General features: G+C 62.6%; 47 protein-coding genes (1 of these 47 only partly in view). 16 read left to right on the top strand and 31 right to left on the bottom strand.

All coding sequences use genetic code 11. The annotated features are described in order from the left end of the window. On the bottom strand, positions 1-873 hold the 5' portion of the coding sequence (gene cysS, locus OHD62_RS21150; RefSeq protein ID WP_263786578.1) for a cysteine--tRNA ligase. It extends 564 nt beyond the left edge of the window; 873 of the gene's 1,437 nt are visible here — the first part of the coding sequence; its start codon is at positions 871-873; its stop codon lies beyond the left edge, outside the window. 397 nt (positions 874-1,270) lie between these two features. Between cysS and OHD62_RS21155 the strand changes: the two genes are divergently transcribed. Beyond that, entirely contained in the window at positions 1,271-1,426 is a 156-nt protein-coding gene (locus OHD62_RS21155; RefSeq protein WP_263786580.1) for a hypothetical protein, read from the top strand. A 65-nt stretch (positions 1,427-1,491) separates the two neighbouring features. Here the strand turns inward: OHD62_RS21155 and OHD62_RS21160 are convergent, their stop codons facing one another. Then, complete coding sequence (locus OHD62_RS21160; RefSeq protein ID WP_263786583.1) at positions 1,492-2,253, bottom strand: SOS response-associated peptidase; 762 nt, start codon at positions 2,251-2,253, stop codon at positions 1,492-1,494. A 119-nt stretch (positions 2,254-2,372) separates the two neighbouring features. On the opposite strand from OHD62_RS21160, the gene OHD62_RS21165 reads away from it, so the two are divergent. The 3 genes from OHD62_RS21165 to OHD62_RS21175 all read left to right on the top strand — a co-directional run bounded on the left by OHD62_RS21165 (position 2,373) and on the right by OHD62_RS21175 (position 3,842). After that, positions 2,373-2,789 (top strand): NUDIX hydrolase, encoded by a 417-nt coding sequence (locus OHD62_RS21165; RefSeq protein ID WP_263786586.1) that lies wholly within the window; start codon positions 2,373-2,375, stop codon positions 2,787-2,789. Positions 2,790-2,841: 52 nt separating this feature from the next. Next, the gene (locus OHD62_RS21170; protein ID WP_263786588.1) at positions 2,842-3,219 is read left to right on the top strand and encodes a TIGR02301 family protein; all 378 of its coding nucleotides are present in this window, start codon (positions 2,842-2,844) and stop codon (positions 3,217-3,219) included. Between the two features lie 365 nt (positions 3,220-3,584). Next, complete coding sequence (locus tag OHD62_RS21175; RefSeq protein WP_263786590.1) at positions 3,585-3,842, top strand: hypothetical protein; 258 nt, start codon at positions 3,585-3,587, stop codon at positions 3,840-3,842. A 44-nt stretch (positions 3,843-3,886) separates the two neighbouring features. On the opposite strand, the gene OHD62_RS21180 is transcribed toward OHD62_RS21175, so the two are convergent. Further along, positions 3,887-4,165 carry a hypothetical protein gene (locus OHD62_RS21180; protein WP_263786848.1) on the bottom strand — a complete coding sequence of 93 codons (279 nt, stop codon included), beginning with the start codon at positions 4,163-4,165 and terminating at the stop codon, positions 3,887-3,889. On the opposite strand from OHD62_RS21180, the gene OHD62_RS21185 reads away from it, so the two are divergent. Next, a complete protein-coding gene (locus tag OHD62_RS21185) occupies positions 4,080-4,793 on the top strand; it encodes an alanine and proline-rich secreted protein Apa (protein ID WP_263786592.1) in 714 nt (237 codons plus the stop codon). The two genes, OHD62_RS21180 and OHD62_RS21185, sit on opposite strands and share 86 nt — an antisense overlap. A gap of 10 nt (positions 4,794-4,803) precedes the next feature. Here the strand turns inward: OHD62_RS21185 and OHD62_RS21190 are convergent, their stop codons facing one another. Next, entirely contained in the window at positions 4,804-6,135 is a 1,332-nt protein-coding gene (locus OHD62_RS21190; RefSeq protein WP_263786593.1) for a dihydroorotase, read from the bottom strand. An 82-nt stretch (positions 6,136-6,217) separates the two neighbouring features. Between OHD62_RS21190 and OHD62_RS21195 the strand changes: the two genes are divergently transcribed. The 3 genes from OHD62_RS21195 (at position 6,218) to OHD62_RS21205 (ending at position 9,917) form a co-directional block, all read left to right on the top strand. Beyond that, positions 6,218-7,078 carry a YgfZ/GcvT domain-containing protein gene (locus OHD62_RS21195; RefSeq protein WP_263786596.1) on the top strand — a complete coding sequence of 287 codons (861 nt, stop codon included), beginning with the start codon at positions 6,218-6,220 and terminating at the stop codon, positions 7,076-7,078. Next, positions 7,078-7,716 (top strand): HD family hydrolase, encoded by a 639-nt coding sequence (locus OHD62_RS21200; RefSeq protein WP_263786598.1) that lies wholly within the window; start codon positions 7,078-7,080, stop codon positions 7,714-7,716. The genes OHD62_RS21195 and OHD62_RS21200 overlap by 1 nt, the downstream gene beginning before the upstream one ends. A gap of 65 nt (positions 7,717-7,781) precedes the next feature. Beyond that, entirely contained in the window at positions 7,782-9,917 is a 2,136-nt protein-coding gene (locus tag OHD62_RS21205) for a putative bifunctional diguanylate cyclase/phosphodiesterase (RefSeq protein ID WP_263786600.1), read from the top strand. Between the two features lie 48 nt (positions 9,918-9,965). Here OHD62_RS21205 and OHD62_RS21210 read toward each other — a convergent pair whose 3' ends face one another. Next, positions 9,966-10,856 carry a fatty acid desaturase family protein gene (locus OHD62_RS21210; protein ID WP_263786602.1) on the bottom strand — a complete coding sequence of 297 codons (891 nt, stop codon included), beginning with the start codon at positions 10,854-10,856 and terminating at the stop codon, positions 9,966-9,968. Between the two features lie 108 nt (positions 10,857-10,964). Between OHD62_RS21210 and OHD62_RS21215 the strand changes: the two genes are divergently transcribed. Continuing rightward, positions 10,965-11,912, top strand: coding sequence for a LysR substrate-binding domain-containing protein (locus OHD62_RS21215; RefSeq protein WP_263786604.1), 948 nt, complete (start codon positions 10,965-10,967; stop codon positions 11,910-11,912). A 14-nt stretch (positions 11,913-11,926) separates the two neighbouring features. On the opposite strand, the gene OHD62_RS21220 is transcribed toward OHD62_RS21215, so the two are convergent. The 8 genes from OHD62_RS21220 to recO all read right to left on the bottom strand — a co-directional run bounded on the left by OHD62_RS21220 (position 11,927) and on the right by recO (position 20,559). Further along, positions 11,927-12,199 carry a DUF3303 domain-containing protein gene (locus OHD62_RS21220; RefSeq protein ID WP_263786606.1) on the bottom strand — a complete coding sequence of 91 codons (273 nt, stop codon included), beginning with the start codon at positions 12,197-12,199 and terminating at the stop codon, positions 11,927-11,929. A gap of 9 nt (positions 12,200-12,208) precedes the next feature. Next, positions 12,209-13,684 (bottom strand): RimK family protein, encoded by a 1,476-nt coding sequence (locus OHD62_RS21225; RefSeq protein WP_263786608.1) that lies wholly within the window; start codon positions 13,682-13,684, stop codon positions 12,209-12,211. Beyond that, positions 13,681-14,787, bottom strand: coding sequence for a peptidase C39 family protein (locus OHD62_RS21230; RefSeq protein ID WP_263786610.1), 1,107 nt, complete (start codon positions 14,785-14,787; stop codon positions 13,681-13,683). The genes OHD62_RS21225 and OHD62_RS21230 overlap by 4 nt, the downstream gene beginning before the upstream one ends. A gap of 148 nt (positions 14,788-14,935) precedes the next feature. Further along, entirely contained in the window at positions 14,936-15,727 is a 792-nt protein-coding gene (locus OHD62_RS21235; protein ID WP_263786612.1) for an anti-sigma factor family protein, read from the bottom strand. After that, positions 15,724-16,242: an RNA polymerase sigma factor gene (locus OHD62_RS21240; protein WP_263786615.1), complete on the bottom strand. Its 519-nt coding sequence runs from the start codon at positions 16,240-16,242 to the stop codon at positions 15,724-15,726. The genes OHD62_RS21235 and OHD62_RS21240 overlap by 4 nt, the downstream gene beginning before the upstream one ends. 130 nt (positions 16,243-16,372) lie before the next feature. Continuing rightward, on the bottom strand, positions 16,373-19,156 hold the full coding sequence (locus OHD62_RS21245) for a DUF2339 domain-containing protein (RefSeq protein WP_263786616.1): 2,784 nt from the start codon (positions 19,154-19,156) through the stop codon (positions 16,373-16,375). Positions 19,157-19,267: 111 nt separating this feature from the next. Beyond that, positions 19,268-19,786 carry a PaaI family thioesterase gene (locus OHD62_RS21250; RefSeq protein WP_263786618.1) on the bottom strand — a complete coding sequence of 173 codons (519 nt, stop codon included), beginning with the start codon at positions 19,784-19,786 and terminating at the stop codon, positions 19,268-19,270. Further along, entirely contained in the window at positions 19,783-20,559 is a 777-nt protein-coding gene (recO, locus tag OHD62_RS21255) for a DNA repair protein RecO (protein WP_263786620.1), read from the bottom strand. Before recO ends, OHD62_RS21250 begins: the two co-directional genes overlap by 4 nt. Positions 20,560-20,967: 408 nt before the next feature. Between recO and OHD62_RS21260 the strand changes: the two genes are divergently transcribed. Next, positions 20,968-21,633: a CPBP family intramembrane glutamic endopeptidase gene (locus tag OHD62_RS21260; RefSeq protein WP_263786621.1), complete on the top strand. Its 666-nt coding sequence runs from the start codon at positions 20,968-20,970 to the stop codon at positions 21,631-21,633. Between the two features lie 39 nt (positions 21,634-21,672). On the opposite strand, the gene OHD62_RS21265 is transcribed toward OHD62_RS21260, so the two are convergent. The 8 genes from OHD62_RS21265 to OHD62_RS21300 all read right to left on the bottom strand — a co-directional run bounded on the left by OHD62_RS21265 (position 21,673) and on the right by OHD62_RS21300 (position 27,415). Next, entirely contained in the window at positions 21,673-22,560 is an 888-nt protein-coding gene (locus OHD62_RS21265) for an aminoglycoside phosphotransferase family protein (RefSeq protein WP_263786838.1), read from the bottom strand. After that, positions 22,556-23,488 carry a GTPase Era gene (gene era, locus OHD62_RS21270; protein ID WP_263786623.1) on the bottom strand — a complete coding sequence of 311 codons (933 nt, stop codon included), beginning with the start codon at positions 23,486-23,488 and terminating at the stop codon, positions 22,556-22,558. Before era ends, OHD62_RS21265 begins: the two co-directional genes overlap by 5 nt. Next, positions 23,485-24,201, bottom strand: a complete 717-nt coding sequence (gene rnc / locus OHD62_RS21275) for a ribonuclease III (RefSeq protein WP_263786840.1) — start codon at positions 24,199-24,201, stop codon at positions 23,485-23,487. The genes era and rnc overlap by 4 nt, the downstream gene beginning before the upstream one ends. Next, positions 24,201-24,950 (bottom strand): signal peptidase I, encoded by a 750-nt coding sequence (gene lepB, locus OHD62_RS21280; RefSeq protein WP_263786625.1) that lies wholly within the window; start codon positions 24,948-24,950, stop codon positions 24,201-24,203. Before lepB ends, rnc begins: the two co-directional genes overlap by 1 nt. 77 nt (positions 24,951-25,027) lie before the next feature. Beyond that, positions 25,028-25,441: a holo-ACP synthase gene (acpS, locus tag OHD62_RS21285; RefSeq protein WP_263786627.1), complete on the bottom strand. Its 414-nt coding sequence runs from the start codon at positions 25,439-25,441 to the stop codon at positions 25,028-25,030. Next, the gene (locus tag OHD62_RS21290; protein WP_263786629.1) at positions 25,438-26,010 is read right to left on the bottom strand and encodes a DUF2062 domain-containing protein; all 573 of its coding nucleotides are present in this window, start codon (positions 26,008-26,010) and stop codon (positions 25,438-25,440) included. Before OHD62_RS21290 ends, acpS begins: the two co-directional genes overlap by 4 nt. A gap of 261 nt (positions 26,011-26,271) precedes the next feature. Beyond that, complete coding sequence (locus tag OHD62_RS21295; protein ID WP_263786632.1) at positions 26,272-26,865, bottom strand: putative glycolipid-binding domain-containing protein; 594 nt, start codon at positions 26,863-26,865, stop codon at positions 26,272-26,274. Positions 26,866-26,869: 4 nt separating this feature from the next. Next, complete coding sequence (locus OHD62_RS21300; RefSeq protein ID WP_263786634.1) at positions 26,870-27,415, bottom strand: YkgB family protein; 546 nt, start codon at positions 27,413-27,415, stop codon at positions 26,870-26,872. 83 nt (positions 27,416-27,498) lie between these two features. Here OHD62_RS21300 and OHD62_RS21305 point away from each other — a divergent pair, with 83 nt between their 5' ends. Further along, positions 27,499-28,002, top strand: coding sequence for a MarR family winged helix-turn-helix transcriptional regulator (locus OHD62_RS21305; protein ID WP_263786635.1), 504 nt, complete (start codon positions 27,499-27,501; stop codon positions 28,000-28,002). Between the two features lie 166 nt (positions 28,003-28,168). Here the strand turns inward: OHD62_RS21305 and OHD62_RS21310 are convergent, their stop codons facing one another. From OHD62_RS21310 to rpoZ, 4 genes are all read right to left on the bottom strand, one after another. Further along, positions 28,169-28,549 carry a VOC family protein gene (locus OHD62_RS21310; RefSeq protein ID WP_263786842.1) on the bottom strand — a complete coding sequence of 127 codons (381 nt, stop codon included), beginning with the start codon at positions 28,547-28,549 and terminating at the stop codon, positions 28,169-28,171. 82 nt (positions 28,550-28,631) lie between these two features. Then, complete coding sequence (gene pyrE / locus OHD62_RS21315) at positions 28,632-29,210, bottom strand: orotate phosphoribosyltransferase (protein WP_263786844.1); 579 nt, start codon at positions 29,208-29,210, stop codon at positions 28,632-28,634. Positions 29,211-29,241: 31 nt separating this feature from the next. Continuing rightward, complete coding sequence (locus OHD62_RS21320) at positions 29,242-31,470, bottom strand: RelA/SpoT family protein (RefSeq protein ID WP_263786637.1); 2,229 nt, start codon at positions 31,468-31,470, stop codon at positions 29,242-29,244. 111 nt (positions 31,471-31,581) lie between these two features. Further along, positions 31,582-31,983: a DNA-directed RNA polymerase subunit omega gene (rpoZ, locus tag OHD62_RS21325; protein WP_263786639.1), complete on the bottom strand. Its 402-nt coding sequence runs from the start codon at positions 31,981-31,983 to the stop codon at positions 31,582-31,584. Between the two features lie 314 nt (positions 31,984-32,297). Here rpoZ and OHD62_RS21330 point away from each other — a divergent pair, with 314 nt between their 5' ends. Both OHD62_RS21330 and OHD62_RS21335 read left to right on the top strand, forming a co-directional pair. Continuing rightward, positions 32,298-32,879: an NYN domain-containing protein gene (locus OHD62_RS21330; protein WP_006331197.1), complete on the top strand. Its 582-nt coding sequence runs from the start codon at positions 32,298-32,300 to the stop codon at positions 32,877-32,879. Continuing rightward, positions 32,876-33,565: a uracil-DNA glycosylase gene (locus OHD62_RS21335; RefSeq protein ID WP_263786644.1), complete on the top strand. Its 690-nt coding sequence runs from the start codon at positions 32,876-32,878 to the stop codon at positions 33,563-33,565. Before OHD62_RS21330 ends, OHD62_RS21335 begins: the two co-directional genes overlap by 4 nt. Before the next feature lie 21 nt (positions 33,566-33,586). Here the strand turns inward: OHD62_RS21335 and OHD62_RS21340 are convergent, their stop codons facing one another. Next, complete coding sequence (locus OHD62_RS21340; protein WP_263786646.1) at positions 33,587-34,600, bottom strand: zinc-binding alcohol dehydrogenase family protein; 1,014 nt, start codon at positions 34,598-34,600, stop codon at positions 33,587-33,589. A 110-nt stretch (positions 34,601-34,710) separates the two neighbouring features. Between OHD62_RS21340 and OHD62_RS21345 the strand changes: the two genes are divergently transcribed. Beyond that, positions 34,711-35,073 carry a winged helix-turn-helix transcriptional regulator gene (locus tag OHD62_RS21345; protein WP_107652009.1) on the top strand — a complete coding sequence of 121 codons (363 nt, stop codon included), beginning with the start codon at positions 34,711-34,713 and terminating at the stop codon, positions 35,071-35,073. Positions 35,074-35,140: 67 nt separating this feature from the next. Here OHD62_RS21345 and OHD62_RS21350 read toward each other — a convergent pair whose 3' ends face one another. The 3 genes from OHD62_RS21350 to dapA all read right to left on the bottom strand — a co-directional run bounded on the left by OHD62_RS21350 (position 35,141) and on the right by dapA (position 37,359). Next, a complete protein-coding gene (locus OHD62_RS21350) occupies positions 35,141-35,887 on the bottom strand; it encodes a glycoside hydrolase family 25 protein (RefSeq protein ID WP_263786649.1) in 747 nt (248 codons plus the stop codon). 85 nt (positions 35,888-35,972) lie between these two features. After that, positions 35,973-36,452 (bottom strand): SsrA-binding protein SmpB, encoded by a 480-nt coding sequence (smpB, locus tag OHD62_RS21355; protein ID WP_006202221.1) that lies wholly within the window; start codon positions 36,450-36,452, stop codon positions 35,973-35,975. A gap of 25 nt (positions 36,453-36,477) precedes the next feature. After that, a complete protein-coding gene (gene dapA / locus OHD62_RS21360) occupies positions 36,478-37,359 on the bottom strand; it encodes a 4-hydroxy-tetrahydrodipicolinate synthase (protein WP_263786684.1) in 882 nt (293 codons plus the stop codon). Positions 37,360-37,831: 472 nt separating this feature from the next. Between dapA and OHD62_RS21365 the strand changes: the two genes are divergently transcribed. Continuing rightward, positions 37,832-39,862 (top strand): lytic transglycosylase domain-containing protein, encoded by a 2,031-nt coding sequence (locus OHD62_RS21365; protein WP_263786686.1) that lies wholly within the window; start codon positions 37,832-37,834, stop codon positions 39,860-39,862. Positions 39,863-40,099: 237 nt separating this feature from the next. Further along, positions 40,100-40,981, top strand: coding sequence for an alpha/beta fold hydrolase (locus tag OHD62_RS21370; protein ID WP_263786688.1), 882 nt, complete (start codon positions 40,100-40,102; stop codon positions 40,979-40,981). 62 nt (positions 40,982-41,043) lie between these two features. Here the strand turns inward: OHD62_RS21370 and OHD62_RS21375 are convergent, their stop codons facing one another. Both OHD62_RS21375 and OHD62_RS21380 read right to left on the bottom strand, forming a co-directional pair. Further along, the gene (locus tag OHD62_RS21375; RefSeq protein WP_263786691.1) at positions 41,044-42,114 is read right to left on the bottom strand and encodes a tyrosine-type recombinase/integrase; all 1,071 of its coding nucleotides are present in this window, start codon (positions 42,112-42,114) and stop codon (positions 41,044-41,046) included. A gap of 241 nt (positions 42,115-42,355) precedes the next feature. Then, positions 42,356-43,447, bottom strand: a 1,092-nt coding sequence (locus OHD62_RS21380) for a porin (protein ID WP_263786693.1), incomplete at its 5' end; no start/stop codon positions are given.

The following is a 43,447-nucleotide window of genomic DNA, read 5'->3' on the forward strand; positions in this document are numbered from 1 at the left end:
GCCCTCGACCTGCAGGAAGCCGTTGTGCATCCACACCTTGGCCATCGTTTCGGTGCCGTGCGCGCAACGCGACTGGGCAATCTCGTTCTCGTGATGCGGGAAGATCAGGTCGAGGCCACCGCCATGGATGTCGAAGACCTCGCCGAGATAGGCCGCCGACATCGCCGAGCACTCGATGTGCCAGCCCGGACGACCCCTGCCCCATGGGCTGTCCCAGCCGGGCTCCTCCGGCGACGACAATTTCCACAAGACAAAATCTTGCGGGTTCTTTTTGTGCACGTCGACGGCGACGCGGGCGCCGGCCTGCTGCTCGTCGAGATTGCGCTTCGACAATTGGCCATAATCCGGCATCGAGGCGGTGTCGAACAGAACTTCGCCTGCCGCAACATAGGCATGGCCGCGTTCGATCAAGCGTTGAATCAAGGAGATCATGTCGGCCTTGCCATCGGGCCTGGGTTCCACGAATTCGGTGGCGCACGGCTCGACCGTCGGCTCGAGGCAGCCGAGCATCGCCACGTCTCTGTGGAACTGATCGGCGGTCTTTTCGGTTACCCTTCGGATCGCCTCGTTCAACGACAGCTTTCCCGAGGCGATCTCGGCTCCGAAATCGCGCAGGGCGCGGTCGTTGATTTTATCGTCGACATCCGTGATGTTGCGCACATACGTGACGTGCTTTTCGCCGTAGAGTTGGCGCAACAGACGGAAGACCACATCGAAGACGATCACCGGCCGCGCATTGCCGATATGGGCAAAGTCGTAGACTGTCGGGCCGCAGACATACATGCGCACATTGCGCGGATCGATCGGAACAAAATCCTCCTTCGCCCGCGTCAGCGTGTTGTAGAGGCGCAGGTCCTTCGATGCGTCAGACATTCGTGCCTTCCCGGTCCAGTACTTTTGTTGCGCTGAGAGTCATCCTCGCGCCGAGACGCAAATCAGGCTCCAGCCTGCTGGCCGGGGCGTTTGTCCACTCTAGGGAAAGATGAGGCGAAAACGTCCGGACCAGCGCGAGGCTAGCCAATAATGCAAATGCCACAAATGGCGAAAGACGTTTTCATGGGCGGCTTTATCGCCTCAGCCGGTGTTGCCGTCAAGTCGCAACAACAAGCAAAAGCGACGCTGGATCACAGGTAATGATGCGCCGAAACATTTTATTAAACATGTCGGCACAGTCATGAAACATTCGCCGGCTAGATCACCACACGTCACGATTTGGTCGGATTCGACCAGCAAACGCAGACACGAAGACGTTACCAGGGAAGAGAAGACAATGCCTCGAACCAAGCAAGATACCAACCGAGCCAAGCAACCGATGCTGGCCAGCCAGTACCGGGCGATCGGACCGGCCGCGATCGTCGCCGCCCTTCTCCACACCGCGAAGAAGAAAAAGCCGGCACAGAAGATCACATCGCCGCGCGCTGCCTGACATGACGTGAGGCCGGCGTCATATGCCGGCAGTGAAGGCGCTGAAAGGTGCCAGGAAAATAGCAGCTAGAACAAGGTCATTTGACTGTCGTCCGCGCCGGGCTTCTGGCGCCTGACCTTCTCGGGCTCCGGCCCGACGACGCCACTCACCTGAATCTCCGGTCCGGTGTTGGCGACCTTGTTGACAAGGTCGGAAACCGGGACGGCCTCGAAGAAATCAAGTTGCGCCGGTTGCAACAGATCGGCGACGTCGCGCGGCTCGAGCGTGCGGCAGTCCAGCCAGCGAGCGAAATCCTGCGGGTGGATCACCACCGGCATCCGGTCATGGATGTGGGCGATGTCGGCATTGGCATGAACGGTCAGGATGGCGCCGGTGTCCATTTCCGAACCGCCCGGCTCGGCATAGGTCTCGATCAGCCCGGCAAAAGCGACCAGCCCGCCATGCCTGGGCCTGATCCAATAGGGCTGCCCCCTCTTGCCACCAGTTTGCTGCCATTCGTAGAAGCCTGAGGCCGGCACCAGAGCGCGGCGGTGGCGCATGGCAGCGCGGAACGAGGCTTTTTCCGCCGCTCCTTCCGAGCGCGCGTTGAACAGCAGCGGAAACTCCCTGGTATCTTTCACCCAGGCCGGAATCAGTCCCCAGCGCACCAGCATGGCCTGCCGGTCGGGCAGGTTCGAACCGGGCGCGAGCGGCGGACCGGCGAGCGCCATCAGCACTGGCTGCGTCGGCGCGATGTTGTAGCGGGCCGGAAAATCCTCCAGTTCCGCCAGTCCGAGGAAGGCAGCGGTCTGGTCCGGCGTGGCGGTCAGGGCAAAGCGTCCGCACATGAATTCAACTCTCGAACTGGTGACATATGAAAGTGGCGATGGAACCCGCCTTTCGCAACCGCTAAAGCTGTCCGCCGACGGCCGTCCACAAACGGGCTATGTCTATCAAGCGGGAGCCCATGGAAACACGCAGGATCATTCCGGCAGTCTCGGTCGCCGTCGTGCGTGGCAGCACGGTGCTGCTGGTCAAGCGGGCCAGGCCGCCCTCGCAAGGCCTCTACGCCTTCCCAGGCGGTAAGGTCGAGGCTGGCGAGATGCTGGAGGAAGCAGCGGCCCGCGAATTGCTGGAGGAAACCGCCCTGCGCGCGGACTTCTATCGGCCGTTGCGCGAAATCCACATCGACGGAAGCGACGAGAACCATCCGGTCGACTACCGGCTGACGGTGTTCGGCGCGACCTATGCCGGCGGCGAGGCGACGGCCAGCGACGACGCCGAGACCGCCGCCTTCTATACGCTCAGCCAGATGGTGACGATGCCGCTCGCGGGCTCGGTGCTTGAGGTGGCGGAGGAATTGCTTGGGAATGCAAGTGAATAAACCCCTGAAGAAATCGCCTTGCGGGCGACAAATTGTTTGGCCACATAGACTTATGACCCGCGCCTCGCTGTTCCTTGCAGCTTGCCTCGCCGCCAGCATAGCTGTCGGCGAGCGGCCGGCGTTCAGTGCCGAAGCCCCGTTCGAGCCTGGGTTGATGCGGCTGGCGGAGGTGCTTGGCTCGCTGCATTTCCTGCGCAATCTGTGCGGCGAGAAAGGCGACCAGTGGCGCGTCGAGATGGAGAAGCTGATCGCTTCGGAAAATCCCGACCCGGAGCGGCGCGCCCGCTTCATCGCCAGTTTCAACCGCGGCTATCGCTCCTTCGGCGGCACCTACACGCAATGCACCGCCTCGGCGACGGAAGCCATCAGCCGTTACATGAAGGAAGGCGAGACGCTGTCGCGCGACATCGCCTCGCGCTATGGCAACTGACGGCAATTTCTCGGCCGTCTTCCGTCCAGGCGCCGTTCGCCACATCGGCATTTGACACCCTCCCTCCTTGTTTCCGGGAGCGTCTTGGTGCAATCCTGATGTTGCACTTCTGCAACATCATTAACGAAACGTTACGGCGTAGATGTGGAATTAACTCAAACTGAAGGTTTTCATCCCGCTCGCCGGTCTAATCGGCTAAGTTTTGAATCGGATCGAACGCAGGTTTGCAAGACGCGACGGGCCTTGTCGAAGACGACCCAAGAAATGTCGTATTTACAATGGCTTATTAGATCTGCGTACAAAAGGGACAGCCCAAGCCTGATCCGCACCCGTCGGATCGCCGCTTGAAAAGGGTGGACATCGCAATGGAACATGGCCTCAACGACATCGACGCGCTGGTCAGGGAAGAAAAGCGCCTGACCGCCGTGGAAAGCCACAGCGAGGCCTGGGCTGAAGGGCTTTCGGCCGGAATCGAGCCGGAAATCATCGCCGAGGCGGCGCTGGAAACCGCGTTTGGCGAGATGCTGCGCGCCAATGGCGAGACTTCTGCCCTTGCCCTGCTCGACCGCATGCGTGAAAAAGTGATAGCCGGGGCCTTCGAGCCGGAGAGGCTGCGGCACTGAATCGGCATCCAGGGCGGGCCTAAAGCCCTCGCATTCGAACGGATTCATGCGACGCGCTCCGAGTTCTTGTTTTTTGTGCATGTCGTTGTCGCAAAACCGCTGCGCATTCTTGCGCGACAGGCATTAGAAACCAAGGAGAAGCAGGCGGTGATTTTTTCGATGTCAGGCAAGCCGCGAGGCTTGGTCCTCAGCATCTGGCTTACCGTTTGCTGCGTTGCGATTCCGCTTACCTTATGCTTGGCGATCAGCCCCGCCCATGCGCTGAGTGAAATCAAGCGCGAGGATCTTCCCTCGCCGGCCACGCCGCCCATCGACGATGACATGGCGCCGCCTGGAAGCGCAGTGCCGATGCCCGACCCGCCCGGCACCACGCCGCCCGCGGCCAGCCCGGCGACGCCTTCCGGGGAGCCGGAAAAGACAGATCCTGAGGGACCGACGAACGATGGCGGCATGGCCAACCCGCGCGCCGATCCCGACGCTCCCTTGCCCGAAGTCGTCTACGACCTTGGAAAACTGCCGGAGCCGGTCAGGCGCATGCATGATTTGATCGTCGAGGCCTGCAAGAGCGGCGACATCGAAAAGCTGCGGCCGCTGATCGGCACGGGCGACGCGATGACCCAATTGTCGCTGAGCGAAATCGACGGCGATCCGATCGCCTTCCTGAAGGGCCTCTCGGGCGATACGGAAGGTCAGGAAATCCTCGCCATCATGGAAGAGGTGCTCAATGCCGGCTATGTCCATGTCGATGTCGGCACGCCGCAGGAACTCTATGTCTGGCCGTATTTCTTCGCGTTGCCGCTGGACAAGCTCGACGCCAGGCAGCGGGTCGAGTTGTTCAAGATCGTCACCGCCGGCGACTATGACGGCATGAAGCAGTTCGGCGCCTACATCTTTTACCGCATCGGCATCACGCCCGCCGGACAGTGGACGTTCTTCGTCGCCGGGGATTGAGCGCGTCCGCTCAAACGACCAACGCTTCGGAAAACTCCACCACCCTGCCCTGTCCGGGCGTGGCAATTTCGCCTTCCCACATCACGCGCCGGCCGCGCACGATTGTGCCGACCGGCCAGCCGGTGACCTGCCTGCCGTCATAGGGCGTCCAGCCAGCTTTCGAGCCGGCCTGCGCATTCGTGATGGTCTCGCGGCGCTTCAGATCGACAATGGTGAAATCGGCATCGTAGCCGGCGGCGACGCGGCCTTTTCTGGCCATGCCGAAGATGCGTTGCGGGCCGTGGCTGGACAAATCGACGAAGCGCTGCAGGGTCAGCCGGCCTGAATTGACGTGATCGAGCATGATCGGCACCAGCGTCTGCACGCCGGTCATGCCCGACGGCGAGGCCGGATAGGGCTTTGCCTTTTCGGCCAGTGTGTGTGGAGCATGGTCGGAACCGAGCACATCGACGATGCCTTGCTGAATGCCGTGCCAGATGCCGTCGCGGTGGCGTGCTGCCCGCACCGGCGGGTTCATCTGGATCAGTGTGCCAAGACGCGCATAGTCGTCGGCGCTCAGTGTCAGATGATGCGGCGTCGCCTCGCAGGTCGCGACATCCTTGTGCCGTTCGAGGAAGGCGATCTCCTCGGCGGTCGAGATGTGCAGCACATGGATGCGCGCGCGCGCTTTCCGGGCAATGCGCACAAGACGCTCGGTGCAGCGCAGTGCCGCGATCTCGTCGCGCCACACCGGATGCGAGGACGGATCGCCCTCGATGCGTTCGCCAAGCCGCTCGCGCAGCCGGAACTCGTCCTCGGAGTGGAAGGCGGCACGCCTGCGCGTATTCCCAAGGATTGCGGCGACACCCTCGTCGTCCTCGACCAGCAGGTCGCCGGTGGACGAGCCCATGAACACTTTCATGCCAGCGGCGCCGGGCAGCCGCTCCAGTTCGCCCACATCGCTAGCATTGTCGCGGGTGCCGCCGACCCAGAAGGCGAAGTCGCAATGCATGCGCCCGCTGGCGCGCCGTACCTTGTCGGCAAGGGCCGCCTCGCTAGTCGTCAACGGATTGGTGTTAGGCATCTCGAACACGGCGGTGACGCCGCCCAGCACCGCCGCGCGCGAGCCGGTCTCGAGGTCCTCCTTGTGCTCCAGCCCCGGCTCGCGGAAATGCACCTGGCTGTCGACGACGCCCGGCAGGATATGCAGGCCGCGGCAATCGATCGTCTCGCCGGCCGATGCCTGGCCGAGATTGCCTATTGCCGCGATGCGACCGGCCTTGACGCCGACATCGCGAAATCCCTCACCGTCATGGTTGACCACGGTGCCGCCTGTCAAGATGAGGTCGTAGGTCGTAGCCATGCTGATCCGATCTCTTGCGGGGGGAGTGTCAGCGGCTTACGTAAAGGCCGACCGTTTTGCAAGATTAGGTTGCTTTCCGCCCATGCCCTTTGCCCTGTTGGAAGATCGCGCACTCGTTTCCGTGTCAGGCCCGGATGCCGAGAATTTTTTGCAGAACATTCTGACGACCGACCTCGATGCACTTGCCGTCGGTGAGGCAAAGCCCGGCGCCTTGCTGACGCCGCAAGGCAAGATCCTGTTCGATTTCGTCATCTCGCGCGCCGGCGAGAATACCTTCCGTCTCGAATGCCGCGCCGACATTGCAGACGATTTCATACGCCGGCTGATGCTCTACCGGCTGCGCGCCAAGGTTGAGATTGCCAAGATCGATCAGGCATTTGTCGCCGTCGCGTGGGGAATTGACTCAACCACTTCACAATTTGATTCAACGCCGGTTGCCGATGCGCGCTTCCTCGACGCTGCCGTCCAGCGCTTCTATGGCGGCACCGCCGAAGGCGGCGATCTCGCTGCATGGCAGGCCTTGCGCATCGCCCATGGCATCGCCGAGAGCGGCAGCGACTACCAGCTTGGCGATGCCTTCCCGCATGACGTGCTGCTCGACGAGACCGGCGGCGTCGGCTTCAGGAAAGGCTGCTATGTCGGCCAGGAGGTGGTTTCGCGCATGCAGCACCGTGGCACCGCCAGGCGGCGGGTGCTGATCGCCAGGGCAGAGCGGCCACTGCCCGATCCGGGCACCGAGTTGACCGTCGACGGGCGGCCGGTCGGCGCGCTCGGCTCGACGGCCGGGATGACAGGTCTTGCCATTGCCCGTATCGACCGGGTCAAGGCGGCACTCGACGCCGGCCAGCCTATCCTGGCCGGATATGCTGCCGTCTCGCTCACCATTCCGGCCTGGGCGAAATTCACTTTTCCACAGGAAGCCGTCGGCGCGGAGGAGGCCTGATGGCGGCTGATCGCGCAGGCGCCCCGCCGCGCGCCTGGCAGCGCATGTTGTCCGGCCGGCGACTCGACCTGCTCGACCCCTCGCCACTCGACATCGAGATTTCCGACATCGCGCACGGGCTTGCCCGCGTCGCTCGCTGGAATGGCCAGACCAGCGGCGACCACGCCTTTTCGGTCGCCCAGCATTCGCTGCTGGTCGAGGCGCTGTTTTGCGAACTGGCGCCGGACGCCCCGGCCGACGCACGGCTGGCCGCCTTGCTGCACGACGCGCCGGAATATGTCATCGGCGACATGATCTCACCGTTCAAATCGGTGATGGGCGGCAGCTACAAGGATTGCGAACTCCGACTTCAGCGCGCCATCCACTTGCGCTTTTCGCTGCCGGCTGAACTCGGCGCCGGCCTGCGCAAGGAGATCAAGCGCGCCGACCAGATCGCCGCCTACTATGAGGCGACATTGCTGGCCGGCTTCTCGACGACGGAGGCGACCGAGTATTTCGGCCGGCCGCGCGGCTTCAATGCAGAACGCTTCGATTTCACGCCGCGTTCGGTGACTTGGGCGCAAAACGCCTTCCTCAAGCGGTATGCGGCGATCGAAACGAAACGTCAGGCAGCGGTTACGGTGCACTCGGTGAAGTAAAAGAACGCTAAATTAACCGGCGGCTACCACAGTACCGTGTCCGATCTCGGTCCGCAGGCCCGCACATGCCCGTCGCTCATGCCAAGGCTGGTTCGCCCGCACGCAGGCGCGGCGCCGGAGGCTTCGGCCCGAAGCGGCGCGTCGACGACGAACTGCGCGAGCAGAACGAGCGCTTTTCGGCGGCTGTCGAGAACATGTCGCATGGGCTGTGCATGTTCGATGCCGACGAGCGGATGATCATCTGCAACGGCAACTATCTCAGTATCTTCTGCCTCGACGCCGAAATCGTGCGGCCCGGCATCCGTTTCTTCGACATCCTCCAACACAGCGTCGACATCGGCGTCGCCTCGCAGAGCGCCGCAGAACTCTACGCCATCCGCAAGCCCTATATCGACCAGGCGAAACCTTCGACCTACGAGGAAACGCTGTCGGACGGGCGCATCATCGACATTTCGCACCGGCCGCTGGCTTCGGGCGGCTGGGTGTCGATCTATGAGGACATCACTGTCCAACGGCGCGCCGAGCAGGAGCTGAAGGAACAGCACCGCCGCTTCGACGCTGCACTTGCCAATATGTCGCAAGGTCTTTTGATGTACGACGCCGACGGCAAGCTGATCGTGCGCAACGAGCGTTTCCTGGAACTCTACCATGTGACGCCAGCCGACTTTCCGCTTGGCATGAGCCACCGCGACCTGATCGAGCAGCTCGTGCGCCTGGGCATCTACGCTGAGATCGACATCGACAGCGAAATCTCCAAAACCCGTGCTTGCCTGCAAGCCGGGGAAGTCCGGTCGACACATCGCCATCTGACCGATGGCAGAACCCTCTTGGTCGCGCGCCGGCCAATGAGTGGTGGTGGCTGGGTCGCGACCTTCGACGACGTCACCGAGCGCCGACGTGTCGAAGAGCGCATGACCCATCTTGCGCTTCACGACACGCTGACCAACCTGCCCAATCGCTCGATGTTCCGCGAAAGGCTCGACCAGGCCCTGCGCGAGGCCACGGATCTGGCGATATTGTCGCTCGACCTCGACCGCTTCAAGGCCGTCAACGATACGTGGGGACATCCTGCCGGCGATTGGCTGCTGAAATGCGTGGCCGAGCGGCTGCAACGTTGCCTGCGCAACGAGACCGACGTCGTCGCCCGTTTCGGCGGCGACGAATTCGTCATCATCCAGTTCAATCCCAAAAGCGCTGCCGATGCGGAAAAACTGGCAAAACGCATCGTCGATATCATCGGAAGACCGTTTCGCGACAAAAGCCGCGACATGCATGTCGGCATCAGCCTCGGCATTGCGCTTTTCCCCGACGATGGCACGGACGCCGACACGCTCTTGAAAAACGCAGACATGGCCCTCTACCGGGCAAAAAGCGAAGGCCGTAACGTTTACCGCTTCTTCGAGCCCGGCATGGATGCGATGGTGCGGGCGCGCCGTGCGCTCGAAACAGACCTCGAGGCAGCGTTGCCGCGGCGAGAATTCGAGCTGGATTTCCAACCCATCATGAACATCGCTTCCGGCGAGATCGTCGGCGCAGAAGCCTTGATGCGATGGCATTCGTCGGCACGCGGCCTGGTGCCGCCGGACAATTTCATCCCGGTTGCCGAAGAAATCGGGCTGATCGTTCCGCTTGGCGAATGGGCGCTGAGGAAAGCTTGCACGGTGGCGGCGGGTTGGCCCCATGAGCTGCGCATCGCGGTCAATGTCTCGGCCGTGCAGATCAAAAGCGGCACCTTTGCCCGCAGCGTCATCTCCGCACTGGCGTTTTCCGGTGTGCCGGCCAGCCGGCTGGAACTGGAAATCACCGAAACGGTGCTGATGGACGAAAGCGATACGGTGCTGAAGACGCTCAGGCAGTTGCGCGAACTCGGCATCCGCATCGCGCTGGATGATTTCGGCATTGGCTATTCGTCGCTCGGCTATCTCCGCCGCTTCCCGGTCGACAAGATCAAGATCGACCGCTCCTTCATCCGTGATATCGACAACCGCGCCACCGCCGCGATCGTGCGCACGGTCATCGGGCTCGGCGCCCAGCTTGGCATCACCGTTACCGCCGAAGGCGTCGAAACCGAAGCTCAGCTGGAGTTCCTGCGCAAGGAGGGCTGTGTCGAGGCCCAAGGCTATCTGATCGGCGTGCCATCGAAGGCAGCGGACATCGCTCGTCTGCTGGAGACGCGCGCAGCGATCAGGCAATCAGGCTGAGCGCGCCAGGACCGAGCCAGTCATCGGGCGAGCCTGAAACACCTGCCATCAGCGCAATGCTTCGATATATTTTTCGTGGAAGCGCACGTAACCGGCTTCGATCTCCTTGAGATGACGCTCGATCAGGGCGTGAAACGCCGGCAGCTGATGGAACGGCACACCCGGATAGGCATGATGCTCGGCGTGAAAGGGCATGTTCCAGGCGAGCTTGCGGACAAACCAGTTGGTCAGCGTGGTCCGGGTGTTTTCCAGCATGTTGGCGACAAGCGGACAACGGCCATGTTCGGCCAGGAGATAGAGGCGCAGAAATGGCTGTCCCAGAAGCGCCGGCACGATCCAGACATAGAGCAGCGTGGTTGCCCGGAACCAGATGGCCAGCACAAGCACGACGGCATAGAAGGCAATCATGGCACGGGCCTCAGCGCGCACCTTGGGCCGGCCTTTTGGCGGCGCGTAGCTGTCCCGGCATTGACCGGTGGCGTTGGTGTAGAGCGTCTTGAAGTGGCCCCACCACACCGGAAGCCCGGAGACGTGGATGAGATACTGGCGCCAGGTCTCGGGCTTCGAGAAGGCGAGTTCCGGGTCGTTCTCCGGATCCTGGGTGAAGCGGTGATGGGCGAAATGGAAATAGCGGAACCAGTCGGCCGGCAACGCGATCGCCAGACTGCAGATGCGCGCCACGAGATCGTTCAGCCGTTGTGTTTCGAAAGCCGTGCGGTGAACCGTCTCGTGAAGAAGCGTGAACAGGAAAACGATGAGGATGCCTTGCGGCAGCATCAGCAGCGGCCAGTACGGCACCTTGGCGATGATCAGCGCGCCAATGACGATGATCGCGCCCCAATGACCGGCAAGCTGCAGCAGCCCGAGCCGATCCGACTTGGCGGTCAGTCGATCGCGCTGTTGCTGCGTCAGCGATGCGATCACGTCGCGATGGTCCATTGGCTTGATCCCGCACTGTCGATCAGATCAGCCTAATCGCCAAAACAGCTTTCGCAAAACGAGGATTTCTGCAATTTAGATAAGCTCAACTTATCTAAATTGGTCACCATGGTAGCACTTCCATCCTTGCGGGGACTCCAGGCCTTCGAGGCTGCGGCGCGCTGCGGCAGCTTTGCCGCCGCAGCCGAAGAACTTTCAATTTCCGCGGCCGCGGTCAGCCAGCTGATCCGGACTATCGAGGACCAGATGGGCCGCAAGCTGTTTCACCGGGTCAACCGCCGTGCCGTGCTGACCGATGCCGGCCGGGAAATGCTGCCACGGCTGACACCGGCCTTCGAGGAGATCGGCAGCGTGTCGCGCGAGCTCAGCGGCGCGGAGTTTCGATCGCGCCTTGTCGTCTCGGTGCCACCATCCATGGCGATGGGCTGGCTCTCGACGCGGCTCGCGAGCTTTGTCGCCAGCCATGGCGCGGTCGACATATCGCTGAGAGGCGAAGACGATCCGGTATCGTTCGACCGCGACCTGATCGACATCCGTCTTTCCTATGGACGCTCCCACTATCGCGACCAGGCAACGGAAGACATCGCGAGGGATGCCGTCTATCCCGTTTGCGCACCTGCGATGGCAAGCGGGATCGGCGATCTCGAAGGCGCCGCCGCCCTCGCCAGCTTGCCGTTGATCCAAACGGATTGGGGCCCGACAGGTGCGTCCTTTCCGTCCTGGCGCAGCTGGTTCGAGACCGCCGGCATCGAGCTCGGCCGCACGAACCAGCACGGTCTGTCGGCGAATTCCTCGCGGGCGGCACTCGATCTGGCGATCTCGGGCCTCGGTGTCGCACTGGCGCAGGGCGTCTTCTGCGCCGAGGCGCTGGAAGACGGCAGGCTGGTCAGGCCCGTCACACAAGCGCTGGAGCTGCGACAGCCCTATTGCCTGACGATCCCGCAGAGAAGCTTGAGGCGCGACGTGGTGGTGGCGTTCAGGACATGGCTGATCGAGGAATGCCTGCGCTCGGTGGACTCGCCGGCGTTGATCACTCGGCCATCTGAGAGCCAGTGACGGCAATTGCCCGGTCAGAGGTGTCCGCTCAATGCTGCCACCATGTCCCTGTTCGTCGCCACGGGAACGATCTCGAATTCGACCAGATCCGCCCATTCGACGACCCAGCGCTGCAGGAGTGTGACGTCATCGGCCTCCACCAGCAGGAAGCAGCGGCTCATATCCGCCGCGATCCAGCTGTGGTGCACGAGAAGCGCGTCCGGCTTCAGGCGGCCCTGGTCGCGGAAGCGACGATAGATCTCCTTGCGGTCACAGCCGCGAAAATCCTCGGTCACAAAAAACAGCATCTCTGTCCCCTACTCGGATGATTGTCGGCCCGGCCGGTCGAGCCGCTCCAGGAACCACTGCGTCAGCCGCACCCAGACCTCGTCTTTTTCGCCGGAATCCTCCCAGCCATGGTCGAGGTTGGGATTGTCGTTGACCTCGATGACGAAGACGCCGTCCCTGGTCTCCTTGAGGTCGACGCCGTAGAGGCCGTCGCCGATGCAGCGCGCCGCCCTCACCGCCGTCTCGACGACATGGGCCGGTGCCTCCTTCAGCGTGAAGGTCTTGATGCCACCCTGGTCGGGCTTGCCATTGGCCTTGTGGTTGACGATCTGCCAGTGTTTCTTGGCCATCAGATAGTGCACGGCAAACAGCGGCTGGCCGCCGAGCACGCCGACACGCCAGTCATACTCGGTCGGAATGAATTTTTGCGCGATCAAGAGGTCGGAATCCTCCAGCCATTCGGTGGCCAGCGTCTTCAGCTCCTCGAAGGTCTCACATTTCTTCACACCACGCGAAAATGACGAGTCCGGGATCTTCAGCACCAACGGAAAACCCAGTGTCTGTGCCGCCACGTCAAGGTCCGAAGTGCCGGCGATCATCACCGTCGGCGGCACCGGCACCTTGTTGTAGGTCATCAGCTCGTTGAGATAGACCTTGTTGGTGCAGCGGATCATCGACAGCGGATCGTCGATGACCGGCATGCCTTCCTGCTGGGCGCGGCGGGCGAAGCGGTAAGTGTGGTTGGAGATCGAAGTGGTCTCGCGGATGAACAGGGCGTCGTAATTGGCAAGCTTGGCCAGATCCCTCTTGGTGATCGGCTCAATTTCGACGCCCATTTTCTCGGCGATCTTGGCCCAATAGCGCAGCGACGAAATCTCCGACGGCGGCAGTTCCTCATGCGGATCGACCAGCGTGGCGAAGGTGTAGCGCGCCGGCGTGCGGCCCTTGGTGTCGCGCCACTCTCGGTTGGTGTAGGTCTCAAGGCATTGCAGGAAGTGCTCTTTTTCCCCGTCGGTCATCCTGATCAGCGGATGGAAGCCGATCTTGCGGATTGCTGCCCATTCGGCGCTGTCCTTGATGTGGACCTCCAGCGCCGGCGCCCGGAACCAGTCGAACAGGAGCTTGGCGAAGCGGTCCCATATCCTGGACGGACCGATGCCGAAGAAGATGCAGACCTTCTGCGGAAAGGCGCCGCCGAGATCCTTGCGGCATTTGTTGAGCGCGAGTTCCAGTTCCGGCAGCGCATGCTCGTAGAGCTTGCGCTCCGACAGGTCGATCATCGTCTCAACCGTCGGGATGACCTTGTGACCGCGCGAACCGGCGAGCAGCGAGGCATAGTAGCCGCGGCTCTGATAGCCGTAATTGTTCGACAGGTTGATGACCTTCGGCCGCTGGCCGCGAAACAGCGCTGGATGCGCAAGATAGTCGCGGTTGGTGATGATCTTGTGCGGCGTCGCCACTTGGTCGAGATCGTTCTGCCGGCCGGTGAGGATGACCCAGGTCATTGTCTGTCGCGCTTTCCCAGAGTGATCGCGGCACGCAGTCCGTCGCGGCCGAATTGCGCCATGTTCATGAAGATGCCGTAAGGCACGGGAATATTGGCGGCATCAAGGATGGTCTCCTGTCTCTCATCCTCGACCCAGGGATCGTGGATCAGGATATGATCGCCGTCGTCGCCGATGGCCAGCACCCAGTGCGGAACCTTCTTGCCGAACATCAAGAAGCCGCTGATCAGGACCAGCACCAGTTTCCCTTCGGCGATCGCGGCGCGGATATCGTCGATGGCGAATGGACGGTAATTCACCGGGATGCCGTAAAGTTCCGCGCGCCGGCGAAAGTCGACCTGCGCCAGTTCCATGACCCGCCGCTTCTCTTCGCTGCGCACCGACTGCAGGAACAGCGCGCCGTAGAAGGACACGTAGATTTCCGCCGCAAGTCCGCTTTCATAGCCGGAGACGGCGAGCCCGAACGGCTCGCAGCCGCCCGGCCCCGACATCATGAAAACGGTGGTCGCCTCGCGCCACAGGCGGATTTCCATGACCGGGTCGGGCACGAAGCCGGGATCGAAATTGGCCATCGCCATCATCAGGCAGCACGGGCCGCAGGTGAATTCGCAGGTCTGCTGGTAGAACGGCACCTTGGTGGCGACCGGAATGTCGCCGCGCAAGGTCTTCTCATAGCGCAGCGCCGTGGCGCCGTCCTCGTAGTAGCCGGGTTCACGGCCGATCTTGCGGTAGCCGCTCTGTTCGTAGATGCGGATGGCGCGGCTGTTGTCCTCGCGAACCTCGAGGCGCAGCATCATGCGGTCATGCTCGAAAGCAGCCTCCTCGGCCCGCTCCAGCAGCATGCGGCCAATGCCGAGCCCACCGAAGAAGGGACCGACGGCAATCGAATAGAGGCGCGCGACGCCGCTGCCCTTGCGAAACAGCACGACCGCATAGCCGGCGATGCGGCCATCGCTTTCGGCGACCAGCATGCTGGCGGTCTCGCGTTCGATCAACTGGCGAAAGGAGCGGCGGGAAATACGATCGCTCGAGAAAACAGCCTTCTCGATGGCGGCGAGGTCATCGACGTCAGACGCGCGGGCCTTGCGAATCTCGGCAGGCATGCGGGTTGAGAAAACCTCGATTGGGATGTGAAACGGCCCTGATGTGGTCAAGCGCTATCGCACCTCGATTAGGGCCGAATTGTGACAGTTCCGGCGACGGTTCAGCCACCCAAACGGACAGCGGCGCCTATACCGGAAAATGACGCCGTCAGCCGGCCAGGCCGGCCAGAAGCTGGCTGTAGGCGCTCTTGGCTACCGAGGTCAGTTGCGCGCGTGGCAGCGAGCCAACGACGGCGCAGGCGTAACCCTTGTCCAGCCAGTAGACAGCCTCGGGGCCGTTTTCTTCCGATCCATAGGTGCCCTTGGCTTTCCCGGCCGATTCAGCGGTGACGAAGAGGGAAATGCGCTCGCCCTTGTCGTCCTCGTAGAGCAGCATCGCCGCCTTGCCATGGCCAGCGGGCAGCAGCCGGCCGCCGACGAGCTGGAACCCTTCCGCCGCCAGATCCGGTGCGACCAGTTTCAGGCCGACCCGGTTGGACAGCCAGGTCTGCAAATGATCCTTGTCGCTGGCCGGCACTTCCACCGCGTGCCGTTTTTCGGCGGCATAGATGACATGGGCCGCGATCGCCTGCTCGGCGAGCTGGTCGTTAGAGGGGTCTTCCAGGCCGATATGGTCGATGCCGGCGACATAACCACCAACACCGCCAATGGCCAGCACCGCCGCTGCGGCGGCCGCAAACCACCAGCGCGAGCGCCCTCGCGCTGTCCTTGCAGGCGTTTCGCCGAAGACGATCTTCTGCAGCCGCGCCGGCACCGGCTCATCGAGCACGTCGGCGAAGGCGGCATGGAGCGCGGCACGGTCGGCGACATAGCGGGTGCTCTTCGCCTTCATTTCGGGATTGGCGTCGAGCCAGGCGTCATAAGCCGCGCGCTCGTCGCCCGGCAACTCGCCGTCGAGAGCCATGTGAATGTCGCGTTCGGAAAAATCGTGCCGGCTCATTTCTCGACGATCCTTATCGAGCGGCGGCGCGCGGTGTCCTCCAGCAATCCGCGCAGTTCCTCACGCCCGCGCGCGATGCGCGACATCAATGTGCCGGCGGGAACGCCGAGGATATTGGCGGCCTCGGCATAGGAAAAGCCTTCGATGGCGACCATGACCAGTGCCGCGCGCCGGTCCGGGCTGATCGCCTGCAGCGCGTCGATGATCTCGCGCGAGGCGATGCCCGCCACCTGTTCGGCAGGTGCCGCCTGCGCTTCGCTCGCGTCCAGCGGCAGCATAGCGGCCTCACCGCGCCGGTTGACCTTGCGCATCTGGTCGATGAACAAATGATGCATGATCGTAAACAGCCACCTTCTGGGGCTTTCTCCAGTCTGCCAGTTGTCGAGCCGCACAAGCGCCCGTTCCAGGCAGTCCTGAACGAGATCGTCGGCGGAATCGCGGTCGCGCAGCAGCGAGCGCGCGTAGCGGCGCAGCCGCGGTATCTCGCCAAGGATTGCTGCCTTCTTTTCGTCCATGACCGCTGATTCTGAGGTCGCCCTGTCATCCCAATTGAATGCGCCTTCGCAGCGCAGCGCAAGCGGCCAGCGCGAAGCGGTCTGTCGCCCCGGTCACCCAAGCAATGAGATAACGCCTGCCGCGGGCGATTTATTCCCGGCCGGGGTTGGAATCCTGTTGTTCTTGCTTGTCTTTGTTCATTTCCCTCGCCGCTCTTGTCAGCAGCCGCTGGTAGAACAGGCCGATGCCGATCAGCACGGCGCCGAGACCGATGAAGGACAGCGCTCTGAGCACACCTTCCAGTTCCGACATGTCGAAGACGAAGACTTTCAGCACGGCAACCGAGATCAGCGCGGCGGACGCGATGCGCAGCACTTGCGATTTCAGCCGGACGCCGGCGGTGAGCAACGCCACGCCGATGACCAGCCAGAGCGCCGAATAGGTGTAGGTTTCGAGCTGGCCGAGGCCACTCCACAGGCCAATGAACTCGCCCTTGAACAGCCGCCTGACCGACAATGTGGCATAGGCGAAGGCAAGTACTGCCGCCACCACGGCGAGCATCTGCGCATACCATTTCGGCCGCTTGTCCCTGGCGTAGAGTGCCAGCCCCCCCGCGGCGACCGCCGGCAGGAGATAGGCGAGGAACAGAAGGTTGAACACCGGGATCCGGCCTGTCGATTCGTCTGACAACAGCGGGTTCAGCACCACGAAATGCCGGATAACGATGAAGGCAACCGAGGCCACACCGACGGCCATCGAACCATAGCGCAGCACCGGGCTTGGCGAGCGCATGTCGATGGCGACCAGGATGGCGCCGGCGCCAATAGCGATCAGCGTATAGATCGCCTGCTCGGCAAGCGTCATCGCACCCGTGTCGATGACGCCACCATGCATGGCATGGCGCACCAGCATGGCGAGCGTGAGCAGCGCAAACAGCGCCGCCGCTGCTTCCATGGCGAGGCGTGGCCGGCCATTGGTGGTGCGGGCGAGTTGCCAGGCGGCGAAGCCGAAGGCGAGCGCCGGCACGCCATATCCCGGCAGCAGCCAGTTGAACACCGGCGTCGTCGACAGGAATTGGGCACCGACGATTGTCGGATCGAAGGCGACACGGCCGAGCACGGCGATGACCGCACCGACCGAAATCCAGCCGAGCACCGGATAGGCGCGCCAGCGCGTGGCCAGCGCCGGCACGACGGCCGCGGCGCCTAGAAGAATGGTGGTCCAGCCGGACCCGAAAGCCATATGCAGCATCAGCAGACCGGCGACCGCCGCACCGCCGAGTGCAAAGGACATAGCCGCGCCTCCCTTTAGCGGCGGTTCCTCGCCTCGCGCGATCCACTCGCCGCCGGCGGCGAAGACCACGACCAGAAGGGCTGCGGCCGCCGCATAGACAAGATCGCGGTCTAGGTTGCCGAAGGTGAACCAGAGCGCCATGAGAATGAGCAGTGGTGCAATGACACCCCATGCCGCCCATGAAACGGACCGCACCCGGGCCGTTGCCGCAAACCTGCGCGCAGCCCAGAAGCCGGCGCCGATGAAAACAAGCCCGAGACCGATGCCGATCCTGAGCATCAGCGGGTCGGATATGAGCGCCGGCTGGCCGTCGACGCCGAGAGCGCCGCCTGAAAAATCGGAAGCGACCGAGGTCGGCGGAATGATGCCGAGATAGACCAGCACTGTCACCAGGCCGGCGGCGTGCAGGAGCGCAAGCGCCCGAGGCCGGTAGAGCGCCACCGCCACCAGTGCCGCGATCAGCGCTGCTCCAGGCAGGGCACCGCTGGCGGCTGCATAGGCCGGGTCGACGAACAGCGCCATGGCCGAAAGACCAACGAAGAAGCCTGGGGCGATCGAGGGCCAGTCGAAGGCCCTGTCAGGTTCCGCTTCGCCACCGCGACGGCCGAGCCAGACGAAAGCGAGCACGGCCAGGGTGACGGCGTCGATGAACAGGATGACGGGCAGGTTGGCGCCCGGCGCGTCGGTCATGAAGAGGATGGTCCAGATACCGGTGCCGACGAAGGCAGCGGCCATCAGGAAAGTCCAGTCGCGCATGCGGGCGATGACGCCAGCGGCGGCAAGCACGATTGAGAGATAGCCGAACAGCGCCCAGTAATTGGGCGCCTCGGAGGCGATCAGCATCGGCGTCACCATCGCGCCGAGCAGGCCGATGCCGGCCAACGCCTGGCCATGGACGAGCGCCGCGGCAATCGTCGCCACACCAATAGCGCCGAGCAAGGTGAAGGCGACCGCCGGGCCGATGAAGCCGTAGACGCCATGCGCGGCATAGACCGTGCCGAACAGGATGAAAGCACCGGCCGCAGTCAGGATCGCTGGAATATAGGCGCCGGCAACGCCCTGCACCGGCAGCCTGAAGCCGGTGCGGCGGATGAACTCGCCGCCGCCGACCAGTACCAGCCCGAGCAATGCGGCCATGCATAGCCGCACACCGGGACCGAAGATGCCGGCCTCGATGGTGTAGCGGATCAGGAACAGGCCACCCAGCGCCAGCGCGATGCCGCCGACCCAGACCGCCCAGCGAGTGCCGAGCGCCGTTTCGATGTCGGGTTTTTGAGCCGCTCTCGCCGTCGCGACGGCCGGCTCTGCCGGCGCAGACCCGGCCGGCGTCGTTTTGCCCGTGATCCAGGGGCCGGATTTGATCTCGCCAGTCTCAGCCTCCGTGGACGGCTTTTGCGCGGTCTCGTCCGCCGATGGCAAAACAATATTGGCCATGGATGTTGCCGCCGCATCCGCCGGCTTGCTGTCGTTTGCGGCCGGTTCCACCGGCTTGTGCTGCGGCGGCGCCACAGGGACACCCGAAAGCACGAGGCTGCGCAACGCGCCAAGCTCGCGCTCAATCAGGCCGATGCGGCTCTGCTGGCGCGCGATGATGACAAACAGCGCGATGACGGCGACAAGGCCGATCAGGCTTTCGAACATGGCGGTTCCCCCAAACCAGACCAGTTTCACTGAAATTCGGTTTTCACTGACACTCAAATACGGCCGCCAAGCGACGACCGGACAATACGGCCGCCAGGCGGCGACGCAAATTCAGCGCGCCGCCAGATTGGCCGCCGGAAAGATCGAGCATGTTTCGGTGCCGAAAGCCAGCAGCTTGCCATTGGCATCCTTCAGCGTCGCTTCCGAAACCGCCAGCGTGCGGCCCTTGTGCACCACCTTGCCCTCGCAAACCACCTCACCGGTCTTCGGCGTGATCGGCCGCGTCAGGTTCACCTTGAATTCCGCCGTCGTATAGGCCTCGCCCCTGTCGAGCAGCGTCTGTACCGCACAGCCCAGCGCCGAATCCAGGAGTGTCGCGGCCCAGCCGCCATGCACGCCACCGAGCGGGTTGAGATAGCGCTCATTCGGCATGCCGCGGAACACCGCGCGTCCTTCCGACACTTCGGTAAGATCGAAACTAAGCTGGAAGGAAATCGGCGGCGCCGGATATTTGTTGTCGATAATGCGCTGGAGCAACTCAAGTCCAGTGTATTCCAGGATGTCCGCGTGCGGAATTGTGCCGAGGCCGAGCGGCGAAACCCGGCCGGGATAGAGCTCCACTTCGCTCATCTGGTGATCTCTCCGGCGACGGCTTCTCCAGCGACGGGCTTGCCAGGCGCGTAGTGCTTGCGCAGCGCCGCGAGGAAGCCGGCGCGGGCGCCGGGCGGCTCGATGCCGCGCGGTTCGTAGACATGGCGAGAAAAGAAGAAGCCGGTCAGCCGGAAAGCATCCTCGATCGCCGCCGGATCGGCGCGCAGGCCGGAGCCGCGCTGCAGGAAGGCAGGCAGCGGCAGCATCTTGTCGCGCCATGGCGCGCCGGCCTGGCGCGACACCGCGCGCCCGGATTTCGGCGAGACATAGGCAAGGTCCTGCCGGGCGCCGGTCGCCGCGCACTGGCTGAGATCGAGGCCGAAGCCGAGTTCGTCGAGAACGAGCAGCTCGAAGCGCGCCACCAACTCGCCGGCGGCATCGGCATCGTCGAGGTGAACGATCATCACGGCCAGAGTCTCGTAGAGGCCGCCATGGGCGTCGCGCTCGGGCAGCAGGCGCAGATGCGCGGCCATGGTCTGCAGCCCATAGATGGCGACGGCGCTGTCCATCAACCGGGCAGCGTTCATCTCGATCGCCTCAGCCTGGAAGGTGCCGAGATGTTCGTCGAGCCGCGCCCGCCACAACAAGTCGACGCGGTTGCCGGGTTGCAGGACCGGCTGCTGCTTGCGCGAGCGGCCACCGCGTACGAGGCCGAGGTGGCGGCCATGCGCACGCGTCATCACCTCGAGGATGGCGCTGGTTTCGCCATGCTTGCGGGTGCCGAGAATGATTCCCTCGTCGCGCCATTCCATGAACGAAGCTTGTCACCGCTTCGGTGGCGAAATCAAGATTTGGCTGAGCTTGACGCAGGAAATGCAATCGCCGGCAGCGCCAACAATATCGGAAATTCATCAGAAACCGCTCGGGATTTTGAACCGCGCAGGTGCCAATAAGGACGGGTTGACCGACGCGGTCGACGCCTGCCGAAACCGTTCGGCTGGTTCAGTCCCAGACGCAAGTCGACCGATCGGGCAGTTCGACGACCTCTCGTGCCCCACCCTGCCCGCTGCGAGGACCGGACATGACTTCCTTTCTGAGCCTGGTGCGAAGGCACCAGCTGATTGTCTTCTTTTCGCTGACGCTTGGCCTGACCCTGGCTGGCGTTCATCCCGTTCTGGCTATCGAATGGCGACAGCATTCCCTGGTTTACCTTCGGCCCGATGGTCCCCGGCTTCATCGTCGCGGCGCTTTCCGGCGGCTGGGGTTCGGTCAAGGCCATCCTCGCCTCGATGGTAAAATGGCGGGTGCATCCGCTGTGGTATGCGGTGGCGTTCGGCCTGCCCTTTGGAACGCAGCTGGTCTCGATCCTGATCAATCCGCTGTTTGGTGCCGCAGCTCCCGCCTGGAGCAACATTCCCGCAATAACCGAGATGCTGCCGATCATTGCGCTCTATGCCGTCTTCAGCGGTCCGCTCGGCGAGGAGCCCGGCTGGCGCGGTTTTGCGACGCCGCGTCTGCTGGTTGGTCGGTCGGCGCTCGCGGGCAGCCTGATCCTGGGTGTGATCTGGGCCATCTGGCGCTTCCCGCTTGGTCTGGTCGGCGACTTCAGCGTCTACGGCACGACCAATGTGGTGCTGGCTGGCGTGGTGTTCACCTGGCTCTACCAGCACACCGGCAGCGTGCTGCTCGCCTTCATCATGCACGTAACGCACCAGAACAGCGTGCGCTTCCTCGGCAAGGTGTTCGTCGAAGGCGACTATGTGCAGCAGCAGTGGATCGGGGTTGCGATCTGGGCAATCATCGCAATTGCCATCGTCGCCTACCACGGCACTGAGAGCTTCGTCCGCCGGCCAAAAGCACTGCTTGCCATCAGCGGTGCTGCCTGACTGGCTGGCGACCGCTGCAGAAACTCATGCGCCGCGGCATCACATCCGGCGCGTATGGTCGGCGAGCACTTCGTTGATCACATGTCGGGACTTTTCAATTTCGACCGGATTGACGTCTATGTCTCCGGCGAGCGTGATCAGCGCCTTCCACAGCGTCCAGCCACGGCCTCGCGCCCACATTGCTTCATCGGCGGGAAGGCCATCACGGAACGCCTCCCGGCTCTCGCCTTCGAACAGCGTCCAGGCAATCGCCAGATCGCATGAGGGATCACCGACGCCCGACGTTCCGAAGTCGATCACGGCGCTCAGCCGGCCTTGCCTGACCAACAGGTTTCCGCAACTGACGTCGCCGTGGAACCAGACGGGAGCACCCTGCCATGTCGCGGCAAGCGCTGCCTCCCACACCGTACTCGCGGCCTCCGTGTCGATCTTGCCATCGAGGGCGGCGATTGCCTGCCGGGTTTCACCATCATAGACGCTGAGCGGCCCGCCGCGAAAAAAGTTGTGCTGCCCAGGCGCCGGCCCGCCGGTGGGATCGATCCGTTGCAAGGCGACCAGGAGCTCGGCCAGACTGGCCGCGAATTGCGACGGGCTGGCGATACGTTCCCGCGTTGCCGTCTCGCCTTCGATCCAGCGATAGATTGACCAATGCCAGGGATAGTTCTCGGCCGGGGCTCCCATCGCCAGGGGCACCGGGATCGGCAGCGGCAGCAAGGGGGCCAGCCTCGGCAACCAGCGATGCTCTTTTTCGACTTGCAGGGAATAGGCGGCAGCGCTCGGCAGCCGCACGAGCATCTCGTCGCCGAGATGAAAGGTCCTGTTGTCCCAGCCGCCTGGTTCAACCGGCCTGACCGCAAGGTTCTTCCACCGAGGGAATTGGATGCCGATCAGTCGGCTGACGAGAGCCGTGTCGATTTCGATCTTAATGCGGAAACTCCAGCCCCATCTCGCGATAGCGCTCGGGATCGTCGCCCCAGTTCTCGCGCACCTTGACGAACAGGAACAGATGCACCTTCTGTTCGAGGATGCCTGCTATCTCCATGCGCGCCGCCTGGCCTATGGCGCGGATGGTCTCGCCCTTGTGGCCAAGCACGATCTTCTTCTGGCTGTCGCGCTCGACATAGATGACCTGTTCGATGCGCACCGAACCGTCCTTCTTCTCTTCCCATTTCTCGGTTTCGACATGCGAGGAATAGGGTAGTTCCTGATGCAGCCTGAGATACAGCTTCTCGCGGGTGATCTCGGCGGCGAGCTGGCGCATCGGCAGGTCGGAGATCTGATCCTCCGGATAGTACCAGGGGCCGACCGGCAAGGTTTGTGCGAGATAATCGAGCAGATCCTTGCAGCCGGAACCGGTCAGCGCCGAAACCATGAAGGTGCGCTTGAAGGGCACTTTTTCATTCGCTGCCGCGGACAGGGCCAGCAGCGCTTCGGGTCTGACCCGGTCTACCTTGTTGAGGATCAGCACCATCGGCTGGCGGACATCCTTCAGCCTTTCGAGGATAGCCTCGGCATCGCCCCTGATGCCGCGCTCTGCGTCGATCAGGAGCAGCACGACATCAGCGTCCTTGGCGCCGCCCCAGGCTGTGGTAACCATCGCCGTGTCCAGCCGCCGCTTTGGCTTGAAGATGCCGGGTGTGTCGACGAAAACGATCTGCGCATTCTCATGCGTGGCGATGCCGCGCACGATCGCGCGCGTGGTCTGCACCTTGTGGGTGACGATCGACACCTTGGCGCCGACCAACTGATTGACCAGCGTCGATTTTCCGGCATTGGGCGCGCCGATCAGCGCGACGAAACCCGAACGGGTAGCGGCGGCTTCCGCAGGCGAGGCGGCGTCTTCAGTGGCGGTCATGCCGCATCCCCTTGGTTAGGCCAGACGCCTTCGCGAAGCAGAAATGCCGAGGCCGCCGCTTCTTCAGCAGCCCTGCGCGAACCTCCCGTGCCACTTGACGGCGCAAAACCGTCAACCCGCACGCAAACCGTGAAAACGGGCTGGTGATCCGGTCCTTCGCGGTTTTGGATAACGTATTCAGGACGGGCATCGCTGGTCTTGGCAATCCATTCCTGCAATTCGGATTTGGGATTGGGTGGCTTGACGACCACCATGCTGGAGCGCGGCTCCCAGTAACGCATGACGAAACGTCGGGCGGCGTCGATGCCGCCATCCAGATAAATCGCCGCAATCAGAGCTTCGACCGCATCGGCGAGGTAATTGCCGCCCGAGCCTCGCGACCGCGACTTCAAGGCAGCGTCGGCGCGAACCAGATCTTCCAGCCCCATTTCAACGCCGATCTCGGAGCATGTGCGCGAATCGACCAGCGCATTGAAGCGCGGTGCGATTTCTCCTTCCGGAGCGGAAGGAAACTGCTGGAAGAGCATATCGGCGACGATGAGACCAAGCACCCGGTCGCCGAGAAATTCGAGGCGTTCGTTGTTCCTGACCGCCTTGACCGCGCTGGAATGGGTCAGCGCGGTCTCGAGCAGCCGCATGTCCTTGAATGCATGCCCTGTCCTGGCCTCCACCACACCAGCCAATGTTTCGCCAGTGGGGCGTTTCAAAGCCATCAGTTGACGAAGTGGAACAGGCGCGACGCCCGCATCAGCGACGGCCATTTCCAGATTTCGAGCGGGCTGGCGCCGCCGGCGATCGAGAAGAAGATGAGATTGGCGCGGCCGACCAAATTCTCGTCCGGCACGAAGCCGACAGTGAAGCGGCTGTCCGCGGAGTTGTCGCGGTTGTCGCCCATCATGAAATAGTGGCCGGGCGGCACGTCAAATACACGGGTGTTGTCGCCGATCGAATTCGGCGTCAGGTCGAGCGTGTCATAGCTGACGCCGTTCGGCAGGGTCTCGCGATAGACGTCGACCGGTCCGTTCTCTTCGGTGATGTCGCGATTGTCGATCTGGCCGACCTTCTGGCGTGGCACGCCGACGCCATTGATGAAGAGCTGGCCGTCCTTTACCTGGATCTTGTCGCCCGGCAGGCCAACGACGCGCTTGATGTAGTCGACGGAGGGATCCGGCGGGAACTTGAACACCACCACGTCGCCGCGCTTCGGCTCGGCGGCCCAGATGCGGCCCGAAAAGATATCAGGCCCGAACGGCAGCGAATAGCGGGAGAAGCCGTAGGACCATTTGGTGACGAAGAGATAGTCGCCCTCGAGCAAGGTCGGCCGCATCGACCCGGAGGGGATCGAGAACGGCTGGAACAGGAGCGTGCGGATGACAAGCGCGAGCAAAAGCGCCTGGACGATGACGCTGACGGTTTCGCCAAGCCCGCCGGATTTCTTCTGGGATTTTTCAGCCACGCTCATGTCGTCCTCGATTGTGCGTTGGTTGGTATAGAGTCTCGGCGCGCGCTGGGCAACGTCATGCCGGTGGTCAGATGCAATCAATGTGGCGCTTCTTCGACCGGCAACGCCTCGATGATCACAAAGGCTTGAGCAAGCGGAAATTCGTCAGTGATGGTGAGGTGGATTGCCGCCCTGTGCCCCGCAGGCAGGATTTTGGCCAGCTGCTCGGCAGCGCCGCCGGTCAGCGCCATGGTCGGTTTGCCGCTGGCCATGTTGACGACGCCCATGTCGCGCCAGAATACGCCTTGCGCGATACCAGTGCCCAGCGCCTTGGCGCAAGCCTCCTTGGCGGCAAAGCGCTTGGCGTAGGATGCAGCGCGGGCGCCGCGGCTTTCGGAGCGGGCCTGTTCGACCTCGGTATAGATGCGCTGGATGAAGCGCTGGCCATGACGGTCCAGCGATTTTTCGATGCGTCTAATATCGATCAGGTCGCTGCCGATGCCGATGATCATTCCGCGGGAACTTCCCGCCCGGTCCTGCCGGCTCTTTCGGCCAGGCGCTTGCGCCGTTGCTCGCGGAAGGCGGCCATGCCCCAGCGCGTGATGCCGTAGAACAACAGCCCGAAGATCAGGCCAAGCGGTACCGCGCCGATCGTCATCGGCTTCAGTATGGGTCCCCACAATTGCGAAAAGGAAAGACTGTGCAGCATGTCGCCCAGATGCGCTGGCGGCCCTTGCGCCGGCAGGCGCTCGTGCAGGATCAACTTGCCGGTCTCCCAGGACGCGCCCCACAACAGCGGGAAGGTCAGAGGATTGCCAAGCGCCGTGCCGAGCGCGGCCGCCACAAGATTGCCCGCGATGACCCAGGAGACGGCAAAGGCGATGATGAAGTGAAAGCCGAGCGGAAAGAACGAGGCGAAGACGCCCGCCGCAACACCGGCCGCCACGGCATGCGGAGTGGCCTTAAGCCGCAGGATGCGCTTGGAAAAATACCGCAGCGAGCGTGAGAACGAGCGGCGCGGCCACAGATAGGTACGCACGCGCTCGAGAACACCATCAGGCTTGCGGCGTCGAAAAAGCACTCTGTTCCAGTTCCCGGTTCATGACGCCCGGCCATCTCTGGCCAAGGGGCTCGACGGCCACATCTTGCGCTCTGCGGTCGCCGAAAGGCAACCACGACTTTGATATAGCGACACACCGGCGGCCGAACAACTGCGTGCTTCCCCCGCCCACATCGGCGTTTCGCCGCTTGGAGGAGGGTACAATCGCGGCGGATTTGAGGAGGCGCCACCCAAGTCATGATACCCACGGCCGCGATCTCGACCAGCAAGTCAGGACAAGCTTTACCAGTTGAGCGCAGCCTGCAAGTCAGCCGCTCCGCCGGTGTTGCCGGTCTCGGAAACCCAGCCGTCGGGATAATCTTGAGCAAAGCCGGCATCGGGAATGAGCAGCGTGGCTCGGTAGGGTACTGTCGGCGCCTCGTAGGCATACTCGGTTTCGCTCACGCGATTGTAGGTTTGCGGGAGCACAGCCAAAGTCGAGGCACCGGCAACCAGCCAAGCCACCGGAAAATCCGCTTTGTCGCCGACCTTAAGGTTCATCCTGCGGAGTTGTTGTAGGTTCGTCGCCGGAGTGAAGCTGTAGTCCAGGTCGACCATCGATTGAACCGCCGGCTGCGGCTGCCCATTAATGGTCCAGCCGGTTTCGCTGCGGACGATCGTGAGGTCGACTGTCTGAGCTCCAATGAATCCGCGAACCGTGCCGGACGTGGTCCTCCAATCTTCGGCCAGTTGCACGGTATAGTCCAAACGTGCGGGACCCGCCTCCGAGAGGTACACGGCAGTTCCATCAAGGAGCCAGCCGAGATCGGTCTGCTTGAGTTGCACGACATCGTGCCCCGGGTTGTCCGTCCTGCGCCAGATAGCGAGTAGCGTCATGTTCTCACACCTCGCTACGCCTTTCGTCGCCACGATCAATTTCCCGGTCAAAGCTCGACACGAGTCGCTGCAGGCTGCCGCCCAATACGACCAAGCTCACGCCGAGCAGCGCGACATCCTTGATCAAGAAGGCACCTAACCCATTGAGGAAGGGAAATCCTCCCGATCCCGTTTCCCAGATCGGTAGAGTGAGCATTGTCGAGGCTGTCAGCGCAAAAGTGATTGAACCCATGGCGCCTCCCATGTTTCCGGCCCAAATGCTACGGAGAGACGCAAGCAGCAAGAGCGCTGTGCCCAGTTCGACCACGCCAAGGAAGTAGCTAGCCCCAGCAAATCCGAACGCGGGATAGAGCCAGGCCAGCCACGGCGTATTCTCAACAAATGGCTTAAGCGCCTCGATCTCGATTGAGGTGAATTTCAAAATGCCGATCAACAGCAGCGGGAGCACCACCCCCGAAAGGGCGACGGCACGGCCAAGAGCCGTGAGGCGTTCACCGGCTTGATTGATGCACGCCATGAACGGCACGGTTGCCGTTGCAGAGGTAAGCATAGCCTGTCTCCTTCAATTTATGTGCTTCGAGCATATAATAATTTGGCCTTGATGTATATGCTTGGAGCACATATTTTTCCCTGATGGCTGATTCCAAGATCGAGAATGTGATTGGGGCTCTGGCGCTCGCCTTTGCGGACACGTTGCAGCGGGACGCTCAGGCCAAAGCGCCGGAGCCCGGCCCTGCGGCTGCGGCCATCACCCTCATTGGCCACGTGCCGGGATTGTCGATCGAGAGGCTGCGCCGCGCTCTGTCGCTGTCGCATTCGGGCGCCGTTCGACTGGTCGACAGATTGGTAGCGGAAGGATTGGCGGCTCGGTTCTCAGCACCTGACGATCACCGCGCGGTAGCGCTAAGGCTCACGCCCGTGGGTGAGACGACCTGCAGCGCTATTCTTTCGGCTCGTCAGAGGGGGCTCGCGTCAGCACTCGCCACTCTGGATTCGGAAGAGTTACAGCAGTTCGGCAAACTAGCCACGAAGCTGCTGCGTGGGTTCGTCAGCAACGAAGACCATGCCTACCGTATTTGCCGGCTCTGTAATTATACCGCTTGCCTCGACTGCCCTGTGGAAGCGGAATTGGCCTGAGCGGCCGCTTTGGCCCGCTCACTCTGAACACGCTGGAGCGCGTCATTTTACCAGAAGCAGGTATCGGATGCTGGACGATGCGCCGAGTTGCTGCGCCCGGAGGCCGAGCGGGCTGGCTGCAAGCCGCTCTTGCGCGATGCGCCTCGTTCTCAGCCGAAAATAGGTATTATTTCAGGTATTCGCTGACCTCGACGAGGTTGCCGTCCGGGTCGCGGAAATAGACCGACATCATCGGACCACGGGCACCGATTCGCTCGACCGGCCCGACTTCCACGGCAACGCCATTGGCCGCCAGGCTGGCGCATATCTCGGCGAGCGGCCGCGCGGCGACCAGGCAGAAATCCCCGGAGCCTGGCGTCGGCGCCTTCGCTTTCGGCTCGAAGGTGCGCCCAACCTCGTGCAGGTTAATCTTCTGGGCGCCGAACAGCAGTGCGGTCGGGCGGTCCGGCTCGTCGAGCCGCCTCAGCCCCAAGACGCGCTGATAGAAGGCGCAGGTTGCCTCGACGGAGCGGACCGTCAGCACGAAATGGTCAATCCCGGCGATCACGACGGCGCCACGGTCAGTGCGCACCGCTCCCGAAGAGATTCAAGTGGCGTGTGCTCAAGTGCTTGTTTTCGTACATGGCGCATCAGATGTTTCGGCTGCCAGGCTTGACGGCCGGAATGGCGGCGAGTTCGGGCGGCAGCCTGTCGGCCGGGTAAGCCGGAACCTCGTATTCGGCGAGCGCGATCAGCGGCACGCCGACATCGGTCTTGCCGGCCGAGCGGTCGATGATGCAGGCTGCGGCAACGACCTCGGCGCCGAGCGCGCGCAAGCAATCGATGGTCTCGCGGATCGACAGGCCCGTGGTGACGATGTCCTCAACGATGACGACGCGCGACCCCTTTGCGATCTCGAAGCGGCGCAGCCTGAACTCGCCCCCTTCCCGCTCGACCCAGATCGCCGGTGCGCCAAGATGGCGCGAGGTTTCATAGGCCGGAATCAGCCCGCCGATCGCCGGGCCGACGACATAGTCGATCCGGCCTGGCACGGCGGCGCGGATCTTTTCGGCCAGCGCCTTGCACAGGCGCTCGGTCTTGTCGGCATGCATGAAGACGCGGGCTTTCTGCAGGAAGACCGGGCTTCGCAAACCCGACGTCAGGATGAAATGCCCTTCGAGAACGGCGCCGGCTTCACGGAAAATGCCCAGCACTTCATCGGTGTTCATCTGCGCCTCGTCTCCAAATATGTTGGGGGCATCAGCCATTCACGCGCCTTGCATCGCTGACGCTCGAATTTTCCTTGAGCTGCGAGAGCAGCCGGTTCAGGTGCTTCAAATCCCAGACTTCGAGATCAATCAGCATTTCGGTGAAATCGGGCGCCGTGCGCACCATCGACAAGGTGTGGATGTTGGCATCGTTGGAGGCAACGACCTGGGCGATGTCGGCCAGCGAACCCGGCGCATTGATGGCGGTGACCGAGACGCGGGCGGGAAACCGCTCCTTGGTGCGCTCGTCTATGTCCCAGCGCACATCGATCCAGCGCTCGGGCTGGTCATCGAAGGCTTGCAACGCGGGCGACTGGATCGGGTAGATGGTGATGCCGGTTCCCGGCTGGATGATGCCGACGATGCGATCGCCGGGCACGGCACCTTCCGGCGCGAAGCGCACCGGCAGGTCACCGCGCACGCCGCGGATGGGGATTGAGCCGTCGCGCGGCTGGTTCTTGTCCTTGCGCGCGGCGCGACCGGGGATCTGGAACAGCATGCCGGCGGCGTTGCGGATCTTCGACCAGCCCTCCTCGCGCTGCTTGGGCGCCGCCAGCGTCACGCGTTCGTCCTTGAAATCCGGGAACACCGCCTTCATGACGTCGGTGGAGGCAAGCTCGCCGCGACCGACCGAGGCCAGCACATCCTCGATGTCCTTGCGCGCCAGCCGATGCAGCACCGACTTCAGGCTTTCCTTGGTGAAAGTCTTGCCGGACCGTTCGAAGGCGCGCTCCAGGATGCGGATGCCGAGACCCGAATACTGCTTGCGGATGGCGTTCTTGGTGGCGCGGCGGATCGCCGAGCGCGCCTTGCCGGTGACGACGACCGATTCCCAGGCGGCCGGTGGCACCTGTGCCTTGGAGCGGATGATCTCGACCTCGTCGCCATTCTTCAGCTCGGTCATCAGCGGCATGATGCGGCCATTGACCTTGGCGCCGACGCAGGTGTCGCCGACATCGGTGTGCACGGCATAGGCGAAGTCGATCGGCGTGGCACCACGCGGCAGCGCGATCAGCATGCCCTTGGGCGTAAAGCAGAACACCTGGTCCTGGAACAGCTCCAGCTTGGTGTTCTCGAGGAAATCCTCGGGATTGTCGCCTTCGGCAAGCTGCTCGATGGTACGCCGCAGCCAGGCATAGGCGTTGGTCTCCTTCGAGATCGCATGAGCGGTGCCGTTCACCTTGCCGCCGGTGTCCTTGTAGATCGAATGCGCGGCAACGCCGTATTCGGCGATCTTGTTCATCTGGTGGGTGCGGATCTGCAGCTCGACACGCTGGCGCGACGGCCCGACGATGGTGGTGTGGATCGACCGATAGTCGTTCTGCTTCGGCGTCGAGATGTAGTCCTTGAAGCGGCCGGGCACCATCGACCAGGTGGTGTGGATGGCGCCGAGGGCCCGATAGCAATCCTCGACCGTCTCGACGACGACACGGAAGCCGAAGATATCGGAGAGTTGTTCGAAGGACAGCGCCTTGGCCTCCATCTTGCGGAACACCGACCATGGCTTCTTCTGGCGGCTCTTGACCTCGGCCTTGATCGAATATTTGTCGAACAGGGTGGACAGCGCCTTCTCGATCTCGGACAGCACGCCCTTGTTGCGCTCGAATATCTCGGCCAGCCGGGCGGTGACGGCGCGATAGGCTTCCGGATTGATGTAGCGGAAGGCGATCTCCTCCAGCTCCTCGCGCATGCCTTGCATGCCCATGCGCCCGGCCAGCGGCGCATAGATGTCCATCGTCTCCTCGGCGATGCGCAGGCGCTTGGCCTCCGGCACATGGTCGAGGGTGCGCATATTGTGCAAGCGGTCGGCGAGCTTGACCAGAAGCACGCGCACGTCTTCCGAGATCGCCAGCAGGAGCTTGCGCAGGTTTTCCGCCTGCTCGGCCTTCTTGGAGACCAGATCAAGCTTCTTGAGCTTGGTCAGGCCCTCGACCAGCTTGCCCATTTCCGGGCCGAACAGTTCATCGATCTCGGCCCTGGTCGCCGTGGTGTCCTCGATCGTGTCGTGCAGCAGGGCAACCGCGATGGTCGCCTCGTCCATGTGCATTTCGGTGAGGATGGCGGCGACTTCGAGCGGGTGCGAGAAATAGGGATCGCCGGAGGCACGCTTCTGGTGGCCATGCTTCTGCATGGCATAGACATAGGCCTTGTTGAGCAACGCCTCGTTGACGTCAGGCTTGTAGCGCTGGACGCGCTCGACAAGCTCATACTGACGCATCATGGGCGGGATCTCGCGGTGCTGAAATGAATCATGCGCCGCACTGGAATGCGGCGCATGTCATAGATAGCCACGAAACCGCCGATACGAAAGTGTCGGCAGCTATGCCAAGGATCAATAGTCGTCGCTTTTTTCCGGCGGCACCAGGCCTTCGATGCCGGCCAGCAGGTCTTCCTCGGTCATGCGGTCGAAGGCGATGTTGTCTTCGGCGTCGTCGGCGTCGGCCGCGGCAACCGGGGCACCGGTCTGGTCGGCGATGGCCTCGCCGTCAGCTTCCGGCTCGTCGACCTCGACATGCTTCTGCAGCGAGTGGATCAGATCTTCCTTGAGGTCGTCGGGCGACAGCGTCTCGTCAGCGATCTCGCGCAGCGCGATGACCGGGTTCTTGTCGTTGTCGCGAGGAACGGTGATCGGCGCGCCCTGGCTGATCTGACGGGCGCGGTGGCCGGCGAGCAGCACCAGCTCGAAGCGGTTGTCGACCTTGTCGATGCAATCTTCAACGGTTACGCGGGCCATGGATTGCCCCTTTCGTGCCTGGATTTGATGGAAAACAGGCGCGGTCCATAACCCGAACGCCGCCAAAATACAAGCTTCATGGCAATATGAGGCCGGGCCGGGCCAATACCGGGATTCAACACCGGGATTCGGGGCGCCGACCGCCAGCAACGATCCGGCGTCCGATCACAATTGCTTGCAGTACAGCACCGCACCCTTGGTTTGCCGTAAAACTGGCGTTATCTCGAATGATGAGAGGTCAGCCGGTTTATTAAGAGCCGACCGATAGTCACTGCGCATTTTGACGACCGTTTATTTCGAAAAAGGATATTTCCATGTTCGATCCTCGTGAGAAAATCGCCCTTTTCATCGACGGCGCCAATCTCTACGCCACGTCGCGCGCGCTCGGCTTCGACATCGATTACCGCAAGCTTTTGTCGAGCTTCCAGAAGCGTGGCTACCTGCTGCGCGCCTACTATTACACGGCGCTGGTCGAGGACCAGGAATATTCCTCGATCCGGCCGCTGATCGACTGGCTCGACTATAACGGCTTCAAGGTGGTGACCAAGCCCGCCAAGGAATTCACCGACTCGACCGGCCGCCGCAAGATCAAGGGCAATATGGACATAGAGCTGACCGTCGATGCGCTGGAGCTCGCCGATGTCGTCGACCACTATGTCATCTTTTCCGGCGACGGCGATTTCCGCACGCTGGTCGAGGCGCTGCAGCGGCGCGGCCGCAAGGTGTCGATCGTCTCGACCATGGCCTCGCAACCGCCGATGATCTCCGACGATCTGCGCCGGCAAGCCGACCATTTCATCGATCTTATGACGCTGAAGAACGATGTGGGCCGCGATCCGTCCGAAAGGCCGGTGCGCCGGCCCGAGCCGGCCGAAGTCGACGAGGACGACTTTTGACGGCAGCAGCCTTGACCGCTCCGACCCCCGCTCCCTTGGTCGCCTCCCCGGAACCCGACCGCGATTGCCCGCTTTGCCCGCGGCTGCATGATTTCATCGCCGAATGGCGACGCCGCGAACCATCCTGGTTCAACGCGCCGGTGCCAACCTTCCTGCCGCCGGAGGGCGAAGATGCGGTGCGGCTTTTGATCGTCGGGCTGGCGCCCGGCCTGCGCGGCGCCAACCGAACCGGGCGTCCCTTCACCGGCGACTATGCCGGCGACCTGCTCTACGGCACGCTGATTGCGCACGGTCTGGCGCGAGGCGAATTCAAGGCGCGGCCCGACGACGGGCTGGAGCTTGTCCAAACGGCGATCACCAATGCGGTGCGCTGCGTGCCGCCGGAGAACAAACCGGTGGGTGCGGAGATTGCCACCTGCCGGACGTTCCTGGTGCCGACGATTGCGCGGTTTCCCAATCTGCGCGCCGTGCTGGCGCTCGGCTCGATCGCCCACCAGTCGACGGTCAGGGCGCTGGGTGGGCGTGTTGCCGCCCATCCCTTCCGGCATGGCGGACAGCAACAGGCCGGCGGCATCACGCTGTTTTCCAGCTATCACTGCTCGCGCTACAACACCAATACGGGCGTTTTGACCGAGGCGATGTTCGTCAATGTTTTTAGCAAGATAGAGGCCTTTCTGCAGAGTTAGATTCGGGCTGGCTACCTCGGATCAAAAACCTTCGAGGACAATCTTGCCCTTGGCCTTGCCGGTCTCGATCAACGCATGGGCGCGCTTCAGATTGGCGGCGTTGATAGGGCCGAACGTCTCGCCCAACGTCGTGCGGATGGTGCCTGCGTCGACAAGCCGGGCCAATTCGTTGAGGTGTTCGCCCTGTGCGGCCATATCCGCCGTCTCGAATATCGACCGGGTGAACATCAGCTCCCAATGCACCGAGACGCTCTTGCGCTTGAACGGATTGATGTCGAGCATCTGGGGATCGTCGATCAACCCGAAACGGCCCTGCGGTGCGATCAATTCGGCGATTTCGGCCAGGTGTTTGTCTGTGTTGGTTGTCGAGAACACAAAGGCCGGTGCGCCGATGCCGAGTGCTGCGACTTCTGCAGCGAGCGGCCTGGAATGATTGACGACGTGATGGGCGCCAAGCCCAAGCACCCAGTCACGCGTTTCAGGCCTCGATGCGGTGGCGATCACCGTCAGATCGGTCAGCTGGCGCGCAAGCTGGACCGCAATTGAACCGACGCCGCCTGCACCGCCGATGATCACGATGGCATTCGCGGCGCCTACGACCGGCTTCTTCACGTCAAGGCGATCGAACAGCGTCTCAAAGGCGGTAATTGCCGTCAGCGGCAGCGCCGCCGCTGACGCATAGTCGAGCGAGCCGGGCTTGCGGCCGACAAGGCGCTCATCGACGAGGTGGAACTCGGCATTGGTGCCTTGCGGCGCCAGCGCACCGGAATAGAAGACGTCGTCTCCGGGCTTGAACAGGTTGGCATCCGGACCCGTGGCGACCACTCGGCCGGCAGCGTCCCAACCAAGCACGCGCCAGCTTCCGGCTTCGGGTTTGGCGCTTTTGCGGATCTTGGTGTCGACCGGATTGACCGAGATCGCCTTCACCTCGACCAGCAGTTGACGGCCTTTCGGCTCTGGCTTGGGCAAGTCGATATCGACGAGGGACGACTCATCGGTGATGGGGGCTGGGATTTGATAGCCGACGGCGCGCATTCTGATCTCCGCGATTGCTGTTGAGCGTTGTCTGGGGCAGAGATGCGGATTATGTGTGTCAAGCGCAAGAATGCACATATAAAGCACATAGTGTCGAAAAGGATACCGTCATGCCGCGCATTCGCCATGAGCGATTCGATTGCAGCCCCGGCTGCACCGTGGAGGGCACGCTCCGCTACATCGACGGGAAGTGGAAAGGCGTCGTGCTCTACCATCTGTTCGAAGGCACGCTGCGCTTCAACGAGATACGCCGACGCATTCCGAACTGCACGCAGCGCATGCTGACCAACCAGCTTCGCGAGTTGGAAGCCGATAGGCTCATCGCTCGCAAAGTCTATGCCGAGGTGCCGCCGAAGGTGGAATACAGCCTGACGCCGCGCGGCAGGAGCCTGGAGCCGGTAATCACAGCGCTCAAGGCCTGGGGCGATGCGAATGTGATGCTCGGCCCGCAGGCGTCACAAGCCGCGGCGTGAGCGCAGGATTCCAGTCATCCTGGCGCTACAATCGGCGTTTCGACAGCAGAGATGTTCCTTAACCTTTTCAAGGAGATCGCGGCGTTTCTGCAGGAATAGAGTCGGAAGGCGTCGCGGCAAACAGCTCGGCCAATTTCTCCGGTCCGCCCTGCAAAACATTGAGGTCGACGTCGCCCTCGATGCCATTGACACGGCCTTTGTTGTGGTACTGCCAGTAGATCCAGTCGTCATGGCTCGGCCGCAACGCCAGCGAACGACGCCAGTGCGGGCGGCCGGCAATCTGTTCGGCATAGATCTTGGCGGCCTCGTCGGTCACATAGACGATCGCTGTCTTGCCGAATGCTGCCTCGACCGGCCCGAGAAATGCTGCAAGCTCGGCATCCAGCTGCTCGGGAGATGGCCGCTGCGGACAATTGCCGCCAAATTCGACATCCACCACCGGCGGCAGCAGAGGCTGATCGCGCGGCACAATGGAGATGAAATTCTTCGCTTGATCGGCTCCCGGCCGGCAGAAGGTGAAGAAATGATAGGCGCCGACGGCAAGACCCGCGGCCCTGGCCTCACTCAGATTGGTGGCGAAGGCATCGTCGACATGATCGCCGCCTTCGGTCGCCTTGATGACTGCGAAGGCGACATCGTCGGCGGCGACACGCGGCCAGTCGATCTTACCCTGATGATGGGAAACGTCGATGCCCCTTACCGGAAATCTGTCACGATCCGGCGAGAAGGTGTGGAAATAGAAAAGGCCGCCGGCCGCGACGAGACCGGCTAAAACCAGACTCGCTGCGCCCCAGAGGATGATCCGGTTCTTCAAGACTATCCCTTGTGTCCGCGGGCTCCGGCTGTTTGAAACCTGAAAGCCAGACGCCGGCTTTTTTCAGGCTAGAGCGGGAGGTTTCTCACCCACGCTCCTTCAGCAACCGGCCCTTCTCGCGCGACCAGTCGCGCTGCTTCTCGGTCTCGCGCTTGTCGTGCAGCTTCTTGCCACGACCGACGGCGAGCAGCAGCTTGGCGCGGCCCTGGTCGTTGAAATAGATCTTCAGCGGCACCAGCGTCATGCCTTCGCGGTCGACGCTCTGCGACAGCTTGGCCATCTCGCGCTTGTTGAGCAGAAGTTTCCTGCGCCGGCGTGGCTCGTGATTGAAGCGGTTGGCCTGCAGATATTCCGGGAGGTAAGAGTTGATCAGCCAGATCTCGCCGCCTTCGACCGATGCGTAGCTGTCCTGGATGTTGGCCTGGCCCTGGCGCAGCGACTTGACCTCGGTGCCGGTCAGCACAAGACCGGCCTCGATCGTGTCGAGCACCTCATAGGAAAACCGCGCCTTGCGGTTTTCGGCAACGGTCTTGTTGTTGGGATCGGCTTTTCTGACTTGATTCATGATGCGGAGAGGTGGCGCCTCATCCCTAATTAATCAAGCCGGCGTGCTTCATGGCCGCATCGATCTTCTCGGCGGTCGAGGCTTCGACCGTCATCAGCGGCGAGCGCAGCACATTCTCGACCTTGCCAAGCTTCGACAGCGCGTATTTCGCGCCGGACACGCCGGGCTCCAGGAAGATCGCCTTGTGCAGCGGCAACAGGCGGTCCTGTAACTCCAGTGCCTTGACGCTGTCGCCGGAAAGCGTCGCCTCCTGGAATTCGGCGCAGAGCCTGGGCGCGACATTCGACGTCACCGAGATGCAGCCGACGCCGCCATGGGCATTGAAGCCGAGCGCGGAGGCGTCCTCGCCCGAAAGCTGGATGAAATCCTTGCCGCAGGTGGCGCGCTGCTCGGAGACCCGCTCGACCTTGCCGGTGGCGTCCTTGACGCCGACGATGTTCTTGAAGTCGTGAGCCAGCCGGCCCATCGTCTCGGGCATCAGGTCGATCACCGAGCGCGGCGGGATGTTGTAGATGATGATCGGTAGGCTGGTCGCCTTGGCGACAGCGGCGAAATGCGCATAGAGGCCGCGCTGCGTCGGCTTGTTGTAGTAGGGCGTGACGACGAGCGCCGCGTCGGCACCGGCCTTTTCGGCATACTGGACCAGACCGACCGCCTCTGCGGTGTTGTTAGAGCCGGCGCCGGCGACGACAGGGGCGCGGCCCTTGGCCACCTCGATGCAGACCTTGACGACATGGCGATGCTCATCATGCGACAGCGTCGGCGACTCGCCGGTGGTGCCGACCGGGACGAGGCCCGTCGTGCCCTCGCCGAGCTGCCATTCGATGAACGCACGAAAGGCTTTCTCGTCGAAACGGCCGCTCTTTTCGAACGGTGTCACGAGCGCGGTGAGCGAGCCTCTCAGCATATCGTCCAACTCCTTGGGACTTTTCTGAGCCTGTTTGGAAACTCTACTCTGGCGGCCATCTGATGGCGTTTTCTGCGCTTCCGGTGCTCACGGACCCAAATGTCCGCTGCGCTCCGGTTCTCGAAACCACCACCATATGACTCGCCAGAGCGATTTTCGAAACAGTCTCTTGGTCTGTCGTGGGCGCCTTCTAGCCGAAAGCGAAGCGGCGCACCATAGTCTCGACATTGTTGCGCGGCAAGCATCATGCATGTCGCCCAAAAGTGGAAACCGGTTTTGGGATAACGACATGCATAAAACAAGAACCAAAGCGCGTCGCATGAATCCGTTCAGACGCGACGCGCATTGGTGCCAGCAAGCGCAATTTGAACGACCTCGATAAGCTTTTGTTTACGTGCTCTTCACCACGGGCGACTAGGCTTCAGAATATCTGTGCCTTTTGGTCTGTGCAAAGACAGGAATGACGCAAACCATGCCGACCGGACGGCCTCACCTTTTCGCTCTGCTTGGCGCCACTGCCATGCTGATGCCGGGCGTGGCGGTCGGCAGCAACGTCGATGTACAGGTCACATCGGCCATCCCGATGCCGAGCCTGCAAGACAAGCAAGATACCTCCCCAACCGCCAGCATCACCAGGTTGAAGAGCGGCCTCGATGCGCTGGCGGCCAACGACATTGCCCGTGCGCGCCAGGTGCGCGAGAGCCTGCCGGCCAATTCGCTCGACCGGCATATCCTTGCCTGGGCGATCGCGCTCTATGGCGGCGATCAGGTGCCGAGCGGCGACATTGCCGATGCCGCCAAGATGTTGCCGGCCTGGCCAGGCACGATGGCCTTGCGCGAAAACAGCGAGCGCGCGCTCTACCGCGAGAACCCCGCCCCGCAAGTCGTGGTCCAGGCCTTTGGCGGCAGCCAGCCGCGGACGCCAGAGGGCGTGGTGATCCTGGCACGCTCCTACCTGGCGCTGGGCAATGCCAAGGCGGCACGCTCGGTGCTGTCGCCGTTCTGGCGCACTGAAAAGCTGGAAGCCAGGGACGAGGCGGCAATCGTTCAGGAATTCGGCAAGCTCATCCCTGCCGCCGACCACCGTTACCGCATGGAGCGCATGTTCTATGCCGACCGGGTCAATTCGGCGCTGCGCGTCGCTGGTCTCGCAGGCGCCCAGCAACTGGCCGATGCGTGGGCGGCAGCGGCCAAGGGCGACAAGAACACCGCCAGACTGCTAAAGGCGGTGCCCGCCGCACAGCGTTCGGCCGGCTATCTCTTCGCCGAGGCCGAATATCTGCGTAAGCAGGATAAGTTTTCCGACGCTGCCGCGGTGGTGATGCAGGCGCCGGCCGACCGTGACGCGCTGGTCGATCCGGACGCCTGGTGGGTCGAGCGCCGCGTGCTGTCGCGCGAACTGGTCGACCAGGGCGACATGAAGACCGCCTATAAAATCGTCGCGGCACACGCCGCCGAAAGCGCCGCCAACGCAGCTGAAGCCGAGTTCCATGCCGGCTGGTACGCGCTGCGCGGCCTCAACGACCCCGACACCGCCGCCAAGCACTTCGCGCGGATCGCCGATCTCGCCCAGGGGCCGATGTCGCTGTCGCGCGCCTATTACTGGCTTGGCCGTACCGCCGAAGCCGGCGGCCCCGGCAGCGCCAAGGACTACTTCACCCGCGCCGCCACATACGGCACCACCTTCTACGGCCAGCTCGCCGGCGAGCGTGTCGGCCGGCGGAGCCTTAACATCGCCTATCCGCAGCCGAGCGCGGCTGACCGGCAGAACTTCGCCGGCCGCGAGGCCGTCAGCGCCATCAAGCGGCTGCAGGAGGCCGGCTACGAGCGCTATGCCGATACGCTTTACCGCGACCTTGCCGGGCAATTGACCAGTCCGGGAGAACTGGCGCTGCTGGCCATGATGGCTGAAAAGCAGGGCAACCATTTCCTGGCGCTGAAAGTCGGCAAAATCGCCGGCGCGCGCGGCATCGACGTTGGCGCGCTGTCGCATCCGCTCGGCGTCATTCCCGACAGCGCCAACATCTCCGGCTCCGGCAAGGCGCTGGCCTATGCGATCGCCCGCCAGGAAAGCGAATTCAACATCGGCGCGGTCTCCAGCGCCGGAGCACGCGGGCTGTTGCAGCTCATGCCGGGGACCGCCAAGCAGTTGGCGAAGAAGGCGGGCATGACTTTCTCGCAGGCGCGGCTGACCACCGATGCCGGCTACAACGCGACGCTGGGCGCCGCCTTCCTCGGCGAACAGCTCGGCCGCTTCAACGGCTCCTACGTGCTGACCTTCGCCGGCTACAATGCCGGCCCCAACCGCGCCGCCCAGTGGGTGGCCAAATATGGCGACCCGCGCGGCAAGGACGTGGATGCGGTCGTCGACTGGATCGAGCGGATTCCCTACACGGAAACAAGAAGTTACGTGCAGCGCGTGATGGAGAACTACGAGGTCTACAAGATGCGTATTTCCGGCAAGTACGACATCGTGGGAGACCTGGTGAACGGACGGAGTTGAGGCTCCTCCTTCTCCCCTTGTGGGAGAAGAAGGCCGAGCCAAGCTCGGTCGGATGAGGGGTGTTCCAGGGAACGCCGACGCCTCATTGCTTCCAGCACACCTCAACCGTCTCAGCGCTGCGCGCCGATTCACCTTCTCCCACAACAAGGGGAGAAGGAGGAGCCCTGCTCATTTGACCGCGCCCGCCCTCGCCTGTAGCAGTCGGGAGACGATCCGGCAGGTAGGAATCGAGTTCAGATGACCGAAGGCTTTTCCGATTTCTTCTACGCCTCGCCCGACGGGCTAAAACTCCATGCCCGCATCTATGGCGAAGCAAACTCCGGCCACTGGCCGGTCGTCTGCTTGCCGGGCCTGACCCGCAATGCCCGCGATTTCCACGAGTTGGCGCTGCATCTGTCGGGGCGGGCGGCGAGAAAAATTGTCGCCTTCGACTATCGCGGACGCGGACAATCCGCCTATGACCCCGATATCAGCCACTACAATGTCGGCGTCGAAGCTGGCGATATCCTCGCCGGGCTGGGAGCGCTGGGGATTGAGGAAGCGGCCTTCGTCGGCACGTCGCGGGGCGGGCTGATCATCCATGTGCTCGGTGCTATGAAGCCATCCGTGCTGAAAGCCATTGTCCTCAACGACATCGGCCCCGTGGTCGAGGCCGACGGCTTTGCCCATATCCGCTCCTATCTCGATCCCTCGCCGAAGCCGAAAACCCGTGCCGAGGCGATCAGTGCCCAGCGCGGTGCGCATGGCGGCGACTTCCCTGCCCTGAGCGCTGCGGATTGGGAACGGATGGTGTGGGCGCTCTACCGCGAGACAGAGGAGGGGCTGTTGCCGGATTTCGACCCTCGACTGATCCAGACGCTGGCAGGTCTCGACCTCACCCAGCCGCTGCCTGATCTGTGGCCGCAATTCGAGGCGCTGGCGGCAATCCCGTTGCTTGCCATACGCGGCGCCAATTCGAAACTGCTATCCGTCGAAACGCTCGAACAGATGCGAAAGCGGCATCGCGATATCCAGACGATCACGGTCGAGGGCCAGGGCCACGCGCCTTTTCTGGAGACCGGCGGCCTGCTCGGCGCCATCGCTGCTTTTCTGGATCGGGCGGAGCTCAAGTCCAGTTGAAGTAAAACCCCAAGACCTGATCGGTCCTGGGGTGGTTACAGAAGTATAGAAATGGCCAGGGCTTACTTGGCTTTCGAGCTTTTCCTCGGTGCCTTTGCGGCCGTCGGTTCGGCCTTATGCTCGCTCGGCGATGCCGAAGGCGTCGTCAATGGAGACGAAAACACAGAGCTTTCAGCACTCCCAGCCGCCGCCCCGCTGCGAGGCGTTTCCAGCACGGTGACGCAGCCATCGAGGTCGTTGGTGGCAAGATGCGCGTAGCGCATGGTCATCGAAAGCGTCTGGTGGCCGAGCCACATCTGCACGCGCCTGATGTCGATGCCGCCCTGGACGAGACGCGAGGCGCAGGTGTGACGCAAGATATGCGGCACCACCTGATCGTCGGCGCCAAGACCAACTTCGGCTTTGGCATCGTTCCAGATGGCGCGAAACTGCGCCTGGCTGAGCTTGGTGAACGGGCCCTTGGGCCGCCGGCCCTCGGTGGGCGGCAGCTTGATCACTTCCTTTACCCGCTCGGTCATCGGAATGGTGCGGCTGCGGCCGGATTTGGTGATCCAGAAGCTGACGCGATGCTCCTGGATATCGTTCCAGATCAAGCCGAGCGCCTCGCCAAGACGGCATCCGGTGTCGACGAGAAAAACGGAGAGCCGGTAGGCATCCTCGCTGCGGCTCTTGATGGCGGCAAACAGCCGTGCCTCTTCGTCCCTTTCCAGGAAGCGAATCCGCCCTGCCCGCTCCTTCTGGCGGCGGAACTCGGGCAGGCTGTGGATATCTCCCATCTTATGAGCCTTGCGCAGCAGTTTGCTGAGAGCAGCCATCTTCCGGTTGATGGTTGCGTTGCTGTTGCCGCGCTGGCGCAAGGTGCCGATTAGGTTGTCCAGGGTGCCCTGGTCAAAAGCGCTGAAACGCTCTCCGAGGAGAATCTCATCGATTTCGCCGATGAAGGAGCTGACATTGTATTTATGCCGCCCATCATCCCAAAGTATGTCCCGGTATGCTGAAAACAGCTCTCCGACCCTGTACGACTTTACTTCCCGTATCTTGTTGTAACTGTATTTTATCTTCGAGATTTGAGAAGAAAATATCGAAAAATGATCAGAGGGGTCTTCCTCTTGAATCGCTTCGGTCGTCATCATTCGCCACACCCCCGAGTGGATGGCATTCACACCTACCCGCTTGGAAGCGCCCTTTCAAGAGTTTTGATCACGCGGTTGTGATTTCATCCGCCCATCGACGGATCCCACGAAATCGTCCCACGGACCTATTCAGCTACCGTTACCCCCTGTTCCTTCTGTTTGCCTTGGTCCAGTCACGAAACAAAACAGCCCGGGCGTTGAAGCGCCCGGGCTGGAATTGCACTTGTATTAAGTCCAGCCTTTAGAACGAGCGCTGGAAGCGGAGCATGCCGCCGATGGCGTCGTCGCCATCAGTAATACCGGTCCAGTTGTGGTTCAGGCCATCGAGATTGTCGATCGAGCCTGCATTGACGTAATCGACTTCGGCCGTGATCGTCAGGCCCGGGACAACGTCATAAGCGATGTTGGCTGCGATGCCGAGGTTTTCACCTTCGTCATAAGAGATCTGGGTGTTGAACGAGGTCTTCTCGTTGAACTTGTAGGTGCCACCACCCCAAAACGCCCAGTTGCCATCCCACGGCTTGTAGAAGCCGCGGCCGCCAGCTGCGAAGACATAGGTCGGGTCCGTCAGGTTGTCATCGGTGCCGTAGCCGCCCATGATGAACAGGGAAATTGCATCGTTGACAGTCACGTCCAAACGAACCTTGCCGGACACTTCTTCATAGTTGCTGTCATAGGCGATGACACCGGTGATGGCGCCCCAACCCTGCGTCCACTTCACGCCGCCGACGACATGCGGAACGTAGCTGTCGATCGTGCCGACGCCGTAGAAACCATCAACGCCGCCGCCCGAGCCTTCTTCGAGAGAGACAACGGCCGAGAAGCCGTTGCCGGCATCGAAGTAGTACTGGACGACGTTGGTGTCGAAGCCGCCATAGGGAACCAGCGTATCCTGGATGACGTTGCCGGCATAGCCGATGAACGTATCGAAGGCCGATTCGTCCTTACCGACACGCAGGCCGCCGAGCTGGATCCAGGCGAAGTTCAGCGAAACACCGGTGCTGTAGGCAGGATTGACGTCACCGACGAAGCCCGCATCACGGTTGTTGTTCTGGAAGTTGAAGCGGGTCTCGGTGTAGGTCTTCAAGGTGCCGAGTTCGGTTTCCTGGCCGGTCCAGGTCTTCAGCGCGAAACGGGCCTTCTTGTAGTAGGTGTCGTTGCTGCCGCCGTCCTCAACATCGGCGGACGTCGCACCGTCGAACGAACCCACGTCACCGACGCCGATGTCGTAGCGGACATAGCCGCCGATGCGCAGGCAGGTTTCGGTTCCGGGAATGTAGAAATAGCCAGCGCCGTAGACGTCGCAGATCTTGACGTATTCGGCGGGTTCCGG

Origin of the sequence: Mesorhizobium sp. YC-39 (assembly GCF_025753795.1) — a bacterium.
Taxonomy (GTDB): domain Bacteria; phylum Pseudomonadota; class Alphaproteobacteria; order Rhizobiales; family Rhizobiaceae; genus Mesorhizobium.

What these genes read in the sequence shown, in the direction of transcription:
- OHD62_RS21155 (WP_263786580.1), top strand. Translation starts at nt 1,271, where the DNA reads ATGCCTCGAACCAAGCAAGATACCAACCGAGCCAAGCAACCGATGCTG.
- OHD62_RS21160 (WP_263786583.1), bottom strand. Translation starts at nt 2,253, where the DNA reads ATGTGCGGACGCTTTGCCCTGACCGCCACGCCGGACCAGACCGCTGCC.
- OHD62_RS21165 (WP_263786586.1), top strand. Translation starts at nt 2,373, where the DNA reads ATGGAAACACGCAGGATCATTCCGGCAGTCTCGGTCGCCGTCGTGCGT.
- OHD62_RS21170 (WP_263786588.1), top strand. Translation starts at nt 2,842, where the DNA reads ATGACCCGCGCCTCGCTGTTCCTTGCAGCTTGCCTCGCCGCCAGCATA.
- OHD62_RS21175 (WP_263786590.1), top strand. Translation starts at nt 3,585, where the DNA reads ATGGAACATGGCCTCAACGACATCGACGCGCTGGTCAGGGAAGAAAAG.
- OHD62_RS21180 (WP_263786848.1), bottom strand. Translation starts at nt 4,165, where the DNA reads ATGTCATCGTCGATGGGCGGCGTGGCCGGCGAGGGAAGATCCTCGCGC.
- OHD62_RS21190 (WP_263786593.1), bottom strand. Translation starts at nt 6,135, where the DNA reads ATGGCTACGACCTACGACCTCATCTTGACAGGCGGCACCGTGGTCAAC.
- OHD62_RS21195 (WP_263786596.1), top strand. Translation starts at nt 6,218, where the DNA reads ATGCCCTTTGCCCTGTTGGAAGATCGCGCACTCGTTTCCGTGTCAGGC.
- OHD62_RS21200 (WP_263786598.1), top strand. Translation starts at nt 7,078, where the DNA reads ATGGCGGCTGATCGCGCAGGCGCCCCGCCGCGCGCCTGGCAGCGCATG.
- OHD62_RS21205 (WP_263786600.1), top strand. Translation starts at nt 7,782, where the DNA reads ATGCCCGTCGCTCATGCCAAGGCTGGTTCGCCCGCACGCAGGCGCGGC.
- OHD62_RS21210 (WP_263786602.1), bottom strand. Translation starts at nt 10,856, where the DNA reads ATGGACCATCGCGACGTGATCGCATCGCTGACGCAGCAACAGCGCGAT.
- OHD62_RS21215 (WP_263786604.1), top strand. Translation starts at nt 10,965, where the DNA reads ATGGTAGCACTTCCATCCTTGCGGGGACTCCAGGCCTTCGAGGCTGCG.
- OHD62_RS21220 (WP_263786606.1), bottom strand. Translation starts at nt 12,199, where the DNA reads ATGCTGTTTTTTGTGACCGAGGATTTTCGCGGCTGTGACCGCAAGGAG.
- OHD62_RS21225 (WP_263786608.1), bottom strand. Translation starts at nt 13,684, where the DNA reads ATGACCTGGGTCATCCTCACCGGCCGGCAGAACGATCTCGACCAAGTG.
- OHD62_RS21230 (WP_263786610.1), bottom strand. Translation starts at nt 14,787, where the DNA reads ATGCCTGCCGAGATTCGCAAGGCCCGCGCGTCTGACGTCGATGACCTC.
- OHD62_RS21235 (WP_263786612.1), bottom strand. Translation starts at nt 15,727, where the DNA reads ATGAGCCGGCACGATTTTTCCGAACGCGACATTCACATGGCTCTCGAC.
- OHD62_RS21240 (WP_263786615.1), bottom strand. Translation starts at nt 16,242, where the DNA reads ATGGACGAAAAGAAGGCAGCAATCCTTGGCGAGATACCGCGGCTGCGC.
- OHD62_RS21245 (WP_263786616.1), bottom strand. Translation starts at nt 19,156, where the DNA reads ATGTTCGAAAGCCTGATCGGCCTTGTCGCCGTCATCGCGCTGTTTGTC.
- OHD62_RS21250 (WP_263786618.1), bottom strand. Translation starts at nt 19,786, where the DNA reads ATGAGCGAAGTGGAGCTCTATCCCGGCCGGGTTTCGCCGCTCGGCCTC.
- recO (WP_263786620.1), bottom strand. Translation starts at nt 20,559, where the DNA reads ATGGAATGGCGCGACGAGGGAATCATTCTCGGCACCCGCAAGCATGGC.
- OHD62_RS21260 (WP_263786621.1), top strand. Translation starts at nt 20,968, where the DNA reads ATGGTCCCCGGCTTCATCGTCGCGGCGCTTTCCGGCGGCTGGGGTTCG.
- era (WP_263786623.1), bottom strand. Translation starts at nt 23,488, where the DNA reads ATGACCGCCACTGAAGACGCCGCCTCGCCTGCGGAAGCCGCCGCTACC.
- rnc (WP_263786840.1), bottom strand. Translation starts at nt 24,201, where the DNA reads ATGGCTTTGAAACGCCCCACTGGCGAAACATTGGCTGGTGTGGTGGAG.
- lepB (WP_263786625.1), bottom strand. Translation starts at nt 24,950, where the DNA reads ATGAGCGTGGCTGAAAAATCCCAGAAGAAATCCGGCGGGCTTGGCGAA.
- acpS (WP_263786627.1), bottom strand. Translation starts at nt 25,441, where the DNA reads ATGATCATCGGCATCGGCAGCGACCTGATCGATATTAGACGCATCGAA.
- OHD62_RS21295 (WP_263786632.1), bottom strand. Translation starts at nt 26,865, where the DNA reads ATGACGCTACTCGCTATCTGGCGCAGGACGGACAACCCGGGGCACGAT.
- OHD62_RS21300 (WP_263786634.1), bottom strand. Translation starts at nt 27,415, where the DNA reads ATGCTTACCTCTGCAACGGCAACCGTGCCGTTCATGGCGTGCATCAAT.
- OHD62_RS21305 (WP_263786635.1), top strand. Translation starts at nt 27,499, where the DNA reads ATGGCTGATTCCAAGATCGAGAATGTGATTGGGGCTCTGGCGCTCGCC.
- pyrE (WP_263786844.1), bottom strand. Translation starts at nt 29,210, where the DNA reads ATGAACACCGATGAAGTGCTGGGCATTTTCCGTGAAGCCGGCGCCGTT.
- OHD62_RS21320 (WP_263786637.1), bottom strand. Translation starts at nt 31,470, where the DNA reads ATGATGCGTCAGTATGAGCTTGTCGAGCGCGTCCAGCGCTACAAGCCT.
- rpoZ (WP_263786639.1), bottom strand. Translation starts at nt 31,983, where the DNA reads ATGGCCCGCGTAACCGTTGAAGATTGCATCGACAAGGTCGACAACCGC.
- OHD62_RS21330 (WP_006331197.1), top strand. Translation starts at nt 32,298, where the DNA reads ATGTTCGATCCTCGTGAGAAAATCGCCCTTTTCATCGACGGCGCCAAT.
- OHD62_RS21340 (WP_263786646.1), bottom strand. Translation starts at nt 34,600, where the DNA reads ATGCGCGCCGTCGGCTATCAAATCCCAGCCCCCATCACCGATGAGTCG.
- OHD62_RS21345 (WP_107652009.1), top strand. Translation starts at nt 34,711, where the DNA reads ATGCCGCGCATTCGCCATGAGCGATTCGATTGCAGCCCCGGCTGCACC.
- smpB (WP_006202221.1), bottom strand. Translation starts at nt 36,452, where the DNA reads ATGAATCAAGTCAGAAAAGCCGATCCCAACAACAAGACCGTTGCCGAA.
- dapA (WP_263786684.1), bottom strand. Translation starts at nt 37,359, where the DNA reads ATGCTGAGAGGCTCGCTCACCGCGCTCGTGACACCGTTCGAAAAGAGC.
- OHD62_RS21365 (WP_263786686.1), top strand. Translation starts at nt 37,832, where the DNA reads ATGCCGACCGGACGGCCTCACCTTTTCGCTCTGCTTGGCGCCACTGCC.
- OHD62_RS21370 (WP_263786688.1), top strand. Translation starts at nt 40,100, where the DNA reads ATGACCGAAGGCTTTTCCGATTTCTTCTACGCCTCGCCCGACGGGCTA.
- OHD62_RS21375 (WP_263786691.1), bottom strand. Translation starts at nt 42,114, where the DNA reads ATGATGACGACCGAAGCGATTCAAGAGGAAGACCCCTCTGATCATTTT.